The organism is Brevibacterium picturae, from assembly GCF_900105045.1.
GTDB lineage: Bacteria > Actinomycetota > Actinomycetes > Actinomycetales > Brevibacteriaceae > Brevibacterium > Brevibacterium picturae.
Genome location: NZ_LT629739.1, coordinates 3,952,786 through 4,008,073 on the forward strand (window position 1 = coordinate 3,952,786; position 55,288 = coordinate 4,008,073).

At 65.8% G+C, this 55,288-nt stretch carries 58 protein-coding genes and 4 pseudogenes (2 of these 62 running past the window's edge); 34 read left to right on the forward strand and 28 right to left on the reverse strand.

Annotated elements, in window-relative coordinates:
- On the forward strand, positions 1-20 hold the 3' end of the coding sequence (locus BLT92_RS17970) for an IS630 family transposase (RefSeq protein WP_157691492.1). Its footprint begins 1,054 nt before the window's first position; the window shows 20 of its 1,074 coding nt (coding positions 1,055-1,074); its start codon lies beyond the left edge, outside the window; it ends in the stop codon at positions 18-20.
- A 30-nt stretch (positions 21-50) separates the two neighbouring features.
- Here the strand turns inward: BLT92_RS17970 and BLT92_RS17975 are convergent, their stop codons facing one another.
- The gene (locus BLT92_RS17975) at positions 51-596 is read right to left on the reverse strand and encodes a MarR family winged helix-turn-helix transcriptional regulator (protein WP_092107820.1); all 546 of its coding nucleotides are present in this window, start codon (positions 594-596) and stop codon (positions 51-53) included.
- 74 nt (positions 597-670) lie between these two features.
- Between BLT92_RS17975 and BLT92_RS17980 the strand changes: the two genes are divergently transcribed.
- The gene (locus tag BLT92_RS17980) at positions 671-1,396 is read left to right on the forward strand and encodes an SDR family NAD(P)-dependent oxidoreductase (RefSeq protein ID WP_092109581.1); all 726 of its coding nucleotides are present in this window, start codon (positions 671-673) and stop codon (positions 1,394-1,396) included.
- 160 nt (positions 1,397-1,556) lie between these two features.
- Here the strand turns inward: BLT92_RS17980 and BLT92_RS17985 are convergent.
- A pseudogene (locus BLT92_RS17985) lies at positions 1,557-1,886 on the reverse strand (ATP-binding cassette domain-containing protein); the annotation flags it as partial.
- Between the two features lie 208 nt (positions 1,887-2,094).
- On the opposite strand from BLT92_RS17985, the gene BLT92_RS20540 reads away from it, so the two are divergent.
- Together BLT92_RS20540 and BLT92_RS20545 are read left to right on the forward strand one after the other, a co-directional pair.
- Positions 2,095-2,265, forward strand: a complete 171-nt coding sequence (locus BLT92_RS20540; protein ID WP_157691493.1) for a hypothetical protein — start codon at positions 2,095-2,097, stop codon at positions 2,263-2,265.
- Between the two features lie 250 nt (positions 2,266-2,515).
- Positions 2,516-2,737 (forward strand): hypothetical protein, encoded by a 222-nt coding sequence (locus tag BLT92_RS20545; protein ID WP_157691494.1) that lies wholly within the window; start codon positions 2,516-2,518, stop codon positions 2,735-2,737.
- A gap of 28 nt (positions 2,738-2,765) precedes the next feature.
- Here the strand turns inward: BLT92_RS20545 and BLT92_RS17995 are convergent, their stop codons facing one another.
- Entirely contained in the window at positions 2,766-3,455 is a 690-nt protein-coding gene (locus BLT92_RS17995) for an alpha/beta hydrolase (RefSeq protein ID WP_157691495.1), read from the reverse strand.
- 361 nt (positions 3,456-3,816) lie between these two features.
- On the opposite strand from BLT92_RS17995, the gene BLT92_RS18000 reads away from it, so the two are divergent.
- From BLT92_RS18000 to BLT92_RS18030, 7 genes are all read left to right on the forward strand, one after another.
- On the forward strand, positions 3,817-5,058 hold the full coding sequence (locus tag BLT92_RS18000; protein WP_092109584.1) for a sensor histidine kinase: 1,242 nt from the start codon (positions 3,817-3,819) through the stop codon (positions 5,056-5,058).
- The gene (locus tag BLT92_RS18005) at positions 5,055-5,726 is read left to right on the forward strand and encodes a response regulator (RefSeq protein ID WP_092107826.1); all 672 of its coding nucleotides are present in this window, start codon (positions 5,055-5,057) and stop codon (positions 5,724-5,726) included. The genes BLT92_RS18000 and BLT92_RS18005 overlap by 4 nt, the downstream gene beginning before the upstream one ends.
- A 125-nt stretch (positions 5,727-5,851) precedes the next feature.
- Entirely contained in the window at positions 5,852-6,760 is a 909-nt protein-coding gene (locus tag BLT92_RS18010; RefSeq protein WP_092107828.1) for an ABC transporter ATP-binding protein, read from the forward strand.
- Positions 6,757-7,506, forward strand: a complete 750-nt coding sequence (locus BLT92_RS18015) for an ABC transporter permease (protein ID WP_092107830.1) — start codon at positions 6,757-6,759, stop codon at positions 7,504-7,506. The genes BLT92_RS18010 and BLT92_RS18015 overlap by 4 nt, the downstream gene beginning before the upstream one ends.
- A gap of 1 nt (position 7,507) precedes the next feature.
- Positions 7,508-8,257 (forward strand): ABC transporter permease, encoded by a 750-nt coding sequence (locus tag BLT92_RS18020; RefSeq protein WP_092107832.1) that lies wholly within the window; start codon positions 7,508-7,510, stop codon positions 8,255-8,257.
- A gap of 94 nt (positions 8,258-8,351) precedes the next feature.
- On the forward strand, positions 8,352-9,092 hold the full coding sequence (locus BLT92_RS18025) for an SDR family oxidoreductase (RefSeq protein WP_092107834.1): 741 nt from the start codon (positions 8,352-8,354) through the stop codon (positions 9,090-9,092).
- A 102-nt stretch (positions 9,093-9,194) separates the two neighbouring features.
- On the forward strand, positions 9,195-9,911 hold the full coding sequence (locus tag BLT92_RS18030) for an ASCH domain-containing protein (RefSeq protein ID WP_231938906.1): 717 nt from the start codon (positions 9,195-9,197) through the stop codon (positions 9,909-9,911).
- Between the two features lie 196 nt (positions 9,912-10,107).
- On the opposite strand, the gene BLT92_RS18035 is transcribed toward BLT92_RS18030, so the two are convergent.
- Together BLT92_RS18035 and BLT92_RS18040 are read right to left on the reverse strand one after the other, a co-directional pair.
- Positions 10,108-11,145 (reverse strand): response regulator, encoded by a 1,038-nt coding sequence (locus tag BLT92_RS18035; RefSeq protein WP_172802626.1) that lies wholly within the window; start codon positions 11,143-11,145, stop codon positions 10,108-10,110.
- Entirely contained in the window at positions 11,142-12,335 is a 1,194-nt protein-coding gene (locus BLT92_RS18040; protein ID WP_092107838.1) for a sensor histidine kinase, read from the reverse strand. The genes BLT92_RS18035 and BLT92_RS18040 overlap by 4 nt, the downstream gene beginning before the upstream one ends.
- Before the next feature lie 145 nt (positions 12,336-12,480).
- Between BLT92_RS18040 and BLT92_RS20960 the strand changes: the two genes are divergently transcribed.
- Together BLT92_RS20960 and BLT92_RS18055 are read left to right on the forward strand one after the other, a co-directional pair.
- On the forward strand, positions 12,481-14,130 hold the full coding sequence (locus BLT92_RS20960) for an ATP-binding cassette domain-containing protein (RefSeq protein WP_231938907.1): 1,650 nt from the start codon (positions 12,481-12,483) through the stop codon (positions 14,128-14,130).
- Between the two features lie 8 nt (positions 14,131-14,138).
- Positions 14,139-14,885 (forward strand): ABC transporter permease, encoded by a 747-nt coding sequence (locus BLT92_RS18055; RefSeq protein WP_092107842.1) that lies wholly within the window; start codon positions 14,139-14,141, stop codon positions 14,883-14,885.
- Between the two features lie 318 nt (positions 14,886-15,203).
- Here the strand turns inward: BLT92_RS18055 and BLT92_RS18060 are convergent, their stop codons facing one another.
- Entirely contained in the window at positions 15,204-15,752 is a 549-nt protein-coding gene (locus BLT92_RS18060) for a GrpB family protein (RefSeq protein WP_092107844.1), read from the reverse strand.
- Between the two features lie 79 nt (positions 15,753-15,831).
- On the opposite strand from BLT92_RS18060, the gene BLT92_RS18065 reads away from it, so the two are divergent.
- Entirely contained in the window at positions 15,832-16,263 is a 432-nt protein-coding gene (locus BLT92_RS18065) for a VOC family protein (protein WP_092107846.1), read from the forward strand.
- A 316-nt stretch (positions 16,264-16,579) separates the two neighbouring features.
- On the opposite strand, the gene BLT92_RS18070 is transcribed toward BLT92_RS18065, so the two are convergent.
- Together BLT92_RS18070 and BLT92_RS18075 are read right to left on the reverse strand one after the other, a co-directional pair.
- Entirely contained in the window at positions 16,580-17,521 is a 942-nt protein-coding gene (locus BLT92_RS18070; protein WP_092107848.1) for an aminoglycoside phosphotransferase family protein, read from the reverse strand.
- A gap of 273 nt (positions 17,522-17,794) precedes the next feature.
- Complete coding sequence (locus BLT92_RS18075) at positions 17,795-18,745, reverse strand: LysR family transcriptional regulator (RefSeq protein ID WP_092107850.1); 951 nt, start codon at positions 18,743-18,745, stop codon at positions 17,795-17,797.
- Between the two features lie 175 nt (positions 18,746-18,920).
- Between BLT92_RS18075 and BLT92_RS18080 the strand changes: the two genes are divergently transcribed.
- The 3 genes from BLT92_RS18080 to BLT92_RS18095 all read left to right on the forward strand — a co-directional run bounded on the left by BLT92_RS18080 (position 18,921) and on the right by BLT92_RS18095 (position 22,483).
- A complete protein-coding gene (locus tag BLT92_RS18080; RefSeq protein ID WP_092109589.1) occupies positions 18,921-20,285 on the forward strand; it encodes an MFS transporter in 1,365 nt (454 codons plus the stop codon).
- 62 nt (positions 20,286-20,347) lie between these two features.
- The gene (locus BLT92_RS18085; protein ID WP_092107852.1) at positions 20,348-20,704 is read left to right on the forward strand and encodes a hypothetical protein; all 357 of its coding nucleotides are present in this window, start codon (positions 20,348-20,350) and stop codon (positions 20,702-20,704) included.
- A 543-nt stretch (positions 20,705-21,247) separates the two neighbouring features.
- Positions 21,248-22,483 (forward strand): MCT family MFS transporter, encoded by a 1,236-nt coding sequence (locus BLT92_RS18095; RefSeq protein WP_172802627.1) that lies wholly within the window; start codon positions 21,248-21,250, stop codon positions 22,481-22,483.
- Positions 22,484-22,756: 273 nt separating this feature from the next.
- Here the strand turns inward: BLT92_RS18095 and BLT92_RS20965 are convergent.
- From BLT92_RS20965 to BLT92_RS18115, 4 genes and pseudogenes are all read right to left on the reverse strand, one after another.
- A pseudogene (locus BLT92_RS20965) lies at positions 22,757-22,945 on the reverse strand (TetR/AcrR family transcriptional regulator); the annotation flags it as partial.
- Between the two features lie 213 nt (positions 22,946-23,158).
- Complete coding sequence (locus tag BLT92_RS18105) at positions 23,159-23,755, reverse strand: TetR/AcrR family transcriptional regulator (RefSeq protein ID WP_197679637.1); 597 nt, start codon at positions 23,753-23,755, stop codon at positions 23,159-23,161.
- A gap of 23 nt (positions 23,756-23,778) precedes the next feature.
- Complete coding sequence (locus BLT92_RS18110) at positions 23,779-25,308, reverse strand: MFS transporter (RefSeq protein WP_092107860.1); 1,530 nt, start codon at positions 25,306-25,308, stop codon at positions 23,779-23,781.
- 172 nt (positions 25,309-25,480) lie between these two features.
- Positions 25,481-26,764, reverse strand: coding sequence for an MFS transporter (locus BLT92_RS18115; protein ID WP_172802628.1), 1,284 nt, complete (start codon positions 26,762-26,764; stop codon positions 25,481-25,483).
- 101 nt (positions 26,765-26,865) lie between these two features.
- Between BLT92_RS18115 and BLT92_RS18120 the strand changes: the two genes are divergently transcribed.
- A complete protein-coding gene (locus tag BLT92_RS18120) occupies positions 26,866-27,534 on the forward strand; it encodes a TetR/AcrR family transcriptional regulator (RefSeq protein ID WP_092107862.1) in 669 nt (222 codons plus the stop codon).
- A 22-nt stretch (positions 27,535-27,556) separates the two neighbouring features.
- Here the strand turns inward: BLT92_RS18120 and BLT92_RS18125 are convergent, their stop codons facing one another.
- On the reverse strand, positions 27,557-28,012 hold the full coding sequence (locus BLT92_RS18125; protein WP_092107864.1) for a winged helix-turn-helix transcriptional regulator: 456 nt from the start codon (positions 28,010-28,012) through the stop codon (positions 27,557-27,559).
- A gap of 83 nt (positions 28,013-28,095) precedes the next feature.
- Here BLT92_RS18125 and BLT92_RS18130 point away from each other — a divergent pair, with 83 nt between their 5' ends.
- Positions 28,096-29,301 carry an MFS transporter gene (locus tag BLT92_RS18130; RefSeq protein WP_092107866.1) on the forward strand — a complete coding sequence of 402 codons (1,206 nt, stop codon included), beginning with the start codon at positions 28,096-28,098 and terminating at the stop codon, positions 29,299-29,301.
- Positions 29,302-29,671: 370 nt separating this feature from the next.
- Positions 29,672-30,592, forward strand: coding sequence for an arginase family protein (locus BLT92_RS18135; protein WP_092107868.1), 921 nt, complete (start codon positions 29,672-29,674; stop codon positions 30,590-30,592).
- Positions 30,593-30,647: 55 nt separating this feature from the next.
- On the opposite strand, the gene BLT92_RS18140 is transcribed toward BLT92_RS18135, so the two are convergent.
- The 5 genes from BLT92_RS18140 to BLT92_RS18155 all read right to left on the reverse strand — a co-directional run bounded on the left by BLT92_RS18140 (position 30,648) and on the right by BLT92_RS18155 (position 34,247).
- On the reverse strand, positions 30,648-31,217 hold the full coding sequence (locus tag BLT92_RS18140; RefSeq protein ID WP_092107870.1) for a CGNR zinc finger domain-containing protein: 570 nt from the start codon (positions 31,215-31,217) through the stop codon (positions 30,648-30,650).
- A complete protein-coding gene (locus BLT92_RS18145) occupies positions 31,214-31,792 on the reverse strand; it encodes a GNAT family N-acetyltransferase (protein ID WP_157691496.1) in 579 nt (192 codons plus the stop codon). Before BLT92_RS18145 ends, BLT92_RS18140 begins: the two co-directional genes overlap by 4 nt.
- A complete protein-coding gene (locus BLT92_RS18150; protein ID WP_092107874.1) occupies positions 31,789-32,685 on the reverse strand; it encodes an alpha/beta fold hydrolase in 897 nt (298 codons plus the stop codon). The genes BLT92_RS18145 and BLT92_RS18150 overlap by 4 nt, the downstream gene beginning before the upstream one ends.
- Positions 32,686-32,865: 180 nt before the next feature.
- Positions 32,866-33,027, reverse strand: a complete 162-nt coding sequence (locus tag BLT92_RS20550; RefSeq protein ID WP_157691497.1) for a hypothetical protein — start codon at positions 33,025-33,027, stop codon at positions 32,866-32,868.
- A gap of 272 nt (positions 33,028-33,299) precedes the next feature.
- Entirely contained in the window at positions 33,300-34,247 is a 948-nt protein-coding gene (locus tag BLT92_RS18155; RefSeq protein WP_092107876.1) for a helix-turn-helix transcriptional regulator, read from the reverse strand.
- 62 nt (positions 34,248-34,309) lie between these two features.
- Between BLT92_RS18155 and BLT92_RS18160 the strand changes: the two genes are divergently transcribed.
- From BLT92_RS18160 to BLT92_RS21305, 3 genes and pseudogenes are all read left to right on the forward strand, one after another.
- On the forward strand, positions 34,310-36,544 hold the full coding sequence (locus BLT92_RS18160) for an ATP-binding cassette domain-containing protein (protein ID WP_092107878.1): 2,235 nt from the start codon (positions 34,310-34,312) through the stop codon (positions 36,542-36,544).
- 281 nt (positions 36,545-36,825) lie between these two features.
- Positions 36,826-37,353, forward strand: coding sequence for a GNAT family N-acetyltransferase (locus BLT92_RS18165; RefSeq protein WP_092107880.1), 528 nt, complete (start codon positions 36,826-36,828; stop codon positions 37,351-37,353).
- Positions 37,354-37,464: 111 nt separating this feature from the next.
- Positions 37,465-37,665 (forward strand): annotated as a pseudogene (locus BLT92_RS21305) (hypothetical protein); the annotation flags it as partial.
- Positions 37,666-37,744: 79 nt separating this feature from the next.
- Here BLT92_RS21305 and BLT92_RS18170 read toward each other — a convergent pair.
- Positions 37,745-38,548, reverse strand: a complete 804-nt coding sequence (locus tag BLT92_RS18170) for an aminotransferase class IV family protein (RefSeq protein WP_092107882.1) — start codon at positions 38,546-38,548, stop codon at positions 37,745-37,747.
- A 26-nt stretch (positions 38,549-38,574) separates the two neighbouring features.
- On the opposite strand from BLT92_RS18170, the gene BLT92_RS18175 reads away from it, so the two are divergent.
- From BLT92_RS18175 to BLT92_RS18180, 3 genes are all read left to right on the forward strand, one after another.
- On the forward strand, positions 38,575-38,952 hold the full coding sequence (locus tag BLT92_RS18175; protein WP_197679639.1) for a MerR family transcriptional regulator: 378 nt from the start codon (positions 38,575-38,577) through the stop codon (positions 38,950-38,952).
- A gap of 533 nt (positions 38,953-39,485) precedes the next feature.
- Positions 39,486-39,998 (forward strand): MarR family winged helix-turn-helix transcriptional regulator, encoded by a 513-nt coding sequence (locus BLT92_RS20555; RefSeq protein WP_157691498.1) that lies wholly within the window; start codon positions 39,486-39,488, stop codon positions 39,996-39,998.
- Positions 39,991-40,929, forward strand: a complete 939-nt coding sequence (locus BLT92_RS18180) for a DMT family transporter (RefSeq protein WP_172802629.1) — start codon at positions 39,991-39,993, stop codon at positions 40,927-40,929. The genes BLT92_RS20555 and BLT92_RS18180 overlap by 8 nt, the downstream gene beginning before the upstream one ends.
- Before the next feature lie 46 nt (positions 40,930-40,975).
- Here the strand turns inward: BLT92_RS18180 and BLT92_RS18185 are convergent, their stop codons facing one another.
- From BLT92_RS18185 to BLT92_RS18195, 3 genes are all read right to left on the reverse strand, one after another.
- The gene (locus BLT92_RS18185) at positions 40,976-42,028 is read right to left on the reverse strand and encodes a phosphotransferase enzyme family protein (RefSeq protein WP_157691499.1); all 1,053 of its coding nucleotides are present in this window, start codon (positions 42,026-42,028) and stop codon (positions 40,976-40,978) included.
- A gap of 230 nt (positions 42,029-42,258) precedes the next feature.
- Positions 42,259-42,867, reverse strand: coding sequence for a class I SAM-dependent methyltransferase (locus BLT92_RS18190; RefSeq protein ID WP_092107887.1), 609 nt, complete (start codon positions 42,865-42,867; stop codon positions 42,259-42,261).
- 112 nt (positions 42,868-42,979) lie between these two features.
- Positions 42,980-43,867: a LysR substrate-binding domain-containing protein gene (locus tag BLT92_RS18195; RefSeq protein WP_092107889.1), complete on the reverse strand. Its 888-nt coding sequence runs from the start codon at positions 43,865-43,867 to the stop codon at positions 42,980-42,982.
- Positions 43,868-43,983: 116 nt separating this feature from the next.
- On the opposite strand from BLT92_RS18195, the gene BLT92_RS18200 reads away from it, so the two are divergent.
- Positions 43,984-44,886 (forward strand): EamA family transporter, encoded by a 903-nt coding sequence (locus tag BLT92_RS18200; protein WP_269457402.1) that lies wholly within the window; start codon positions 43,984-43,986, stop codon positions 44,884-44,886.
- Between the two features lie 95 nt (positions 44,887-44,981).
- Here the strand turns inward: BLT92_RS18200 and BLT92_RS18205 are convergent, their stop codons facing one another.
- Complete coding sequence (locus tag BLT92_RS18205) at positions 44,982-45,923, reverse strand: DMT family transporter (RefSeq protein ID WP_197679640.1); 942 nt, start codon at positions 45,921-45,923, stop codon at positions 44,982-44,984.
- Positions 45,924-46,023: 100 nt separating this feature from the next.
- On the opposite strand from BLT92_RS18205, the gene BLT92_RS18210 reads away from it, so the two are divergent.
- From BLT92_RS18210 to BLT92_RS18220, 3 genes are all read left to right on the forward strand, one after another.
- Positions 46,024-46,926, forward strand: a complete 903-nt coding sequence (locus tag BLT92_RS18210; RefSeq protein ID WP_092109597.1) for a LysR family transcriptional regulator — start codon at positions 46,024-46,026, stop codon at positions 46,924-46,926.
- Positions 46,927-47,445: 519 nt separating this feature from the next.
- Positions 47,446-47,916 (forward strand): VOC family protein, encoded by a 471-nt coding sequence (locus BLT92_RS18215; protein ID WP_092109599.1) that lies wholly within the window; start codon positions 47,446-47,448, stop codon positions 47,914-47,916.
- Positions 47,913-48,320, forward strand: coding sequence for a nuclear transport factor 2 family protein (locus tag BLT92_RS18220; RefSeq protein ID WP_157691500.1), 408 nt, complete (start codon positions 47,913-47,915; stop codon positions 48,318-48,320). The genes BLT92_RS18215 and BLT92_RS18220 overlap by 4 nt, the downstream gene beginning before the upstream one ends.
- 63 nt (positions 48,321-48,383) lie before the next feature.
- Here BLT92_RS18220 and BLT92_RS18225 read toward each other — a convergent pair whose 3' ends face one another.
- Positions 48,384-49,010, reverse strand: a complete 627-nt coding sequence (locus BLT92_RS18225; protein WP_092107897.1) for a TetR/AcrR family transcriptional regulator — start codon at positions 49,008-49,010, stop codon at positions 48,384-48,386.
- A gap of 81 nt (positions 49,011-49,091) precedes the next feature.
- On the opposite strand from BLT92_RS18225, the gene BLT92_RS18230 reads away from it, so the two are divergent.
- A complete protein-coding gene (locus BLT92_RS18230) occupies positions 49,092-49,619 on the forward strand; it encodes a DUF6506 family protein (RefSeq protein WP_092107899.1) in 528 nt (175 codons plus the stop codon).
- A gap of 90 nt (positions 49,620-49,709) precedes the next feature.
- On the opposite strand, the pseudogene BLT92_RS18235 reads toward BLT92_RS18230, so the two are convergent.
- From BLT92_RS18235 to BLT92_RS18250, 4 genes and pseudogenes are all read right to left on the reverse strand, one after another.
- Positions 49,710-50,498 (reverse strand): annotated as a pseudogene (locus tag BLT92_RS18235) (SDR family NAD(P)-dependent oxidoreductase).
- Positions 50,495-51,076 carry a TIGR03086 family metal-binding protein gene (locus BLT92_RS18240; protein WP_092107901.1) on the reverse strand — a complete coding sequence of 194 codons (582 nt, stop codon included), beginning with the start codon at positions 51,074-51,076 and terminating at the stop codon, positions 50,495-50,497. The pseudogene BLT92_RS18235 and the gene BLT92_RS18240 overlap by 4 nt, the downstream one beginning before the upstream one ends.
- 153 nt (positions 51,077-51,229) lie before the next feature.
- The gene (locus BLT92_RS18245) at positions 51,230-52,198 is read right to left on the reverse strand and encodes a quinone oxidoreductase family protein (RefSeq protein ID WP_197679643.1); all 969 of its coding nucleotides are present in this window, start codon (positions 52,196-52,198) and stop codon (positions 51,230-51,232) included.
- Positions 52,199-52,507: 309 nt separating this feature from the next.
- A complete protein-coding gene (locus BLT92_RS18250; RefSeq protein ID WP_092107903.1) occupies positions 52,508-53,110 on the reverse strand; it encodes a TetR/AcrR family transcriptional regulator in 603 nt (200 codons plus the stop codon).
- 107 nt (positions 53,111-53,217) lie between these two features.
- On the opposite strand from BLT92_RS18250, the gene BLT92_RS18255 reads away from it, so the two are divergent.
- The 3 genes from BLT92_RS18255 to BLT92_RS18265 all read left to right on the forward strand — a co-directional run.
- Positions 53,218-53,871 carry a hypothetical protein gene (locus tag BLT92_RS18255; protein WP_092107905.1) on the forward strand — a complete coding sequence of 218 codons (654 nt, stop codon included), beginning with the start codon at positions 53,218-53,220 and terminating at the stop codon, positions 53,869-53,871.
- Positions 53,872-53,951: 80 nt separating this feature from the next.
- Positions 53,952-54,914 carry a CPBP family intramembrane glutamic endopeptidase gene (locus tag BLT92_RS18260; protein ID WP_092107907.1) on the forward strand — a complete coding sequence of 321 codons (963 nt, stop codon included), beginning with the start codon at positions 53,952-53,954 and terminating at the stop codon, positions 54,912-54,914.
- A 44-nt stretch (positions 54,915-54,958) separates the two neighbouring features.
- On the forward strand, positions 54,959-55,288 hold the 5' end (the start) of the coding sequence (locus BLT92_RS18265) for a stage II sporulation protein M (RefSeq protein ID WP_197679644.1). 492 nt of this gene lie beyond the right edge of the window; only the first 330 of its 822 coding nucleotides appear in the window; it begins with the start codon at positions 54,959-54,961; its stop codon lies off the right edge, out of view.

A 55,288-nucleotide genomic window follows, 5' to 3' on the forward strand; every position in this document is an offset into this window, starting at 1 on the left:
TCTCAAACACGCGCCACTAGTTGTCGGCGATGGCCTTGATTCTGCTGAGCTCATGGGGAGCCGACGTGGGAGGGCGGCTGAGTGCCGACCTGGGTGTGCAGGTCGGCGAGGAGCAACCGGAGCAGTTCCGTCAGGGCGGACTGCTGGTCTGGGGTAAGGCTAGAGACGAGGTCGGCCTCGCGGCCGAGTACCCGGTCCACGAGACCTTCGACGAGTTCATGGCCGGCGGGAGTGAGGGTGACCGCAACGGCGCGGGAGCCCGGGACTGGGCTGGCACGGACGACGAGGCCGTCCCGTTCGGCGCGGGCGACTCGTTGCGAGATCGCACCGGCACTGACGAGCGTGCGGTCGGCCAGCTGCCGGGTCGTCAGCCGGTAGGGCGGACCGCTGCGGCGCAGGACGCTGAGCAGGTCCAAGGTCGCCGGATCGGCCCCAGCCTCGGACAGTGTCCGCCGGCGATCCTCGCCGAGCAGCTTCGCGCACTGCCACACCCTGGTGACGATGCCAATGCCCTCCACCGGAGTGCTCGGCCGCTCGCGCAGCCAGGCCAGCGCCACGGCGTCCACCGGATCGTCCTCGTGCAGATGCTCACTCATCGACTGTCTCCCGGTTTAGGTCTAAACGTTATGCTAGCGTTTAGACCTAAACATACTAGATATGGAGGATGACCATGACACGCACTGTTCTCGTGACGGGTGGCGGCACCGGCATCGGTCGTGCCGTCGCGGCGACCTTCGCCGCCGACGGCGACACCGTCGTCATCACCGGACGGCGCTCGGCACCGCTACAAGCCACAGCCGACGACTTTGGCTCCAGTGTTCAGGCAGTGGTCTGCGATGGCACCGACCCCGCCCAGGTCGACGAACTCGTAACCCAGCTGCCGGCAACGGTGGATGTGGTGGTGCACTGCGCCGGCGGCAACACGGACTTCGACCGCCCCTCCCCCGACGACTTGGCGTCCTTGGCCGCGAACTGGCGAGCCAACCTTGACGCCAACCTGCTCACCGCAGTCCTGACAACCACCGCGGTCAGTGACAGGCTCGCTGCTGGCGGCACCGTCGTCAACATCGGGTCCATCGCCGCCGACAAGGGTGCCGGTGCCTACGGTGCCGCCAAGGCCGCCGTGGCGGCCTGGAACGTCGACCTCGCCGCCGAATTCGGGCCCAGGAGAATCACCGCCAACGTGGTCTCCCCCGGCTACATCGCCGACACCGAGTTCTTCCGCGACCAGCTCACCGATGAACGTCGCGACGCTCTCATCTCTGCCACCCACACCGGCCGCGCTGGCACTCCCGACGATGTCGCCGCCACGGTGCACTTCCTCGCCTCCCCGGCCGCCCGCCAGATCACCGGGCAGGTCATCGCGGTCAACGGCGGCGAGTGGTCCACCAGATAGCGCACCTCGGGGCGCGCCGCGTCGATCGGACGCTCGTCAGCGGCGACAAGAGGCCGCACAGATCCACCAAGCGGATCGACCAAGCGGCTCTACCCGGTTCTTGTGCCCCCGCAGATGGTCCTGGAGACGAACTGCCCGCGCAGCAGCTGGGCGAACCGGTCTAGGGTTCCACCTGCAGAGCCCGTCCCGTCGCGGTGTCGCCGATGCCGTCGACGACTCCGGAGTAGAGCACTTGTCCGCCGTGGCGGCCAGGGCCGGGGCCAAGATCGATGAGCCAGTCGGCCACGCCGATCACCTCAAGGTTGTGCTCGAAGATGACGACGGTGTGACCGTGGTCGATGAGGTCGTCGAGTACCGATATGAGCCGTGCGATGTCGCTGAGGTGAAGTCCCGTCGTCGGTTCGTCGAGGAGGTAGATGCTCGGCTCGGTCGCATCCCGCAGTTCCTTCGCGATCTTCACCCGCTGCGCCTCGCCACCCGAAAGCGTGTTGAGCGGCTGGCCAAGGTGAGATACCCCGGTCCGACCCGGTCGAGGTGGACGAGCCGCTTCCGTATCGCCGGCTCATCGAGCCGGTCGATGGCCTCGGTGACGCTCAGGTGCTCGACGTCGGCGATGGACAGCCCGTCAACGGTGTGGGCACGCGCCTTGGCGGTAAATTTCGTCCCCCGACGTCGCCGCCGCTCTGGCCTTCGAGTCGATGTCGGTCGAGGTGGTCAGCGAGCACCGGACGCGTGTGACGCTGCAGTGCGAGGACTGGCACTGGCTACTGTTCAATCTCAGCCACCTCGAGTGCGCCTTCACGATCGACGAGCCCGCCGAATGGTCCGAGGCGATCGAACGCTTCGCCGCGTCAGTGGCAGGAGGGTAAGGCCGCCAGGTCATTATGGTCCGAACCCCCGAAGGGCGCGCGGGTTCCCAAAACTGTCCACCGGGCAACACGCAGGACCTGCCCGCTGTCCAGCATCCACGGCGATGGTGCTCGCTATACATTGAAGGACTGCGGATCGAACCACACGCCAACAGAAGGTGCAGCGGCTGCCAGGCGCGCGCTCTCAGACACCGAGTTCGATCGCGGCAACGGAGAGGTAGAACGGCGACGGGACCACGGGGCGCTGGCCGTGCTGGAGCTGCCGGACGGAACGGCCGCAAGCGGCCGCAGCGAGATCCGCGAGTTCGACGCGGGTCTGCTCGAAGGCGGACCAAACGTCACTCCAGGAAGGGCTCTCCCCGCGCTGATCCATGGTGACCTGGCCTTGACGACGACACAAATCGGCGACTGCCAGGAGCACGGCAGTTGGCGCTGGATTCTCGACCGGCCGAATGTGCGCATGTCCGGTTGACCATCGCTCCGTAACACACCGCGGCCCGTCATAGGTCGGCGATCAGTGAGAGCACTCGATCGGGTCCGTCATGCATCATGACGTTGTGGGTGGTGTCCCAGCTGTGGACGATGAACTGTTCGTCGCCGCGCGCCCGGGCGGTCATCGCGGCCATCGGCGATTCGCCCGGCCAGTCGGTCGCCTCGACATAGTGCTTGACTGGCACCCGACGCCAGGCACCGGTCAGCTTCGAGGCCTGCATGAGACTGGCCAGCGGGTGTGGACGGGCGCGGTCGTCGAAGAACGGCATCGGATCCACGAAGGCCCCGGTGCGGGCCGAGCCGCTGACGTACCAGGCGTGCTCCTCCTCGTTGGTCATCGACCAGCTCGAGTCTCCGTCCTCGGGAACCAGTGCGTCGAGGTAGACCAGAGCGCGCACCCGGTCAGGCTCGGCGTCGGCGACGCCGCTGATGATGCTCCCGCCGTAGCTGTGTCCCACCAGGACGACGTCGCGACCAGCGGGGGTGTCGGCCTGGACCGGCACGACGCGCAGCGCTGCGGTGACCTGCGCGACGTGGTCATCGAGGTTGATCGCCTCGCGCGGCGGCTCGGCCGCAGGGTCCAGCCCGATCGGGGTAGTCGGCAAGACGACATGGCCCAGGGCCTGCAGCTTCTCGACGAGCGGGTCCCACCACCAGCCGCCGTGGTTCGCTCCGGGCACGAGCAGGTACGTGGTCATACTGTGTCTCCCTCGGGAATCGAAAGTCGCTTCGTCATTGTCACGACGTTGCCACGCGGCACCGACACGACGCCAGCCTGACCGCGCCGCCCGCGATGACGGTAAGCATACGGGCGCTCTGTCTCGAGGTGGTTGAACTGCGGTCCGCCACTGCCTGCCCATGGGCGGTGGTAGATGGACTTCCCTAAGCGTCGCTGGGCGGTCTCCACCCACTCGGATGAGAAGGGCCTGGCAAGGGCCTCCTGCGAGAAGGACCACGACCCGGAGAGCCAGCTTCTGCAAGCCCGACTTGCGACGTTCCTCGCGGCCACCTGTGGAGCATGTGGCCTGCGCCAAGCTCCCGCCGGTAGCGTTGGGTGGCATGAAGCCCCCGGCACCGGCGACCGCGACGAGCCCCTCCAGCGCCTCGGTGGCCCCGGGTGCGTCTCCGTCTCCCGGGTCGTGGTTTCGGGAGCGGATGTGGTTAGTGGATCTGCTCGTCGCGGTCGGCGTGTTTGTGTACAACCTGCCGACGATGCCGGCGTCTGCGCTGCACCTGATCGATAATCCGGGCGGCTATGCGGCGCTGACGGTCCTGTCGCTCGTCATGTGCGCGATCTACATTCTGCGCCGTCGCTTTCCGCTTGCCGTTCTGGGCGCGATGCTGGCACTCGCGTGTGCTCAGCTGTTGTTCGGCGCGCCAATCATCATGGCCGACATCATCCTGCTGTTCGCCGTCTACACCGTCGCCACGCGTTACGCCTGGACCGTGTCGCTGTCGGCAGCATTGGTCGTCGTCGGCTGGCTGCTGGCGGTTGTCATCCCGAACCTCGGGGACGACTTCATCGATGTCGGTCAGCTCGGCGTGCTGGTCGTCGTGACGCTGTGGGTGTGGACGTGGGGCACACTGGTGCGGATTCGCCGCCAGTACACGTCCGGGTTGCAGGAGCGGGCCGAGCAGGCCGAGCGGGAGCGAGAGACGAACGCGCGGATCGCGGTCACCAACGAGCGCGCCCGGATCGCCCGGGAGATCCACGACATCGTCTCGCACAGCCTCAGCGTCGTCGTGGTCATGTCCGACGGAGCCGCCGCGAAGGTCGACTCGGAGCCCGAGCGTGCGAAGTCGGCGATGCTCGGCGTGCGGGACACGGGCCGGACGGCGCTGACGGAGATGCGGCGCATGCTCGGGGTGCTGCGCGATGACGAGCCCGGATCCCACGCCCCGCAACCGGGCATCGGTCAGCTCGACGCCTTGGTCGAGCAATCCCGCGCGGCCGGCCTGCCGGTCACGCTGGCCATCGAGGGTGAAGCAACCTCAGTGCCGGACGGCGTCGGGCTGACGATCTATCGGCTGGTGCAGGAGGCCCTGACGAACATGCGCAAGCACGCCGGTCCGAACCTCACGCGCGCCGACGTGAGGCTGGAGTACCGGCAGGACGAAGTCGAAGTCTGTATCACCGACAACGGACAGGGACCGGTGAACGACCGGCCGGACTCCAACGGGCACGGCCTCGTCGGCATGCGCGAACGCGTGGCCGCACACGGCGGCACCTTCACGGCCGGGGCGCGTGAGTCCAGCGGGTTCGAGATCACCGCCGTGCTGCCGGTAGAGGGAGGATCATGACGGTTCGGGTGGTGTTGGTCGATGACCAGGAGATGATCCGGAGGGGGCTACGGATGGTGCTGGAGTCCCAGCCGGGCATCGAAGTCGTCGGCGAGGCCGATGACGGCGACACCGCGCTGGAGGTGCTCGATCGGGTCGAAGCCGACGTGGTGCTCATGGACGTGCGGATGCCGCAGATGAACGGCGTGGAGGCGACACACCGCATCAGGGAGCGGGAGGATGCGCCGAAGGTGCTGATCCTGACGACCTTCGATCTCGACGAATACGCCTACGATGGGCTCCGGGCCGGTGCCTCGGGATTCCTGCTCAAGGACACTCCGATCGAAGATGTCACCGCGGCGATCCAGCACATCCACAATGGCGACGCTGTGGTCGCGCCGAGCACCACCAAGCGGCTGCTCGACCACTTCACCAGGTCGCGACCGCCGGCATCAGATGACGAGGACACGGGCGTTCGGCTTACGGAGCTGACCCCGCGGGAGCATGAGGTGCTTTGGTTGATCGCTCGCGGGATGTCGAACGGCGAGATCGCCGCTGAACTCGTGCTGGCCGAGGGCACGGTCAAGGTCCACGTCGGTCGCATCCTCACCAAGCTGGGCCTGCGCGACCGGGTCCAGGCCGTCGTCCTCGCCTACGAGACCGGGCTGGTCGAGGCCGGCGAGCACTGAGTCACCCGGGCTGTCCGGATATCACTTCAGGCATACGAGCACAGCGATGTACCTCGTGAGACATAGCCGGAAGATACGCCTGTAGCCAGACGATTCCCCGGCGGTGCTTCCGGGATCGTAGAGGTATGTCTTCCACGATCGTCGCCACCGAGAATTTGACTAAGCGCTACGGCTCACGGGCCGTCGTCGAGAACCTCAACCTGGCCATCCCCGAGGGCGCAGTTTACGGGTTCCTCGGCCCGAACGGCTCGGGCAAGTCCACGACGATGAAGATGCTGCTCTCACTCATCCAACCCACCAGCGGGAACGTCGAGATCATGGGACAGCCCATGACCCGCGACACCCGAAGGAGTCTGCTCGGCGACATCGGCTCGCTCATCGAGGCCCCGCCGGGCTACGCGCACCTGACCGGGGCGGAGAACATGCGCCTGGTCCAGCGACTGCTCGGACTGGACCGGCAGCAGATCGACTCCGCGGTGGCCACCGTGCGGCTGCAGGACCAGATGGACAAGAAGGTCCGCGACTACTCGCTGGGCATGAAGCAACGCCTGGGCATCGCGATGGCCCTGGCCCGGCAACCTCGGCTACTGATCCTCGACGAGCCGACCAACGGCCTCGACCCGGCCGGGATCGAGGAGATGCGGAATCTGCTGCGCCGGCTGGCGGGCGATGGCGTGACCGTCATGGTCTCGTCCCACCTGCTGGGCGAAATCGACAAGACCGCGACCATGCTCGGCATCCTCTCCGGCGGCCGGATGATCTTCCAAGGCACCCGCGCCGAACTCACGGCGGCCTCCACCCCCGACGTCGTCATCACCTGTTCCGACCCGCAAGCCGCTGCCGCCACGCTTGGCTCGTTCAACGCCCGGCTCACCCAGGATCATGAGGTCGCCGTACCCGGGCTCGATGACCGGCAGACGGCCGGCGTCGTCGCCGCGCTCGTCGGCGAAGGGATCGGGGTCTATGGGGTGGCCCGCGACGAACAGTCACTCGAGGATGTGTTCATGCATCTCACGGCCGGAGGTGGACTGTGAACACCCGTGCCATCGCCAATGAGTTCGCCAAGATGCGGCACCTGAGAATCGGCCTCGTCACCGCGGTCATGATCCTCGCCGTGCTCGGGCTTTCGCTCTACACCGTGGTCTCCAGCCCGACGTTCAGCCCGGAGGCACCGTCAGCCTGGAACGGGCTGCTGGCGGGCATGTCCCTGGGCATTCCGCTGATCTTCCCGCTGCTGCTGGCGGTGCTCGCCTCGCGCCAGACCGACATCGAGCACCAGGGCAACGGCTGGCTGCTGCAGGCGACCTCCGGACTCACCCCAGGCGGAGTGTGCCGGGCCAAGTTCACCGCGCTGGGGCTCGTCGTCGCAGCGTCCACGATCGGCACCAGCCTGCTCGTCCTCGTGACCGGGAAGCTGCTGGTCGGTATTATCCCGCCGGTCTCCTTCGCGCACTGGGCCGGCTTCACCGGGTGCATGCTCGTCGTCAACCTCGTCGTGCTCGCCGGCCACATCCTGGTCTCGGCGAAGGTCGACAACCAGCTCGTCGCCCTCGGCATCGGAATCCTCGGGACCATCCTGGCCGTCTTCTCCCAAGGTTTGCCCGACGTGGTCGCGCACCTGACCCCGTGGGGCTACTACGCACTCGCGATGGCCGCCGACTACCAGGGCACCGGTTTCGTCGCCCTGCCGCTGCCGTATCCGAGCGCCGCCGCCCTCGCCGTGGTCGCCGTCGTCCTCTTCACCATCATCACCGACCGATTCGACCATCAGGAGGCTTGACATGGGTGCCCTCACCGCCGAATGGATCAAACTCAAGCGCGGGCTGGCCTGGCCCGTCGTGGTGCTGCTGCCCATCGTCCTCGTGCTCGCCGGGGCGGCGACCCAACTGGCCCGCGGCGGGCAGCCGGAGAACGGGTGGCACACGGTCTGGGTCCAATCCGTCGTCTTCTACGGTCTCTTCCCGCTCGCGATCGGGGTCGCGATCCTCGGCTCCCTGGTCTGGCGGGCCGAGCACCGCGGCAGCAACTGGAACGCGCTCATGAGCGGGCCGACCTCCTCGCTGCGGATCGTGGCCGCCAAAGCCACCGTCGTCGCCGGTCTCACCTCGATCATGCAGATCATCCTCCTGGCTGCGGTGATCGCCATCGGGAAGTTCGCGTTCGGGCTCCCCGGCGTACTGCCCGGCCAGTACTTCGCCATCATCGGGCTGCTCGTGCTCGCGACGATCCCGGTTGCCGCCGCCCAGTCCGCGCTGTCGATGGTCCTGCGCTCCTTCGCCGCCCCGATCGCCGTCGCGCTCGTCGCCGCAGGCATCTCCTTGGCGATACTGATGATCGAGGTCCCTGGCGCGATCGCCTCACCCTACGGGCTGGCCACCCGCACAACTCAGCTCGGCACCGGCATGTTCGCCGACACCGGCACCATCACCGCCGGCGATATCACCGCGATCCTGGCCGCCGCCGTGCTCGTGTCCATCGTGCTCGTGGCGGTCACCACCGCGATCCTCGAACGCCGCGACACTCGCAGCTGAGTACCACCCTCTCCCAAACCCTCAGCCGAGCTCCGCGAACGCCGACCAGGTTTAGGCTAGGAAGGGTGCACGTTGCGATCGAAGGAGAACCACCATGGCCCGTTTTACCGACAAGAGGATCCTGATCACCGGCGGCACCAACGGCATCGGGCTGGCTGGCGTACGCCGGGTCTCCGGCGAGGGCGGATTGGTGATGACGACGGGATCCAACCCAGAGCGGATCGACAGCCTGCGTCAGGAGCTGCCCGACGCGCAGGTGTGGCGAAATGACGCGTCCGACGCGGACACCGGCGAGGACCTCGCGCGGCAGCTCGGCGAACCGGGTGGAGGTCTGGACGGGCTGTGGCTCAACGCGGGATACGCCGACATCGCCCCCGTGGAAGAGGTCACCGCCGAGTTCTTCGACCGCATGATGGCGGTCAACGTCCGTGCCGCCTTCCTGCAGCTCGCTGCGCTGAGCCCGCACCTGAACGACCGAGCGTCCGTCGTGATCACCTCCTCCACCGGTTCCGTCGAGGGCTCGCCGGTGGCCACCGTCTACGCCGCCACGAAGGGTGCGATCGAATCCGCGGCCCGGGGCTGGGCCACGGCACTGGCACCGAGAAACATCCGGGTCAACGTGCTCGTGCCCGGAAACGTCGATACCGACTTCCGCCGCTTCATGGACGCCGACACCCGCGAGGCGTTCAACCGCAATGTCATCAGCCGGGTCCCGCTCGGCCGCGCTGGCATCTCAGAGGAAGCCGCAGCTGTCGCGCTCTTCCTGCTCAGCGACGACGCCGCCTACGTCAACGGATCGCGCTACTTCGTCGACGGCGGCCTGAGCAAGCGCTGAGCAAGGTTCGGCCCCAAGCTCCAGCTCGAACCGTGCGTCGATCGAGGCGTGCTTGCGGTAGCCGGTTGGCAAACCTTCTCCATTGTTCGTTAGCGTGAAGGTGTGCTTACCGACGACCTCCGACAGCTTGCCCACGAGACCATGCACCATGCTCGGCAGTGGAACGATGGCGCGGACCACACGGTGGCTGGAGGCTTGCTCACCGCGTCCGGGCGAGTTGTCCTCGGCTTGAATACGCACCACTTCCTCGGCGGTCCGTGCGGCGAGGTCGCCGCCGTGTCCAACCACGCATCCACAGCTCCCGACGATCCGATCGTCGCGGTCGCAGCATCCTATGGCCCGATTGGCGAAATCATTGCTCCCTGCGGGAAGTGTCGGCAGGTCATCTTCGACATCTCCCCTTCTATCCGCTTCGTGGTGCGCGAAGCGAACGGCCTGACAGCCCGCACCGCTGAGGAGCTCCTGCCTTTCGCGTATGACTGGCGGGCCGCGGAGCACCCCCAACGAATCTACATGTGGGAGGGGTACGAATCCACGATCCGCGCAGGAGAGAAACGGCAGACCATCCGCATCGACGACCCGTTCCGCCTGGGGCGGGCAGACCTCGTGTTCGAGAAGGAGTGCGGCGAAGTCATCAGCATCGCCGCGACCGTCACCGAGGTCCGATCCGTGGCCCGCAGCGAACTGACCGACGAAGATGCCAATCGTGATGGCTTCGACACGCTCAGTGACCTTAGTGCTGCTCTCGATCTCCACTATCCGGGTCTACAAGCATCGAGCACGGTCGAGGTCGTGGCGTTCATGCTAACGGATCAGTAACCGCAAGTTGCTGCATCTAGGCAGGCCGGGGCAATCCCCCAAGGTGGACATCGTTGAGAGGCGTTGGGGAATGTAGTCCTAACAACATGAGGCGAGACGGTCATGTAAACCGAACGCCCGGCCGTGTTCGAACGAGCCGTGGCCCTCCGGTCGCATTGGCTTTGCGTCGGCCCTTGCAAGGGGAAACCGTCGCCAATCAACGAGCCCTGAGTCGCGTGGTGGATACCGGCGTGAGGGCTGGGCCGGTCTTACGGGTCCACCACCAGATAACCGCGGTGATGACAATAACGGCGAGGGCGGGCAGAAGCTGGTACGGCGTTCCGACCCCCGCCGATCGGTCCTGGATGGCCGCACCGAAGTCAATGCGCAGGTAGAAGGCCGCGATGAAGCTGAAGGTGTTGAGGATCGCGTGGAGGACGACAGCGATCTCCAGGCCGCCGGTGCGCCAGGTGATGATCGATAGGCAGGTAAAGAGCGTCAGGTACCAGGTGATGATGTATGGGTCGGTGGAGCCGTGCATGGCGGTGAATAGCACGCTGGTGACCACGACGCCGGCGACGAGTCCGGCGAGGGAACTGCGCGTCCAGCTGCCGATGATGCGGAAGACCAGCCCGCGAAAACCGTACTCCTCGCCCGAGGTCTGCAGCGGAGTCAGGAGCACGGTGACGAGGAACATCGCGATGAGGTCAGTCTGTGACCACGGGACCTCCTCGGCAGGGGCGAAAAACCCCAGGGCGTTGACGACGAGCCATGCGGGGCCGAAGACCAGCAGCGCCTTGCCGAGGACATCGAAGCGGAACCACGAAGTCACCGAGTGCAGTGATGCGCCGGGCACGCCGTAAAGCCATCGTTGGATGAGCATGCTCCACGGGATGAGAAGAGCGAGGCCGACCATGCTTCCCGCGTGCCGGAGTGGTGTGTTCTTGAGCAAAAACCCGGCCGCGCCGGCTTCGATGGCCGTGAGGACGTATTCATCGGATTCGAATGTCGTCAGGATGATGATTCGGGCCCCGGTGCCGTCGCTAATAAGCTGTCGAATGGCGGTGAGCCCGTCGGTGCCCGGCATCTGGATGTCGAGCAGGAGAACATCGGGTTGTGTGTCGCGGTGTTGGCGGAGGGCATCGGCTCCGTCGACGGCCTCCCAGAGGACCTGCAGGCCTTCGTGGGCGTCGAGGACCATGGCCAGCCCGGCGGTAAAGAGGGGGTCGTCGTCGGCGAGGGCGATCGTGATCACGACCAGCTCCAGGGCAGGCGGACGTGGACTCTCCACACGCCGGTCGCGGCATCGCGTCCAGCGGTGAACGCACCTCCGTACGCCTGGGCACGTTCGGCCATGCCGATCAACCCGTGCCCCCGACGTTCACCATCAGCTGCGGGGCTCGCGGCGGGATTGACGACTGTCATGTCGACACTATCGGCATCAATGCCCAGGCGGACCGTGATCGGGGACAGTCGTCCGTGCGTGATCGCGTTGGTCAAGCTTTCTTGGGCAATGCGGTAGGCCGCCAGGCTGACGCGGCTGGGAACGGTATCGACGTCCCCGTCGACCTGCAGCTTGATGGTCGTCCCCGGTGACTGGAGCGTGGTGATGAGCTCGGACAGGTCCCGCAGGGTCGGGTCCGGACGTGGGGAAGCGTCCTCACTCTCGGTGCGCAGGACGTCGATGACGTCGCGCACATCGTCAACGGCGGTGCGGCTGAGGTGGGCGATATCTTGAAGCGCCCGGTCGACCCGCTCGGTGTCGGAGGTGAGGATGTATCGGGCTCCCTCGGCCTGGGCGGCGATCGCGTTGAGGGAGTGGCCGAGGATATCGTGCATCTCTCGTGCGACGCGGTGGCGTTCCTCGAAGGCGGCCAGATGTCGTTCGGTGTCCAGTTGTCCTTCCAGGACCGCGGCGCGTTCGACCGCCAGGTCGTAGCGGGTCCGTCGCTGACGCCGCAACATTCCGAGAGTGGCAGCAAGGGAGATCGCGACGCTCACGGACGCGACCGCGAAGGCCCGGGTCTGCCAATCATCGCTCAGGACCGTCGAGTCCAGCATGGCGGCCACCCCGCCGGCATAGGTCGCTGCCAGGAAGCCCCAGCGCCACGGTGGCACGAGCTGGGTCTGCGTCGTGTAGGCGGCCACGAGACAGGCGAGCCCGGCGACGACGCTGGGGACATCGAAGACCACGAGATGGACCAGCAGAAGCACCGCAAGGACCGTCAACGCGGTGCGCGGCACCCGGCGGCGGAACCCGACAGCCAGGGCCGCACCGATCACGACGAGGACGTAGCCGATGTACTGCCCGGTCAACAACGGGATCGGCGGCTCGGCAAGAAGACCGATCACGCACAGGGTGAGACCGACGGCGACATCTGTCATTCCCGAGCGCGTCACGATGTCGGGAAGCCTCGTGACGACACGTTCGGGAGGAGATTTCATAACTTTCCACGATACCGGCCGGCTCGAGGTGCTAGCTCCTACTGCGGTATGAAGTCGCGGCCGCGCATGGTTCAGACCGCGGTATGTTCAGCCGCTGCGCCGGGTCCGGGATGGTGGAGGGCATGACGTTTGAAGCGAGGCGCTGATGAGCGCCGTAGTGACCACCCACCACCTGACAAAGACCTTCACGAACCACACGGCGGTCGATTCTCTCGATCTGCACGTGCCCGAAGGCGCGATCTACGGGTTCCTCGGACCCAACGGGTCGGGGAAGTCCACGACCATGAAAATGCTGCTGGGCCTGACCCGGCCCACAGAGGGCAAGATCGAGCTGTTCGGCCAGCCGCTGACCCCAGCCTCCCGGACGAAGCTGTTGCCGGCGATCGGGTCGATGATCGAGGCACCACCGGGCTACGGCCACCTGACCGGGGCCGAGAACCTGCGCATCGTCCAGGACATGCTCGGCCTACCGACAGCTCAGGTCAAACGGGCCCTGACCACGGTGAGGCTGAACGCGCACAAGGACAAGCTGGTGCGCAACTACTCGCTCGGCATGAAGCAGCGCCTCGGCATCGCCATGGCACTGGCCCGTGACCCGTCACTGCTCGTACTCGACGAACCGACCAACGGGCTCGACCCCGCCGGCATCGAAGAGATCCGCGACCTCTTGGTCGACCTGACCGGGCAAGGCATCACCGTCATGGTCTCCAGCCACCTCCTTGACGAGATCGACAAGATGGCCAGCGTCATCGGCATCCTCGCCAACGGAACGCTGATCTTCCAAGGCGCACGCGAGGAACTCTTCGCCCACTCGATCCCCGACCTGATCATCGAAACACCAGAACCCGCCGCGGCCCTCGACCTGGGGATTACGGCGACGCGTGAGCCCGACGGCCTGCGGGTCTTGGGTCTGGACAACGACCAGACCGCCGACTTTGGTCTACCGGCTCGCCGCTGCACGGGTCCCGATCCATCAGGTCCGCCGCGTCCAGCAAAGCCTCGAAGACGTCTTCATGGACCTCACCGGACGCGAGGGCCTGCTGTGACGGCCGCAATCAGGCTGGAGTTCCGCAAGATGCGGCGTCTGCGCACGATCCCGGTCGTCGCCGCACTCGTCGTTGCCGTTGCGCTGATCAGCAGCGTCTGGCAGTTCTCCAGCAGCACCCAGACCACCTTCGATGATCCCAGCCAGGTGCCGTGGGCGGCGTTCCTGCTGACCTACACGCTCATGGCCGCGATGACCTCACCCCTGCTGACGGCCGTGATCGCCAGCAGACAGACCGACATCGAACACACCGGAGCCGGCTGGACGTTGGCCGCGACCGCCGGATACACCCCAGGCCAGCTGTGCCGGGCGAAACTTGCGGCGCTGGCGATCATTCTCCTGCCCGCTACGGTCGTGCAGACTCTCCTCGTGATCGGCGCAGGCCTGATCGCCGGGATGCCGGTTCCGGCCGACTTCGGCCCGTGGGTCGGCTACACGGTCTGGCTGTATCTGATCAACACAGCCTTCTGTGCGCTGCACATCTGGCTCGCCGCCTGGGTCGAGAACCAGCTCATCAGCGTCGGCATCGGCATGCTCGGTGCATTCCTCGCAGTCTTCAGTCTGTTCCTGCCGGCCGCCGTGACCCGCGTGATCCCGTGGGGCTACTACGCAGTGATCACCCACATCACCCAGAACGGCGACGAGGTCGCCTACGCCACCCCGTCCTACGCCTGGCCGGTGGCGTTCCTCATTGTCGCTGCCGCCGCGTTCGCGGCCGGCACCGGCCGCTTGAACCGCATCGAAAGGTAACCCCCGCTGTGTTCCGAGCCGAACTGATCAAACTCAAACGCTCCACGACCTGGCTGATCGCCCTCGTCCTGCCCCTGTTGGCTGTCACCACCGGGGCGATCAATGTCGCCAACAATGCCGAGACTCTCAACTCCGGGTGGGAATCACTGACCTCCCAAGCCGTGCTGTTCTACGGGCTGCTGTTCTTCTCGATGGGCATCGCAGTCATCGCCGCCACCGCCTGGCGAATAGAACACCGCGGCACCAACTGGAACCTGCTGCTGACCACCACCACCCGCCCCATCACACTCGTTGTGGCCAAGATCGCCGTGATCGCCGTACCCGTGGCATTCATGCAGGTCGTGCTGGTCGCCGCCACGCTGTTCGCCGGCGCGTTCATTCTGCGTCTGGACGGAGCCATCCCGTGGGAGTTCACCCTCGCCGGCCTCCTGGCAATGGTCGCCGCACTGCCCCTGATCGCGGCCCAGTCGCTGCTGTCGATGCTGCTGAAATCCTTCGGCGCACCGATCGCAATCTGCCTCGTCGGCTGCGTCGCCGCAGTACCGGCCATCACCTCAGCCGCACTGCGCCCGCTGAGCTTCCTCGTGCCCCAGGCGATCGACACCCGCACCCTCAACCTCAGCTCAGTCGCCGTCGTGAACTCCGGTTCCCTCACCGCTACCGACGTCGTACCGATCCTCGCCGCGGCACTCGCACACACGGCAATCATCGCCGCCGTCTCCGTCACCGCTCTGCGCACCATCAAACTGCGGTAAGCCGACCCCGACTCCTGATGGCTGGGTCCGTACAGAGAGGACAGCAACTCGGTCGGTGACCCGGCACCGGAGGCCACCGCGTCGTCCTCGCTGATCTCCGCAGGATCGATCGGGGTAACCGAGTCGATGGCGACCACACCGGCGACCATCCGGAGGGTGTCGCCGGCGGTGACGTTGGAATGCTCCCACCGCCGGAACACGAGGCTGATCGTTCCGTCGGCGGTGCCTTTGGCGACGTCGTTACTGAGGAGCATGGCTCCATCTTGTTCGGCTACCTGTGTCTCATCCAACCGTTCGACGGCTGCAAGGTCCGCGTACTCACTCCTCGTCTGAGCCAGCCTGGTCATCAAGAACACGGCGGATGAAGTCAGACTTCCCCTCCGTGTACGCCTCGCGGTCGGTGGCCTGTTCGATGGCCAATGCCCGCTTCAGTTCCGCGTAGTGGTGCACGAGCGCCGGGTCGGCGCGAAGCGCATCGCGGAACGCCAGCTGCTCGGCCCAGCGCGGGCTGCTGGCCAGCAGCAGGTGGAGATGTGCTGCACGGTGATCGTCGGCCACCTGGACCAGGAGGCGACGCCAGGGCCTGGCGTCGAGTTCGGCAGGGACGAGGTGCCAGCCGGCAGGGAACAGGGCTTGCGCTATGGCGTCGGCGCAGCCGAGGTCGACTACGGTGGCCTGCACGTCGATGATCGGCTTGGCGGCCAGCCCGGGCACGGCCGTGGAGCCGACGTGCTGCGTCGGGGTGATCAGCCAGTGGGCGAGTACGGCATCCAGCTCCCTGCACAGCTGCGCCCCGCGTCGCTGCCAGCCCTCATCGGGCGGTCGAACACGCACCTGCTCGGTCGCCCACGCTGGCCACTCGCTCATGAGTCCATCGTCTCACTCATCGACCGGTTCTGGGCATGTGCGGTGGAGGCCGAATTCCGATGCATGCTAGACTGGAGAGATGACGAGTTCACGTGATGCACATGTAGAGCGACAGCGCGTCGATTCCTCCGACCTTGCCACCCCGCGTGTACTTATTCGCGTGTTCGTGGAACCTGGACAGTTGGCCACCAGCGTCGCGTTCTACGAACGCCTGCAAGGTATCCAGGCTGATGCACGTTTCGCCTTTCCCGCCAAGAATCTGCGGCTGGCAATGGTGGGCGGCTTCCTGCTTCTCGAGGGCAGCGACACGGACCTGGAGCCCTTCCGCAGCACTACGGGAACTCTGCTGGTCGACGACGTGCAGCCGTACTACGACCGGCTTGTGTCCGAGGGTGCTGAGATCATCTTTCCGCTTCAGCAAGTGCCCACCGGAGCTGCGTTCAACGCCCGTCATCCGGACGGCACTGTGGTCGAGTACGTCCACCACCGGCCCACCGACGACGAGCAATGACAAGGATCACGTAGCGAGCACCCGGGCCTCAGCCCGATCGATGGCTGGGAATACTTCCCTGCGTTGGCGATAGGCGACGGCGCGCTTGGGTTCCGGGACACCCTGCCCGAGGCGTTCCCCGATACCCCGAAACAACGTGGCGCTTTCACGAGCAGCTAATGCTTTTGGGGAGCTACCGAAGTCGGCGCATCCGGGGCGGTTCCGGCGATGGGCGAGATTTACAACGTCGATGTTACCGACACCGCACGAGCGGCGATCGCCGGGTTCGAGCACAGATCCAGAAATTTTGACTATTCCTCTTCGGCCACGATGGTCCTCACCTCGTGATGCTCCCCGCCATGGCAGTTGTGACGGCTCGTAGCGCCCTGACGTTCTCGGGGTCACCGCCGTTTTGGCTTTCCCAATAGTAGGAGCCGACGAACCTGGCGAATGACAATGACATGGCCCAGCCATGGTCGAGTTCGCCCGCCTCGGTGAACTGCCGCGTCCAGAGCTCCACTGCCGCGGCGGGCCGTTGGGCAGCGATGATCTCAGGCAGATGGGAACGGACCACGGTGTGTGCTTCCCATTCCCCGCAGCCGGCCACGAGCAGGGGGTCGATCGTGACCCACCCCCGAGACGAGTGGAGGATGTTGAACAGGCTCAGATCACCGTGAGTCAGCTGTGGAGTCTGCTGACTGGCCAGGTGATTGACCACTCCCACGGCCAGGTCGAACACTTCGTTCGGTAGTGCGTTGCCAGTCGCGCGAGCGGTCTCGTGCTGATGGTGTAGATGTCCCAGCCATGCGGTCGCCTGTTCCGACAGGTCAGGCGCTCTCGTTGGGGCGGCGACAGTGGTCAGCTGGGCGATGATTTCGCCAGCGATCCGCATCGCTCGATCCCGGTCAGTCATCTGACTCAGCGGCGGCCCATCGAGCCACTCCACTAGCAACGCTTGAGAGCCGATGTCAGCGTCCAGAAGAGCAACTGCGCCTTGCCCGGCGAACGCGGTCAGGGCTGTCGCCTCATCCTCGGCCGACACGGCGGGGCTCACCAGCTTCACTCCGGCACGCCTTCCCGACCGGCGCTCTTGGACTGGAATGACGACCGAGGTCATCCCCGTGCGAGCCTCGTCGACAGCGTCCAGGTCCCAGCGTCGTGACAACTGCACCCATGCTTGGGGGAGATCGTCCAGCCACGCGCGCGCATCTGGGCTGCGACGCAGCACCTGAGCACGAAAGCCTGAGGTGAGGTCAGGAAACGGGCTTTTCCCGGTCATTGTGTGAGCAGGCCTTCGCCCAAGAGGTCGGCGATGTGTGTTGACGTGCCGGCGAAAATGCCAGCGGAACAACCGACGGGGGTCACCGTGTTGAGGCGAGTGGAGGTCTTCTGGATCACCCTTTCATGCTAGGGCAGGTTTAAATGCGTAGCCAGGTATTTTGTTGAGCTGCTGGTCAGCGATCTGGTTGCAGGACGGATGATTCCAGGTCGCACGTATGCTCCGTGCCGCTCGCGCCGAACGTCGACGTGTGCGCTGAGCACGGCTCAAGTGTCAGCTGCCCTCGGGTCGTTTCTGACTAACCGGTTCGCGCTGCTGGACCTGGGAGTCCGTGGCCGCGTCACGCAGGGCAGTGATCGCTGCGGCGATGCGGGGGTTGTCGCGCGAGCCGCGGCGCAATGCAAACAGAATCCTGCGTCGCGGTATCTGACTGCCGGTGAGAGGGATCTGGACGACCTTCGGGTGTGAGACGGACATGGCGATCCGGGGGACGGCGGAGATGCCGAGGCCGGCGGCGACCATGGCGGTGGTGGCGGTGAGTTCTTGGGCGTAGTGGGCCACGCGCGGTGCGTAGCCGATGGCGCGGGTCGCGGCCAGCAGTTCGATGTAGGCGTCCTGATGCGCGTGCCCGGAGATCCATTCCTCGTCTGCCGCGTCGGCCAAGCTGACCTGGTCGCTTGTGGCGAACCGGTGGTCTTCGGACACGAGCAAGTCGATCGGATCGTCGAGCAGGCTGATCACCTCGACATGGCTGTCGGCGACGTGACTGGTGGACTCGCCGGCCACGAACAGCCCGAGATCGATGGCCCCGGATTCCAATGCGGTCAGGGTCTCGCTGGAGAAGGTCTCCTTGATGACCGGCTGCAGCAGGCGGTGGCGGTCTCTCAATCGCACAACCGCCGGGGTGAGCAGGGAGGAGATCGCGGTGGGGAACCCGCCGAGGGTGACCGGTCCGCAGAGCTGACGGGCTGCGGCGGTGGTGTCACTCAGCGCAGTCTCCCACTGCGCATTGAGTGCGCGGGCATGGGTGACCAGGCGCTGTCCCGCCGGGGTCAGTCGGACGCGGCGGCCGTGGCGTTCGAGCAGATCAACGTCGAGCTCGGCGGCGAGTTCCTTGAGCTGCTTGGAGACGCCTGATGGGCTGCGGTAGAGCGCTTCGGCGGCAGCGGTGACGGTGCCGTACTCGCACACAGCGATCAGCAGGTTCAGCCGCGAATCAATCATGCACCTATGGTGCATGATTCCGGTGAAAAACTGAACCTAGACGGTGGTGATCGGTACTCCCCAGACTGAAGACACCCCCTGATCCCGACCTTCGGATGGCACTGAGGATGATTCTGCGAGACCACCCACGCTGAACCGCACCCTGGTCGGGATCTTGGCAGTCTTCGGTACTGTGATGCTGGTTGGCGGCACGGACATGACCAAGGTGACCGTGGCCCTGCCGACGCTGAACGAGGCGCTGTCTCTGGGCACTATCGAGTCGCTGTGGACCGCCGACATCTACGCCCTGGCAGCCGGGGTGGTGCTGGTTCCGGCCGCCGTGGTCGCTGACCGCTACGGCCGCAAACGCCTCTACCTGCTCGGCCTCGGCGTGGCGATCGTCAGCGCGATGCTCGCCGGGCTCGCGCCCACCGGGGCGGTGCTGATCGCCGCGCGGATCGGGCAGGGTGTCGGCTCGGCCCTGCTGATCGCCGGCACCGTCGCCATCATCCGCGTGACGTTTCTCGGGCTCCGGTCGCGGGCAGTGGCCTACGGGGTCTGGCTGGCCGGTTTCAGCACCGGCTCCGCGTTGGGGCCTCTGCTCGGCGGTGGGCTCGTGGATTTGGCGCAGTGGCAGTGGGTGTTCTGGATCAACGTGCCGATCCTCCTGGCAGCTCTCATCGCCGCCTGGATCATCCTGCCGGAGTCAACAAACCCGGACCCTCCGACCCTGGACGCGCTCAGCGCGGGCTTGTCGGCCGCAGCCGTGGGTCTGCTCATCGCCGGATTGAAGTGGCTCACTCAACCCGGCGTGCCCTCGTGGCTGACCTGGGTGGCGGCCGGTGCGGGCACCGTGGCCGCGGTGCTGTTCGTGATCCGGCAGCTGCGTCTGCCGCGGCCCTTCCTCGATGTGCGCCTGTTCACCGATCGCCTGTTGGCTGTCTCCGCGGCGGTGATCGCAGTGACCGTCGGCGTATTCAACGGCACACTGTACCTGCTGACTCTGCGCTATCAGGTCATCGGCGGGCTCTCGGCCATCGACACCGGGATCACGCTGATTCCCCTGGCTGCGACCATGGCCGCCGGCGGGCTCCTCAGCCCCCTCCTGCAGCGCCGGCTCGCCCAGCAACACGTCATCGTCGGCGGGCTGGTTCTGGTGTCATTCGGGTTCCTCCTGCTGGCGGCCATGCCCGGAGCCGGTCAAATGGTGGGGATGACGACGTTCGGGCTCGGGTCCGGGATCGTCATGACCTTCGGGGCCAACGCGCTCATGAGCACCGCTACCGAAGAGCGCACTGCTGATGCCGGTGCCATCCAAGAGAGTGCCTTCGCTCTCGGCGGCGGCACAGGCATCGCCGTCTTCGGCGTGTTGGCCATTCATTTCGCAGGCAAGTCCCCCGGCGGCTCGTCGCTCGAAGCCACCTACGGACCCGGAACCGACACCGCGCTGGGGCTGGCCGCGTTCTTCTACACGTTCTTCGTCATTGCAGCCAGCCTCATCATCCTCAGTACCACCACAACACGTCGCCACCAGAAAGCAACGCACCTGAGAGCCCTGTAGCCGGGAAGAGAGCTCGGTGCCGAGGGATGGCCCCTCGAGGTTCAACTCGGGAACACACGCCCATGCGTGCCACCAGAGGGCACGACGGTGCGATCTGGATCCTCGGCAACTATGACGGTGACTCGTTCCCGCGTCGGGTCGAGGCCGACGGACGCTGTGCGGTGGGCATCGTCGACTTCGACGTCGCCACCGGCCACGTGCTCCACGTCGGGTTCCGGGGTCGCGCAGTCCTCACCCGGCAGGAACCGGGGCGCGTTCGCCAGCTCCTGCGTCGCTACCTTGGGCCCGACGAGTCCAGCTGGGATCCGCGCTTTGCCGGGGTCCTCGGTGACGAGAGCTGGGTGCTCCTACGGTTCGATCCGGTCACCGCAGTCGTTCGCGACCAATCCTACGAACTCGGTAGCGCCACTGCCGAGTAGAATCGGTCCGGAGGCTGCGACAGGCGGACTGCGGGTTCCGGGTTGCAGGGTGAGCTGGTCGTCGCGGCCCGCGATGGCTCGTAGGAATTTCTTTCGGCAGTTGCGCGGGGTTTGAAGGATTCGACCTCCACTGGGCGGGGCGATCGTGTCCTGTTTCGTCATCGGCGATGCCTGGGGCCAGACTCAATCCCCTACCACCGACGAATCCTCGACTATGACTGCCGACCTGCTCGAACGAGTCACGCCCGATCTCATCGACTACCCGCTGCTCCTGGAACGCTACACCGAGTTGTCGAACGCCGACCCGGCCGTAGTCAATAACACCAGCTTCGAATTCGGCCTCTGCACCCGTGCTCGACGGGCTCCAGGCCCACCTCGACCACCAGAACGAAACAACACACAACCAGACGTATGACCCGGCATCCGACGAGCCGCCTTCATTCCCCCACGGCGTGCCGTCGGGCGACGGAGGTGAGCGGTCCCTTCTGTTCAACACAGTAGGGTCATTGACGGATGAGACAGACCGGTCTCATACTGACGGGTATGGCACACGTAGACTCTGGCCGGGCTTGGGCGGTGCTCGCAGGAGCCACCTTGATGCTGATCGTGGTCTTCGGTATCGCTTACAGCTACGGCCAGTTCCTGACTCCGCTCTCTCGGGAGTTCGGCATGGGCGCGGGTACTGTCTCGGCGCTGTTCTCGGTTAACTCTTTGATCTTTTTCTGTCTCGGCGCTATCACCGGGCCACTGGCTGATCGGATCGGGCTCCGGCGGATGTTCTGCTTCGGTGCACTGATCTACGTTCTCGGGCTGGTCGCGACGTCCTTCGTATTCGAACCGTGGCAGGCCTACCTCACTTACGGCATCGGCACCGGACTCGGGATCGGGGCAATGTACGTTCCCGTCGTCAGCGCTGTTGGTCGCTGGTTCGAGCACTACCGGGCGCTAGCTTCCGGCATCGCTTTCAGTGGCATCGGCCTCGGCACCGTCATCGGCCCACCGGCGATCGCGGCGCTGGTCGACGAGGTCGGCTGGCGAGTCGCATTCCCTGTCTGCGGGTCGGTTGCGACCGTTGCCTTGCTGGTAGTGCTCTGCCTGCTGGCCACCCCGCCTGCACCGGTGGAGAGCGCAACGGCGATGGAACGACACTTCGGATTCGGTCAGCTGTATGTCTCGGCGCTGCTACTCAACTGTGCTCTCTACGTCCCGTTCGTCCATCTGTCTCCGAGCGCACTGAGCCTCGGGCTGACGTCGGCGACGGCTGCACTCCTGGTCTCGGTGGTCGGAGGAGCCAGCATCGCTGGTCGCATCCTGCTCGGGGCTGCGGCTACGCGCTGGAGCACGATCTCTCTGTATCTGGGGTGCTATGGATGTGTCGCCGCAAGCCTGCCGATCTGGGCGACTATGTCGGGGTTTCCACAACTAATGGCCTTCGCAGCGGTATTCGGGGTGGGATACGGCGGTTACATCGCACTCACGCCGGTAGTCCTCGCTGAGCTCTACGGCACACGCGATCTCAGTACGCGCCTCGGGCTGATCTACACCGCCATCGGCCTGGGCGCTTCGACTGGACCGCTGGCGACCGGCCTAGTGGTACAGGCAACCGGAGCGTATTCAATCGCGATCTGGCTACTTTGCATCCTTGTGGTCGGCGGCCTGCTCCTCGGACTGCCCCTGCTGCGCGACCAGCGCCAGCGCGGCGGACCGCGCGCGCAGAGGCGGCATGGAACTCCCAGCCATGGTGGCTGCGACCGTGGCCCCCTCGGCCAAAATGAATAGTTGCTCGCCAAGCTCGGCGTCACCTGCCATCTCGATGAGATAGCAGCGAATCCAGTGCTTGTGACGCTCGATCGCCGCGGTCGTCGCCGGCCCCTGTTCGTGTTCGCCGTGGGCGTTGATAAAGGCACAACCGCGGAACCCCTTCTCGGTGACCCATTCGGCGATCACGTCGAAGAATTCAGTCACCCGAGTAACGCGATCACCGCTAGCAGAACAATTGAGCCATCTCGCGCGCCAGTACTCATCGCGTTCGCCCAGGTAAGCTGCCACCAGCTCGTCCTTGGAACCGAAATGACGGTACAAAGTCATCTTGGCGACGCCTGCGTCAGCGATCACCGAGTCGATGCCGATCGCGTGTATCCCATGGGAGTAGAAGAGCCGATGCGCTGCATCGAGCAGGCGACGCCGCGCCGATAGAGCTGAGGTGGCTTCAGTAATCGCCGACTTCTTCTGAGTGGACATGCCTCTATGGTAGGGCGAGCGACGCGTCGGCGACGCCTCCCAGTCTCTCGCGCGGTCGAGCGCCGCGAGGGGATCCGCGTATGAGGCGGCGGATGTTTGGAACACCGACGGGAAGTGATCCGCAGGTAGTACCTATCAAATGAGCCGGAAGTCGCAAAGCCCTCATATTCGTTCGTTTGCGAATTGCTATCGGGACGCCGTGATGACGCCGGATTATCCCGCTGTCGCGAGAGCCTGGGACAGCACGCGGTGGACGTAGTCGACCTCGGCGGGGATGTTGTCGATGAGGATCGCGGTGCAGAGGCCGTCGGAGGCGGCGACGAGCGCGGCGATGGCCTGCGGGTCGTCGGTGAGGGTGGTGGCGAGTTCGGCGACGTTCTCGCGCCAGCGCCGGGCCACTGGGGCCAGTGTTGGTCTGCGGGCGGCCAGCGTCGATAGTTCGCGTTCGGCCAGGGCCTGTTCGCGTCCGGGGCCGCCGGAGTCGACGATCAGCTCGGCCAGGCCGTGGAGCTTGTCACCGGGGGTGTCGATGATCTGGCGGATACGGTCTGTGTAGGAGTCGGCGACGGTGGACAGGGCGGCGACGAGGAGGTCGTCGAGGGTGGCGAAGTAGTAGGTGCTCAGGCTGGTGGTGATGCCGGCCTGTTTGGCGACGGTGCGGTGGGTGACGCCGGCCGCGCCGTGACGGGTGACGACGGCGAGGGTGGCATCGATGATCTCGGCGCGGCGCTTGGTGCCCCGGACACGTCGCCCGTCAACTCTGGACCCATCGATGGGGTGTTCCTCGCCGTCGCTCATGCTCACTGCCATGGGTTCCAGGGTAATCGAGTCCGTCACCGGCGGTCGGCGTCGACATCCTGTTCCTCACCGAGCGGACGGACATGCCGCAGAGCCACCAGGCCTAGGACTGTCGCGACGACGATGGCCCCGGCGGCGACGGCGGAGGCGATGTTGACCCCGGTGGTGAAGGCTTCCTGCGCTGCTCGCACCACCTCGGCAGGGACCTCGTCGGCGACCGAGAGGGCACCGGACAGGCTGCCGGTCAGACGCTCGGCGAGCTCCGGTGAGATGTCTGCGGGAGCGCTCATGTGGGCGGTGTAGAGGGCGGTGCTGAGGCTGCCGAGCAGGGCCACGCCGACGGCGATGCCAAGTTCTTGGACGGTCTCGGACATCGCGGCGGCCGATCCGGACTTCGCCGCCGGTGCCGCGCCGACGACCATGTCGGTGCCCAGCGCGGCGATCGCGCCGAGGCCGAGATAGACGAATGCGAAGCCGACCACCACCGCCACGGTGTCACCGATGCCGGCGGTGGCCAGCAGGGCATAGCCGATCACCGACACGCCAAGGGTCGCGGACATCACCACGCCCGGTCGCACCCGCCGGGCGACGACGGGCGCGCCGATGGCGGCGGCGAACATTGCCAAGGCCGGTGGTCCCATCCACAGACCCGCGGCGAATGGGGTGAGGCCCTCGACGAGCTGGAGATACTGAGTGACCAGGTACATGGTGCCGCCGACCCCGATGAGCCCGATCAGCAGCACGGCCAGTGCCGCGGAGAAGGCCCGGTTGGTGAACAACGTGACGTCCAACAACGGGGATGCCAGACGCCGCTGTCGGCGCACGAACACCACCCCCGCGACCGCACCGACGACGACGAGGACCGCTGTGCTCGCATCCACGCCGTCGGCGGCGGCGTGCTTGATGGCGTAGATGCCCGGCAGGATCGCGGCCAGGGACAGGGCGACACTGACCAGGTCCAGTTGCCCGGCCTGCGGGTCGGCGTACTCGGGCAGCACGACCCTCGCGCCGACCAGGACGACGATCGCGATGGGGACCGCGAGCAGGAACGCCGCACCCCACCAGAACGCGTCGACCAGCGCGCCACCGATAACGGGGCCGGCGGCCATCCCCAGGGCGAACATCGTCGCCCACACCCCGATCGCAACAGCACGCTGCCGCACGTCTTCGAACATGTTGGAGATCAACGACAGGGTCGAGGGCATCAGTGTGGCACCGGCGATCCCGAGCAGGGCGCGGGCGGCGATCAGCAGCTCGGCGCTGGGGACGAAGGCTGCGAACACCGACGCGGCCGCGAACGCCGTCATGCCGATCAGGAGCAGGCGGCGTCTGCCGATGCGATCGCCCAAGGTCCCCATGGTGATGAGGAACCCGGCGATGAGGAACCCGTAGGCGTCCATGATCCATAGCGTCTGCGTCGCCGATGGGTCGAGGGCTGCGGACATGCTCGGCAGCACCAGATACAGCGCGGTGACATCCAGGCCCAGCAGCACCGTTGGCAGCGCCAGCAGGCCCAGGCCCGTCCACTCGCGCGCTCCCGCGCGCTGGGTTGCGATCTCTGTCATGACATCCTCCTCCGAAGTGGGTACTTGAACGATAGTACAAGTAGAACTATCGTTCAAACACGTCCGGGAAGGGTATCAAGCGCCTGGCGTGCCCGTGTCCGTACGATCCGCCAACGGTTCGAGCCCCCGACGGATCCTGGGTGTAGGTTCTCGCCCTTGCTGGCGGGTGCTACTAGTGATTCTTCCGGCTGTCGTAGGCGGAAGTTGAGCGTGGTGATGCTGGGGTCGGAGAGCCAGTGTCGTGGCCCGCGAGAGGTGAGCGATGTCCCGGATCAGCGGTCCGTGTTCGTCCCAGTGCTGAGAGTGCGATGGCGAGGATGGCGAGTGCCGCGGCGATCCAGGCCACATTGGCGGCTCCGACCGTCTCGATGCCGACCGCGCCGACGAGTCCCGATGCACCGATGGCGAGGTAAAGGACGGCCTGGTTCAACGACAGCACGACCGAGGCCCTGTCGGGGTCGTGCGAGATGAGACGGTGCTGCTGTGGGGTGGTGATGGCGAAGGCTGCGATGCCGTAGAACCCGATTGCGGCCAGCGACCAGGCGAAGACGGTGTGGGTGACGGTGATGATGGCGAAGCTGAGGATCAGCCACAGCAACGCGAAGAGCACCACCGAGGTACCGCCGTACCGGTCAACCAGGCGTCCCGCGACGAGATTGCCGAGGGCACCGGTGACGCCCAATATGGTCATCAATAGCCCGAGCCGGACCCCGTCGCCACCAGTCGCCGGGGCGAAGATCGCGCCGATGTAGGTGTAGGGGATGTAGACGGCAGTGAAGGCCACCAAAGTGGTCGCCAGCAACGCGAGCACGCGGCGGTCGCGCAGTGGTGCCAGTCGCTGTCGTAGCCCCCCAGTGTCCGCGGCACCGACGGAACGAGGGATGAGTACCGCCACGCCGGTTATGCCGAGTGCGGCGATACCTGCCGCCAGCCACATCGTGATCCGCCAGCCGTACAGCGCGCCAATCGCGGTGCCCGCCGGTGCGCCGAAGGCGACCGCGAAGGTGAAACCGGTCACCACTGCTGCGATCGCCCGTCCGCCAGCTTCCTTGGAGACCAACCCTGCGGCGGTGACCGACGCGTTGGGGATGAACAGGCCGGTGCCCACGGCCGCGACGATCTGCCCGGCGAGCAAGAACCCGAAGGTCGGTGCCAGGGCAGTGGCCACGGCACCGAACAGGTACACGGCACCAGCGGTGACCAGTACGTGCTTGCGGGGCCACATCGCTGTGACCGTGGTCATGATCGGCGCGGCGAGGGCGCAGGTGAGAGCGAAGACGGTCACCACCTGTCCCGCCGCGCCGTAACTCAGGGCAAAGTCAGCGGCGAGCAGCGGGATCAGGCCGGCCAGGACGAATTCGCCGGTGCCGATGACGAACACGCCCAGGGCGAGTACGAACACCCCGGCGGGAAGCCGTTGGGTTCTGCTCGCGGTCTTCTGTCCGGTCTCTTCCATGGGTGGTGCTCGCTTCCTGATTGAACGGAACTGGTCGGTACCGTATTCATAAAGGTACTGACCGGTTCCATCTGGAGTCAAGTGGCACTACACTGGTGGGTATGGCGGTCCAAGCGCGACAGAGACTCCTGGCGGCGGCCGGGGAGCTGTTCTACTCCGAGGGTGTGCGAGCGGTCGGCCTCGAGCGGCTCCTGGAGGAGTCCGGCGTTGGCCGGGCGTCGTTCTACCGACACTTCGCAGGCAAGGACGAACTCGTCGCGGCGATGCTCGACGACTACGACGCCGAATACCGCACCTGGCTGCGGGCGCGGGTCGGTGAACTGGGCCATGAACCGTTAGCGGTGTTCGATGCGGTCGCCGAGCGCGCGGAATCAACAGCGTTCAGGGGGTGCGCCTTCATCAACACCATGGCCGAAATCACCGACCCAGCTGACCCGATTCACACCCGCGCCGCCGCACACAAAGCCGCCGTGACCGACTACCTCGCAGAGCTGTTGACCTCGGCAGATGCGAAATCGGCCGACCGTCTCGCACGCCGGTGGATGCTGTTGCTCGACGGTGCCGTCGTGACCGCGAGCTACTTGAAGAATGTCCACGCCTTCGCAGAAGCCAAGTCCATCGCCAGAGCCGATCTCGCCGCGCAGTCACCGAAGCCGCCGCATCACGCCAGTGACGGCACGGGTGATCGCTCGAGGCGGCGAGGGGCCGTGAGTGCCCCCGAAGTGCACACGTGTCGTGCCACCCCTGGAACGTCCTTCAAGAGTGAGTGATTCAGGTCTCGTGCAAGATCCGTCAGGGCTTCTGCACGCGGGTGGTGTCGACGTCGAGCACCGCGCCGTCGGTGCCCGTCGGTACGAGGTCAGGCACGGTCGCGCCGTGTCGGTCGATGAGGGTGGAGTGGGCTTCGCCGGGGGCAAAACCATGGCGTTGTCCCCACTGGCGTAGCGAGACGACGACGGGGAAGAGGTCGCGGCCGGCGTCGGTGAGCACGTACTCCTGACGCCGACCCGACGCGGCGGTGAGCCGGGCCAGGAGCCCATGGGCAGTGAGCTTGCGGAGTCGGTCGGTGAGGATGTTGCGGGCGATGCCGGTGCGGCGTTGGAACTCGGTGAACGACCGTGCCCCGTCCATCGCGTCGCGGATGACGAGAAGACTCCACCGGTCACCGACGAGATCCAGCGTGCGGGCGACCGGGCACTCCGGGTCGGTCCAGCCGGCGTCCGGCGCGCGGCTGATAGGGATCGACATGATACCTCCAGATGAGTTGCGGATTGCCACCATTATGTCTAACCTCAAGAAGAGTTGCAATATGCTACTGATTGGAGGATGGGATGGGTGTGGGGCGACGGCTGCTGTTGGCGGTGGTGTGTGGTGTCGCGGTCTCGAGCATCTACGCCGCTCAGCCGATGTTGGAGCCGATGGGCCGCGATCTTCGTCTCCCAGCAGAGCTCACCGGGTGGATCGTCGCGACGGGCCAGTTGGGCTACCTGGCGGGACTGGTGCTCTTGGTGCCGCTGGGCGACCTGCTCGACCGCAGACGCTTGATCGCCGCGCACCTCGGACTGGTGGCGGCCGGGCTGGCCGTCACCGCGGCAGCACCGGTCGCCTGGGTGGCGTTTAGCGGACTCGCCGTCGCGGGCGTGTTCGCGGTCGTCGTACAGACCACCGTGGCCTATGCCGCAGCAGTCTCAATGTCTGGCGATCATGGCAAGAACATCGGGGTCGTGACCTCGGGCGTGGTCATCGGCATCCTGGGCGCACGGGTTCTCGCCGGCTGGCTGGGCCAGGTGTGGGGCTGGCGCAGCGTCTACATCGTTCTCGCGGTGCTCGCGCTTGGACTCGCCGTCTGCGTCCTGGCCGCGCTGCCCTCGGACGAACGCAGTCAACGCACGGCGACCTACGGGCGACTCGTCGCGTCACTGGGCAGATTGTTCCGGGAGCGCCTGTTCGTCACCCGTGGCCTCATCGCCTTCTTCCTCTTCGCCTCCTTCGGCACCCTCTGGAGCGGCATGGCGCTACCCCTGGCTGGTGAGCCGTGGCACTTGAGCGAGGCCGAGATCGGACTGTTCGGCATCGCCGGGCTCGCCGGCGCACTGGGTGCCGCCCGATCTGGCCGCTGGGCCGACGCCGGGCACACCAGCCGGATTGGCGGCATCGCACTCGTCCTTCTGCTCGGCTCCTGGTTCGCGATCGGACAACTCGACTGGTCGCTGCTGCTGCTGATTCTCGGTGTGATCGTGCTCGACTTCGCCGTCCAGGCCGTCCACGTCAGCAATCAGCACCTTCTCACCTCGGCGAATCCCGATCGCACGAGCAGCGTGATCGGCGGCTACATGGTCTTCTACTCCCTCGGCTCCGCCCTCGGTGCAGCCGCCACCACGGTCATATTCGCGTCCGCAGGATGGGCCGCCTCCAGCCTGCTCGGAGCAGCCTTCGCCTTCGGTGCCCTCGCCGTATGGGCGATCGACCGGCAGCTTCCCACGCACAGCATGCCTGCTCCTGCCGGTGCGCGGTCGCGGCCACCGGCGAGCCGCTGAACCGAGGGCCGGCCAGACCTTCACGGAATCCATATTCCTCGCTCGACTCCGTGTCGATGCCGACGGCTGGACCCTACCGATCGGCGACGGAAGCCGAGCAGTCCACACTGAACACGGGATCGCCATACCAACCATGGGGCGGTCAGACTCACCCGTACCAACGATCTCGACGTACCGTTAACCGTATGAGCGACTCCGACCGACAGATAAGACCGTTGCGTATCGACGTCGCTCAGGACGAGCTGGACGACCTCCATGAACGGTAAGACCATCGGCATTCGGGACGCCTCCGGTGTGAGCGCAGGAGGTGGAGGCTCTTCTCGCGCAGTCAAGGTTGAGCGCCGGTCCGCTGTCCCATTATCCTGGGGCTATGTTCTCTGTGGAGTTGATCGGTGTCCTCTTCGATGGCTATGGCCGGGAAGGACATCAGGCTGGTGCGGCCGAGGCGCTGCGCGAGGCAGGCCTCATTGCTTCACTGGCGGGACACCAGCTGGTCGAGAGTCATGGGCTGACGCTGCCCGCCTCCACCCCTGATCGCGGTCCGGAGACTTCGTTGATCAACGAGCCCGCGCTGCTGGCCATGACCGAGCAGGTCGGCGACCGCGTCGCGACCGCGGTAGCGGCCGGACGCTTTCCCCTGGTGTACGGCGCTGACTGCACCACCCTGCTGGGCACGATCCCGGCGCTGCACAGGGAGCAACCTGTGGGTCTGCTATTCGTGGACGGACACGAGGACACGATGCCGCTGGACGTCTCCGAGGACGGCGAGGCAGCCAACTCCGAGATCGGCCTCCTGCTCGGGCTGACCGGACGCCTGCTGTGCGGCCGGTTGGCTGAGCGGCTGCCGGCGCTCGAACGCGATGAGCTGGCGATGCTCGGCCCGCGTGACGCCGCGTGGCGTAAGCAGTTCAACGTCGGCTCGCTGCGCGATGTCGGGGTGTGGATGCGCGACTGGCGCGAGGTCGCCGCCGAACCCGAAACCGCCGGAGCCCGGGCGGTGACGTACCTGCAGCAAGGGCCGCGGAGATGGTGGTTGCACGTCGACCTCGACGTCCTGGACCCCGACGTGTTCTCTGCTCAGGGCCTGCCCGACGTCGATGACGAACCGGACGGCCTGACCTGGCACCAGCTCACGGCCGCAGTCTGCGCTGCCGTCGCCCGCGGGGGGTGCCTCGGGATGAGTGTGGCCATCTACGACCCGGACCAGGACCCAGACCGATCCGACGCCCCCCGCATCCTCCGCTTCCTCAGCGACGCCATAGCCGCAGTACCCGCGGCCATGTCTCGCTGAGAGCGCCCGAATCGGGAACACGTGTGGCAGCTCGATTCGAGCGATGGTCGGCTGGTCACGGGTGAGCAGCGCGGAAGCGCTCGGCCTTGGCCTGGTTGCCGCAGGTCTTCATGCTGCACCAGCGGCGACGGCGGCCGCGCGAGCTGTCGAGAAAGAACCAGCCGCAGCGGTCGCAGGCGCGCACGCCTCGCGATGGCGGATTGAGCACGAGCCCGATGGCGCGCAGCGCCAGGATGGCGAACACGCCCTCGGCAGCCAGTGGCGTCATGGAACCGTCGGGATTCACGGTGAGGCCGTTGATGCCGCGGCGGGCGGTGGCCAGCAGGCTGCTCAAGGCGTCCGTGGGGATCGTATGGCCGTCGCTGTGCGCGTCGAAGACCGTCCAGAAAAGGCCACGCAGCGCGCGAGCCTCGTCGAGCGCGGCCTCGGGATCAGCGAAGAGGCTGTCCGGATCGTCGGACGCAGGCAACAGATGCGTCCTGTCAAGCCAGGTGGCGAGTGCGTCGACGTCCGTAAGCAGATCCGCACCGAGTTCGGGTGTACGGCGGTAGACAGTGTTGGCGAAGTCCAGTGTGAGATCTCCGGCGATGAAGTGGTCATCGACCCATTCGGTGGTGGCCGTCACGGGAGGCGATACCTCATGACGGGCCGGTCGCGCTTGGGCCGAGCGACCTCCGTGAACCCCGCGACGGTGAACGCGCTGGCGATGCCCGTCATCGCCGTGTCCGGACCAGCCGGCCGGCCTGGGGGAGGCTCGACGGGGTGAGCCTCGACCGTGCGTGTCCGAGAGGTCTCGGCGAGGTAGTCACAGACGGCGGTGATCCACGCGGGCAACAGCCCTTCGCTGCGGTACTCCTTCTTGATGAGCAGGCAGGTCAATGAGACGACGGGCTCGTCATCGACCGGTTTCAGCAGGGTTGAGCGCTGCATACGTGGGAAGTCCGAGCGATCTCCGAAGGCGCACCATGCCATCGGCTCGGCATCGAGATACCCCACGACGCCCGGCGGCGTATCGCGCTCGGCAAGGGCACGCATGGCAGCCTTGTTGCCCTCGTCCTTGTAATCCATCCATTCGTCGATGCTCAGCCGCCAGTGCATACACCAGCAGCCGCGAGCACCGCCGCGTGCGCCCATGACGGTCTCGAAGTCCGCCCAGGTGCCCCGGGTCAGCGGTCTCACTGTCAGTTCTCCTGTGCTCACGATCGCACCCCTGCGCGGTCGAAGGCGTCGCGGGTGAAGGTCACGAGCAGGTCGGCGACCTCGGCGGCGTGGGTCTCGAGCAGGAAGTGCCCGGCGTCGTAGATATGCGCCTCGAACGTGGTGAGCGCTTGGTGGTAGGCCAAAACTTCGGCGATGTCGAAGGCCGGGTCATGGCGGCCCCAGAGCACCATGCACGGTGGCTGATGCTCGGCGTGGTAGTCGGCGATCTCACCGAAGCGGGCGACGTGATTGCGGTAGTCGTAGAAGAACTGGAAGTACACCTCGGTGGTCCCCGGCCGAGACAGGCGCTGCCAGTCCAGATGCCACGACTCCGGCGGATGCAACTGGGCTACCTCATCGGGCACCCCTGCGAGGTAGGTGTCGCGGGTGCCCTCGAAGGTCAGCCAGTCCGGCAGCGCGGCCCGGTTCTCCTCGGTCGGTTCGGCCCAGAACCGCCGAGCGGAGTCCCACCCCTGGCCCAGGCCGGCTTCGTGTGCGTTGCCGTTCTGCACTACCAGGCCCAGCACCCGTTCCGGGCGTCGGGTGGCCATGAAGTAGCCCACTGGCGTGCTGTAGTCAGTCACGAACAACACGTACCTCTCCACACCGAGGTCATCGAGCAGCGAATCGACCACCCGCGAGAGTTGCTCGTAGGTGTACTCGTAGTCCTCGACCGTTGGCGCGTCGGAGAATCCGAACCCCGGGATGTCCGGCGCGACCACGTAGGCGTACTCGCCCACCACCGGAAGCACCTCGCGGAAGGAGTAGGACGAGCTGGGGGCTCCGTGCAGCAGCACGACCGCGGTCGATGACGGCACACCACTCTCGCGGTAGTGCACCTGCAATCCATCGACTTCGCGTTGGCGGTGGCGGGTTTTGGCCGAGTGCAACATGATGTTCCCTTCGCGACGAGGACGATCCCCGTCTCCCAGTAACCGTAATATAGCGACTTGACGGTTGCAAGGGGTCTGTCGGCGGGGTGGACGCGGCCCACCGGGCAGGCGGCGAGCCAGGGACACGGAGCCGCGTCACAACGGCGGCTTCCGCATGCTGCGGAGCTGATCCCGTCGGCGCTACGCCTGAGGTTCCGGTAGGCGCTCGTCAACCGCCCGATCGTCAGCATCTGAACCACGAGCCAGGACGGCAGCAGCCTTGGGGGAGCCGTAGGTCGTGAGGTAGTGCTCGAGCGCCGAGCGGTCGACCAGTGAGTCCTGACCGGGTGCTCGTCCCCGCATTGCTCCGACGCGGCCGGCCCCATGGACTCGGCCGCTGCCAGCAGTCGGCTCTCGATGCTCTCGCGGACGAACGTTCACAGGCCGGCGGCGGACGTGGACGTGCGCGGTGTCCGTGTATCAATGCGGGTCGCCGCGGACATGTAGTCGGTCAGTGCCGCGCGGACGGCGACCTCGACGCGTTCGAGGGCACTGATGACCTGGAACCTGGGCGGCCTGAGCTGGCAATTGGTGTTCTGGCTCAGCGTGCCCGGCGAAACCCTGACCTCCTGGCCTCATCTTCCTGCCACCGACGCGGCGAAGCACTCGATGGCCTCGGACCATTCGGCGGGCTCATCGATCGCGAACGCGCACTCGAGGTGGCTGAGATTGAACAGCAGCCAGTGCCAGTCCTCGCACCGCAGCGTCACACGCGTCCGATGTTCGCCCACCACCTCGACCTCTATCGACTCGAAGGCCAGCACGGCGGCGACGTCGTCGACCGAGGCCTCGACCGTCACCACCGCCTTGCGACTCGACCGCTTCACTCCTGCCTTGACGAGGTCGAGCGCGGCGTCCTCCGGCATCTCACGCGGTTCGAACCCTGAAGTGCGTACGCCGAGGTGGTTGATCCGATCCGTGCGGAACACCCGCCAGTCGTCCTTGTCGAGGTCCCATGCGACGAGGTACCAGCGCAGGAGATGGTGGACCTGGCGGTGCGGTTCGACCCGTCGATGTGTGGCCTGTCCGCCTCGGCGATAGTCGAATTCCAGTTCTCGGTGCTCATGGATGGCCGTCGCGATCCGGGTGATGTCGGCGATGTCGATCATCGGCGCGCGGAACGCTTCGGCCTCAATACTGGCCCTTACCGCCGCCGCGCTCATCGCCAGGCGTGCCGGCAGGACCTGATCGAGCTTCCCGTAGGCCCGCGTCATCGCCTCGCCGATGCTGCCGGGATGGCCCGGATCGGCGCTGGCATTCGCCGCCAGCGCGAGCATGAGAGCGACGACTTCGTCATCGTCGAACATCAGCGGGGGAATCGCCCGTCCCGCGGTGAGCCTGTAGTGGCCGCCGGGCCCGGGAGCGGCATCGACGGGATAGCCGTACTCCCGGAGCCGGTCGATATCGCGGCGGACGGTGCGATCGCTGACGCCGAGGCGGGTGACGAGTTCGGCACCCGTGAACTGCCGCTTGGTCTGCAGCAGGGAGAGCAGATCGAGCATCCGCCGGGTCACGTCGGCCATGCCCCCATGGTGCCACGAATTGCGGTCAAGATCCGGCCGGATCTGGTTATAGTGTCGATGTCATGACTGAGCAGGCCATTCGCATCCGGCAAGCCGTGACCAACAACCTCGACCATCTTGACCTCGATATCCGAAGGGGTTGCCTCGTCGTCATTGCAGGCGTCTCCGGTTCGGGAAAGTCGTCGTTGGTCTTCGACACCATTGCCGCCGAGGCGGGTGCCGAGCTGAACGAGACCTACCCGCCGTTCATCCGCAATCGCCTGCCGAAGTGGACGCGGCCCGATGTCGGTGGCATCGAGGATCTCTCACCTGTCATCGTCATCGATCAGCGACGCCTCGGCAGCAACGCCCGCTCGACTGTGGGCACGATCACCGACACCTGGACGTATCTGCGCCTACTATTCTCTCGACTGAGCGAGCCGCACGTTGGTGAGTCTTCGGCATTCTCCTTCAACGACCCTTCGGGCATGAGTTCGACTTGTTCGGGAATCGGGGAGGTCGTCGCACCCGATGTCTCGAGGTTCCTCGACTGCGATCGCAGCCTGGACGAAGGAGCAATCGTCCTGCCTGGCTTCGGGGAGGGCCAATACTGGTACAGGAAGTACGCCGAGATCGGCGTCTTCGCCGTCGAGTCACCACTGCGCGATTGGCCACAGGAGCATATCGACGCCCTGCTCTACGGTGGGCAGAGCGCGCAGGCCCTCGCCGTCGAAGTGCCGAAGGACTACGAGGGAGTTGTCGAGCGCTTCGAACGGATTTACCTGCGTACCTCAGACACCCTCTCCGAACGCAAGAGGAAGACCGTCGCCGAGTTCACCTACTCGACGATCTGCCCCGACTGCCACGGCCAACGCCTCAGTGAGGCTGCCCGCAGCGCCACCGTGGGCGGCCACACGATCGGTGAGCTATCCCGTCTCGAGATCCCCGAACTTCGCGACGTCGTCGCCCGTATGGATCGGCCGGAGGTGAGCAGTGTCGTCGCAGCCCTCGGCGAGCGACTCGACGCCATGGACACGATCGGACTCGGGTACCTCCACCTCGCCCGCGCGACCTCATCGCTGTCCGGTGGTGAATCCCAGCGCATCAAGGCCGTCAAGCATCTGGGATCGAGCCTCATCGAGATGCTCTATGTCTTCGACGAGCCGACCGTGGGCCTCCACCCTCACGACGTCGACGCGATGGTCGAACTCCTCTGCCGCCTCCGCGACCGCGGCAACACTGTCCTCGTCGTCGAACACGATCCCGCCGTCATGGCCCGGGCCGACGAGATCATCGAGATTGGCCCCGGGCCCGGAAGCGCGGGAGGTCGCCTCGTCTTCCAGGGAACCTTTGACGGGCTCCTCGGCTCCGACGGGCCGACGGGCCAAGCCCTCACCGCGCAGGCACCGACGAGGCGAACGCCCCAGACACCGGACGGTTGGGTGACGATCGCGAACGCGAGGACGAACAACCTCGGCGACGTCACCGTCGATGTTCCCTACGGTGTGATGACCGTCGTCACCGGCGTCGCCGGGTCGGGGAAGTCGAGCCTGGCTGCCGAGCTCGTCGCCCAGCACCAGGCGATCACGATCGATCAGAAGCCGGTGTCGGCCAATCGTCGATCAACTCCGATCACGTACACCGGCATCGCGGCGGCGCTGCGCAAGCACTTCGCGAAGATCACCGGTGCACCCGTTGGGCTGTTCAGTGCGAACTCGGACGGCGGCTGCCCGGTGTGCAAGGGGCTCGGGACCATCTACACCGACCTCGCGTTCATGGACGGGCAGGAGACGACGTGCCAGACGTGCCAGGGGACGAAGTTCACCGCCGAGGCGCTTACCCACACCGTCGACGGGCTATCCATCGCCGACGTCGAGCACCTGAGCGTCACCGAGGCCATCGACCGGCTCGATGCGCCCGCGATCCGGACGCGGCTGAACCACCTCGGCCGGGTCGGACTGGGGTATCTTCGACTCGGGCAACCGCTCAATACCCTCTCGGGTGGTGAGGCGCAGCGGGTGAAGATCGCGAAGGAGCTGCGGGCTGCGATCGAGCCGAGCATCTACCTCCTCGACGAACCGACAACGGGACTTCACCTCAGCGACATCGCACGGCTCATATCAGTACTCGACGACCTCATCGACCACGGTCGCACCGTCGTCGTCATCGAGCACAACCTCGAGGTGATCGGCATGGCCGACTGGCTCATCGACCTCGGCCCCGGTCCCGGCCGCCACGGTGGGCAGCTGCTCTACTCCGGGCCCGTCGACGGCATCGGCGACTCCGCGACCGGGCGGGCTCTGCGGGAGAAGTCATAGGACCTGTGAGGAAATCCCCAAACGGCGGTCCGATCGTTTCCTCGCGTCATCACTGAGGTTTTCTTCACCAGGTTGTCGTGGGGCGCTGGAGGAGAAGGTGGGGGGTGCGGCGGTGATCAGGCTGGTCGTGTTCGGTCGAGTGTGATGCGTTTGAGGGCGGACCAGGTCTCGCTGAGCAGGGCGTTCGCTCGTTCGGATGGCCTAGACGCACAGTATGACCGTACGCGCTCAGCCAGCGTGGTCCGCGCAATTCGCCCCGCCGTCTACGTAGACTCGGAACCATGGAGTTGAGGAGATATGACGAGGCCGACCGCGAATCGGTCGCAGTGCTCGATGTTGAAACCCCCGTGACCTCCTTCGCAGACGTCGAACTGCATGCCGGATCCTTCAGCTGGCAGGAGACGGCGCTGGCCGACCCCATCGTCAAGCGACACGATCTCGCGCACTACTTGACCGAGGGGCCGGCGGGCTGGGATCACGCATTGGTGGCAATCCGTAATGATCGGATCTGCGCGTTCTCTGCATGTGAGTTCAGCGCCTGGAATAGGAGACTCACAATCCTTCACATGTACGTGTCGCGACCAGCGCGTGGTCAGGGCATCGGCCGAGCTCTGCTCGACGCCATGTTGAGCGTGTCCAGCCCCGACGATGCCCAACACGTCTGGCTTGAGACCCAAGTGAACAACGTGCCTGCGATCCGTGCCTATGAGCAAATGGGATTCCGAATTGTCGGTCTCGACCAAACTCTGTACGCTGATCACCCTGATGCTGACACTGCTTTGTACATGAGCCGCAGAGTCGCCGACTGACCTGTTTCACCAGCGTCGTGGGTGGCTGGCTTGCCGCGTGCGGTCGGCACGCCTCGACGTGTCGGGGCAGACCGCGGGCCCTGACCCGAAAGGGTTGTTATCGACCAAGAAATGCTTCCCCAGGCAGGACCCCACGTGGTCACCCATGGTGTTACCCGCGACGTCCCGACAGAAACTTTGCCCACTGTGACCGAGTGGCTGCGTGCCCACCGCCGTGTCCATGACAAGCGCCCGTGGCAAAGGGCGATGGTCTTCGTGCAGGCGGTAATGGTGCCGCGGTGGTTCGGCGACGCCACCGCCCCAGCGCGTTTGCTGTGCGTGTCAGCTGGTCTCGGACGGAGTCAGGCAGTGCCCGCCGGGAAATCGGAGCTGTGAGTAGTGTGGCCGATGCTCATACCGCTACCAAGGGCTCGCCGGCGTACGCCGCATGAAGAATGCGCACGAACTCTGGCTCCTGGGCGAGCGCCTGGTCTCCGATCTGTGCGATCGTGATGCCCGGTGTCCACGAGTTCATCAGTGCGGCGGCAAGATGCTCGCCGAGCTCGCTGCGGTGAACCTTCTGCGTCTGCTGGGAGATACCGAGCGCCCGAAGGCGACGTGCCAGGATCTGCATCGTGACGCCGGGGAGGATCTCGGCTTGTGGCCAGATCACCGACCGCCCGTCCCAGAGGGCCAGATTCCAGATGGTGGCCTCGCTCAGTCGGCCCGAGCGGTCCGTGAACACGGCATCGTCGAAGCCCCGCGCGTTCGCGCGTTTGAGCAGAAGTGTCTTGGAGACCTCGTCGACGTGTTTGACGTGGGGGAGGTGGCGTTCGTGTTCGACGGGGTCGAGGGTGAGCGGACCGGTGGGCGGTTTGGCCGGGTCGATGACCTTGATCAGCACGTCGAGGTCGACTGTGCCATTCGCGTGGGCGAGCTGTCCGGGTCGGGATGTGATGTAGCACGTCAGGGACACGTCCGGTGGGGCTTTCGCCAGCGCGGTGTGCATCTGCTGAATGATCGCCTCGTCGGGCAGGTGATGGCCGAAGAGCTCGTCGCTGGCGTCGCGGAGACGGGCTAAGTGCAGGTCCAGGCCCCGCACGCGTCGGTCCCGGATCTGCATCGCGGTGAAGTGGGCATAGCCGGCGAAGGCCAACGGTGCGAGGTCTTCGGCGTCGGCTGGCCTACCATTGAGAAGTGTGATCGATAAGGTCATGCACACGATCGTAGGAGTTGACACCAGTGGCAGAGGCAAGCCGCGTGACCGCGAATAGGACACTGCGGATCGGCGATGTCGCCGCTGTCACCTCGGCGACACCGCGGATGGTGCGGTACTACGAGAAGCAGGGGCTGATCACCGCTGAGCGGTCGTCCGCGGGCCAACGCTTGTTCGACCCATCGGTGATCGACCAGGTCCGTTCCATCCGGTGGCTGCTCTCGGCCGGGCTGCCAACCGAGGCCATCCGCGAACTTCTTGACTGCATTCACGACACCAACCGGATCGAGCCGTGCGCCGCGCCGCTGCTCATGAACCACCTTCATGCCTACGATGGCCGCATCGCGGAGCTCACAAGCACGAGAGATGCGTTGCAGATGCTCATCGATGCTTCGAGCGGCTAACGAGCAATTTTTCTGAAGGCACACCTACGGTGGTGTACTTTCTTCCACGCAGCGCCAAATCTGCGTTACGCGACGTCGCTGACAACGACCAACGATCCGATCACCGGCTGTAGGTCATGACTCATCGTGGCGCTGGGGCGAGGAAGTCGCCGAGCGCCCCTACGAGTGTCGGTGCCCTGGCCAGTGACTGTGGTCGACCCAGACCTGCCAGTTCGCTAGGGGATCGCCGTACAGGACGTCCAGATCGTCGCGCAGGACCCCACAGCACAAGCAGTGGCTGCCGCACTCGTCGGCAGACGGGCCGGCCGGCTCATTCGTGGTCGGCATCGGCCCTCATCCCGGCTCCTCGTCTTGGTCGGGCACGCTACCCGGGACGTAGTCCGCGTCAAGCATTTCGCGCTAGAACTCGGCGTGGTGAGCCGAGTCCAGGACGATCTGCCGCCGTCGTGGCACAGCAGCCGGACCCGGTGCCGACGACGAAGTATCGAGCGATTATTCGTGACTGGTTCCACTTTTATGTGTAATATTCATATATGCAGTTTACACATGTAACGCGGGTTGCGAACATGCTCGGTGGTCTCGCCGTGGGGATCGTCGATCAACTGAGCGTGAACAGTCGGGATGCCGCGCTCCTTGCGATAGACAGCCACCCGAACAAAACGGTCGCGCACCTGAGTAGGGCGCTGGGCCGGACTCATTCAGCAACGGTGCGCCTGGTCGACGGGCTCGTTCGAGACGGTCTGGTACTGCGCAGGACCGGCTGCGACCCGAGGACGGTGGCATTGACGCTCACCGAGTCCGGAGCCACGGCAGCCCGGCAACTGCGAGAGAATCGAGCCCACGTCTTGAATGAGCTCACCAGCTCGATGAGCCAGGAAGAAGCCGCAGCGCTTGAGCCGCTGCTGGAGAAGCTGTTGGCTGCCACCGCTCGTGATGCCGCCTCGAGGTGGCGCACTTGCCGGCTGTGCGAAGAGGCCAGCTGCGAGGACGGCCAGACCTGTCCCGTCGATGCCGCTGCACCACCTGACGGGTCCCGCGATGAGTAACCTGCGCTCGGCGGTGGTTTTCATCACGGTGGCCCTGTTGTGGGGTGTGCCGTTCGCGTTCATCGCGCTGGCCCTCGACGCGGGCGCATCGCCGATGTTCATCGCCTGGAGCCGCGTCAGCCTGGGTGCGATCGTGCTGATGGGCATCGCCTGGAGCCGCGTCAGCCTGGGTGCGATCGTGCTGATGGGCATCGCCTGCCGCCGGGGATTCTTCACAAAGATCCGCAGGCATGCCGGGATCATTGCGGTCATCGCGGCCTGTGACATCGCCGTGCCCTTCGCGCTGCTGCCGATCGCCCAGCAACGTCTGTCATCATCCCTGGCGGGCATACTCATCGCCACCACCCCGCTGTTCGTCGCGACGCTGGCGATCATCACCCGCACCGAACGACACAACCTCCGTGGGTCGCTCGGGCTACTACTCGGTCTGGCCGGAGTCGGGGCGATCTTCGGACTCCAGCTCTCCGGTGACCTCATTACAGGGCTCCTCGCGCTCGGAGCAGCGTTGAGCTATGCGGTCGCGACACTGTTGGTGCGACGTCTGCACGATGTCTCGGCACTGGAGCTCAGCGCGGCCAGTCTGGTCATCGCCAGCGTCCTGCTCACGCCTGCGGCTTTCATCGATCTCCAGCTTCCCACACAAGCCTCGGGGTGGGTCGCGCTGGTGGTTCTCGGTGCTCTGTGCACCGCGGCCGCTGTGGCGCTTTTCTACCGGCTCGTGGCTGATCTCGGTGCTACGAGGGCAGCTCTGAGCCTGTACGTGGCACCCGTCTTCGCCGTCATCGTCGGAGCGGCCTTCCTCGCAGAGTCCATCGGCCTCGCGACCATCATCGGGTTCCTGCTCATCCTTGCCGGCTCATGGCTCAGCCACCGCAACATCACCAACCGCACGCCCGGTCGGACAGACGCGAACACCCGACACAAGTCCTAACCGATGGACGTACCGCCGGGAGGCTCATGCGTCCAGCCGCCGACGTTCAGAAGGTGCCGCCGTGAGTACTAGTGAGGAGGCTGCGAGCGGTTCGGTGCCGTCGGAGCCAGAAGTCATCGAGGTCGTCTGGGAACCGTCCTTGGTCGGCGTATCGCTCGTCCAGCGGGTAGATGCTTCGAGCGAGTTGGATGAAAGCACACGCGCGAGCGTGAGCGATGTCAGCATTGCTCACCGCGGGATTGGCCTCTTGATAGGCGTCGATGAACGTGGCCGCGAGGGTCTCCGGTTCGGGCGAGAGCATGATCTCGGGCCCGTAGGCGATCCGTCCGATCTCGTAGGACACAAGCTGCGGGCTCGCAGCGGAGAAGTCGACCACGGCAACGAGGTTCTCACCGTCGAACAGCAGGTTGGGTGCGGCGAAGTCACCATGCCCCGCCTGCCGAGTCAGCGGTGGTAATGCGGTCAGCGATTGGCCGAGAGCGTCGAGCCAAGAGTGGCGCTCTGCCAGGGTCTCTAGCGCGGTCTGGTCGAATCCGTTCGGATCGGTGCCGCGCTGCCGGATCAGCGCTTCCAGCCGGGCGAACGATGCATCGGTCTCCTGTCGATCCCACACCAACCAGGGTTCTTCGTCTGCGGTCACTAGCGTCGGTGTGGGTGCGAGTTCCGCGAAAGCGCGGTGCAGTCGTCCGAGCGCCGCCCCGATCTGCTTGGCTTGCATCGTGGAGACGGGTGCACGCATCGCGGTTCCGTCTACCCAGGACGAGACCGAGAGCACCAGTTCGCCAATGACTTCGGCGTAGCGGCCACCGATGCTCGCGAGGGGGCGTGCGGTCGGTACATCGTGGCTGGCGGCGAGTACGACGAGTTCAGCGATATGCCCTGACAGCTCGGCAGGCCGGGAATGCTCGATCTTCACGAACCACGGACCGTTGTGTGTATCGAGACGGAACGCGAGCGAGCGTTCACCAGCGAGGATGCGAGTCCACGAGCCGGCCAGCGCGAACCTTTCGTTCGTAGCGCGGACGACTTCATCGAGGAGGTGTCGATGTCCGCTTGCCGCCAAAGCGTTGGCGAGCGGCTGTAGGGCTGCTGTGGACACCTGCACCTCCTACGCTCGACTATCCAGCCTGAGCACTATCGTCGCAAATTTTTCGGACTGTCGGGCTCAGGTGTCTTGGCTGACCTGAGGGGTTGATACGTGCGCCCAGCAACAGAGGGATAGCCGGCGTCGTCTTGCGCAGGGCAGTCGCTCATCGATCCGATGACCGAATTGAGCCACCTCTCGCGCTTCACTCGACACGGTTGCAGTACGGCGCACCAGCCGCCGACTCACTCAGTACGTCTCCAGACAACGGCGTAGCGAAAGAGCGGGAGTCGCCGCCAGGAGAACCCAGGCAGCCTGGCCTCGGCGATGTCTCGCACTTCAGCGTAAGTATGCGGGAAGCGCATTTCTACCGGCGCTGTGTGCTGCCAGTAGCCGCGTGTTCGCGAGAGCAACTGGTGTTGGATCGCGCCGAGACCATCCATCAGGTAGTCACTCGGGCTTGCACTCCGAGCGCATCCGATGACGACCAGCACGCCTCCCGGCGCGGTGAGAACCGCAAGCTGCTCGAACGCAGCCGCAAGGTCGGGCAGATGATGAACAGTCGCGATGGAGGCCACGACGTCGAAGTGCCCCTCGGGCAGTTCAGCGCTCATCACATTTCCGACCGCCCACGACACGTCCGCACCCGATGCGCGACCCCGGTCGAGCACGTCAGAATCGACGTCGAGACCGGTGACCTGTGGGACCATTTCACGCAGTTCGGCGGCCAGCAGCCCATCACCCGTGCCAACGTCGAGAGCCATCCGTGCCCTATCGGGCACGGCCTTCAATACGAAGCGGTGATAGTGGGTGTTGTGGTTCCAGCGACCTTGTGCAGCAAATCGCTCCGCCATCCTCCTCCTTACACCGGTAGGCTCTCGGTTCCGGCCACCGCCCCAGCCCTATATACGGGAGCCAACCTTCGGGTCGCTCTCTGGTCCAGATTACGCGGTGTCACACAGCCAATCAGCGCCTTGGTCCTATGAGCTGCATGAGTGTCTGCACGGGGCCGCTGATTTCTGTGCCGGCCCGTGTGCAGAGTAAGAGTTGACGTGTCGGGGCTGGGCTGCCGACCAGCGGGATACGCACGGCCTCGGATCGGTAGTTTGCGAACCTGGAGGTCAGGCTGACTGCTCCGGTTGCTTGGACCAGATCGGCCACAGCCTGCGTGTCGTGGGCGTAATGGTTCGTCGGGGGCACGAATCCTGCCGCGTGACACGCGCTTAGTATCTCCTCGTGACCGGACTTGCCTCTGGCAGGCAGCACCCAGGGGTACTGCGCAAGCTCAGCGAGTCCGATGCTCATCCTGCCGGAGGCAGGGTGGATTGAGGCCACCAGCGCGTCGATGGGTTCTGCCAGGAGGCGATGTTGGTGGAACCGCCGGTCACTGGTCGTTGGCACACCGGCTTGGGTGGCGACGATGCACGCGTCGAGGTCGTCAGCGATCAGCTGATCGAAACACTGCGGTGCCTCGGCCTCAGAGAGGCTGATTCGCAGGTGGGGATACTGCGCTGCCAATCCACCGAGGTTCGGTATCACGAGAGCTGACAGCGCGGTTGGGTGTGCTCCGATCCGGAGTGTGCCGGTGACATGTTCCCCGTCTTCAGCCAGGGATGCTTTGGTCTGCTCCCACGCTGTATGGGTGTCGTGGGCGAAACCGACCAGCCGGTGAGCTGCCGGTGTCAGGCGCACCTGCCTGCCATGGTGCTCCAGCAACTCGACGCCCAGCTCATCGGCCAGGCTGCGCAGCTGGCGAGAGTACCCCGAGACACTGCGCTGCAGCAGCTGTGCCGCCTCGGTGATCGTCCCAGCTTGTTCCAGCACCCGCAGGAGCTCTATCCGCCGATCTAACATGACTTCATGGTAAACGGTTTCGTTGCGGATTAGGAACTGGACGTCAACTCAGCAACCAGCGAGGATGAACTCCAACGCGTCGTGGAATGAGGGAGTGATGGAGTATCGGTGAGCTGCTGGGTATCGCTGCCGCGGTCATGTTCGGCGCGTCGCATTTCTTCAACGGGGTGCTCTCCCGGCGCGTACCGGCGATGAACGTTGCGGTCTGCTCCCAGGCAGGCGGGGCGGTCCTGTTCCTGATCTGGACCCTGTTCACTTGGGTCGGCTGGCCCGAGAGCACCGATATGGTGTGGGCTGTTGTCTCCGGGGTCGGTGCCGGTCTCGGGGTCGGTGCCCTCTACGAGGGGATGCGTGCCTGCCGCATCTCGGTGGTGGTGCCTGTGACCAGCATCGTCTCAGTGGCCGTGCCGTTCCTGCTTTCGGTCCTGGTCTTGGGAGATCACGTCGATGTCCTGCTGATCGTGGCCGCGCTCCTACTGGTGCCGGCGACCTGGCTGCTCAGCCGACCAACCAACACACCAGGGGCCGTACCGGTGGCGGGCGTCCCACCGTCTACGTCCGTCTCAGCTCCTGCAGCGGCTCAGGACAGGTCCAGGGCCAACGCCACGGCGATATTTTACGGGTTGATCGCTGGACTCGGGTACGCCATCCAGTTGTTTGCTTTGAGTCGCATCACCTCGCCAGAACCAGCCTCCCCGATGCTGATCGGCCAACTGGTCAGCATCGTCCCGCTATTTCTCATGTTGCGTATCCGCTCTGGACGTTTCCTGCCCTTAGGGGGCACAGCCAATCTGAGCAAGGCCGTCATGGTGGGAGGCCTGGCAGCGTTGGCGATGATCTCCTATCTCTACGCCACGCGTGATGCCGCCCTTGCTCCGGTGATGATCGCCATTGCCCTCTATCCAGCCCTGCCGGTGTTGCTGGCGCTACTGGTGCTCAAAGAACGCCTCAGTGGATCACAAATTACCGGGCTCGCTATCGCCGCCCTGGTTCTCCCACTGATCAACATCGCTGGCTGAAGATGCCCCGCTCCTCGTATTCACTGGTCACGCGGGAGACGTTACATTCCAGTCCGCGGGGAACTCCTCGCCGCCGAGGCACAAGGCGGGACCGATCACTTTGCCAGCCGACGCGTGTGGTGGCTGGCAGTGACCACCAGGGCCACGCCGCCGAGTAGCAGCGCGATTGAACCCAGTGCGATCGTCGACGGTAGCTGGCCGAGCCATACCGCGGCCAGCAGTGCCGCTCCGGGGACTTCGAGCAGCATGGCCAGCGACACGACTGTCGGCGAGGTCGTGGCCAGGGCGGTGTTGAACAGTGAGTGGCCAAGCAGCTGAGCGCCGAGTGCGACCCCGCCGATCATGAGCCAGGTGCTGGCCGAGTATCCCGCCAGCTGCTGGCCGGAGAGTAGGCATACGGCCAGCAGGGTCAGTGCGGCGACCGGGTAACAGATAGCGGTGTAGGCGATGGTGGGCACGGTGCGCCGGACCTCGCCGCCGAGCGTGATGTAGCCGGCTCCGAAGATGCCGCCTGCCAGTGCCAGGAGGTCACCGACCAAGGCATCGTTCGACAGCGACAGGTCGACGCCGGTGAGCAGGAGAACGCCGCCCAAGCACACGCCGATCCCGACCATGGCACGGACGGGGAGGCGCTGGCCCCGCAGGCGGGCCAGCAGTGCAGCCCAGACGGGCTGGGTGGAGGTCAATGCAGCGGCGGCGGCCACAGACGTCAGCTCCAGCGCCGGTATCCACGTGCCGAAGTGGGCCGCGAGGAGCAGCCCTGCGGCGATGGCCAGGCGGCGCTCTTTTCGGGGCAGGGCGAGGAGGTGACGGCGTTGCCCAGCTTGTAGCAGCGCAACCGGGACGACGACGGCACTGCCGAGAGTGGTGCGCCAGAAGGCCATCGCCAGCGCCGGGGCGGCGGCCGCGGCCATCAGAGCCGGTCCGGTCGAGATGGCCACGATGGCGACGGCCAGCACCGGGAGCGTGGCCAGCGGCGGCCGGCCCACGACCTCCGGCATGTGCGCCGAGGAGGGGGTATCGGGTGCAGGCTCCACGTTCATCCTTTCGCATGCGATGGTCCATGCTCCAGTCTGCGCGTCGTGCAACGTCAGCTCCAGCTTCAATTTCCGTGAGGAACTTGTTAGATTTGGCTACATGCTTGATCGTCGCCTGCACGTGCTGCGCCTCGTCGATGAGTGCGGCACGGTGACTGCCGCCGCGGCGGCTCTGTACCTGACGCCGTCGGCGGTGTCTCAGCAGATCCGGGCCCTGGCCGACACTGTGGGGCTCGAACTGCTGGAGCCCCACCGGCGTAGCGTCCGCCTCACCCCGGCGGGGCGTGCGGTGCTTCGCCACGCCGACCGGTTGCACGAGTATTGGGAGCTAGCGCAGGCCGATCTCGCCGGGTACGGTCAGGAGGCGGTTGGGGTGTTGCGGATGGCTGGCTTCCCCACCGCCGTCGCTGCGCTGGTAGCGCCCGCGGCCGCACGGTTGCGCCGATTAACGCCCGGCATCCAGGTGGAGGTCTCGGAGGCGGACACGGCAGACGCGTTCGGTCTGCTGTTGGCCGAAGTCGTCGACATCGCTGTGACGGTGGCAACACCCCAGATGGCGGCGGTGGGCAATCACAAATTTGACCAGCAGCCACTGATGGACGACCCGCTGGATCTCCTGCTGCCCGCCGATCATCGGCTTGCTGGCGCGGGCATCGCGTCGCTGCACGAGCTGGCCGACGAAATTTGGATCACCCCAGACCCCCGGCAGTCTCACCATCATGACCTGGTACTGCACGCCTGTACAGCAGCAGGCTTTCGTCCGCACACGGTCCACCGGGCGAAGGAATGGATCGGCGTCGCCGCGCTCGTGGCCCACGGCTTCGGTGTCTCGCTCATTCCCCGCCTCGGGTTCCTGCTCCCTCCCGACTACCCGGTGGTACGCCTGCCCGTTCGCGACGCTCCCACGAGGCAAGTGTTGACCTGCGTACGACGGGGAAGTCGGGAGCATCCGGTCGTGGCCACAGGGCTGAACGCTCTTTGCACCGCCGCGGGCACCGATTGAGCGAGCAGCATTTACAATGAACAGGTCGCGGTGGCACCGACCGGTTAGCAAATGGCGGATTTGCTCGCGGGGCGATTAGGGCACGATTGGGTCCCGTAGTTGCGGGCCGCAGATCGCCCACGAGGCCAAGGAATGGTTAGCCGTCTCGGCACTCGTCGCGGCCGGGCTCGGCGTGTGCCTCACCCTGTGCATCGTGCCCCTGCCCGCCGACCACCCCGTCGTCCGCATCCCCCTCAACGGTACGGCGGCCCCTTCGCGGCGCTTTAATCACCGTCGTCCGCCGCGGCAGCTCCCAGCACCCCGCCAACCACGCCGGACTCACCGCCCTGAGAGCCGCGGCACGCACCAGAACGCAGGACGGCCACCCGCCGGCGGGACGGGGGTGACGACCGCGCTGACGGCCGCGCTCCGATAGACCGCACCCCGACCGTCCGCCGCGCCATGCCGACCGGAGCCCCACAACCGGATCGGTATCCGGGACCCTGTTGGATGCGCGTGATGTCGTGCGAGACTGGGCGGGTGAGCAGCTTCTATCATCTGTGCTTCGTCGTACAGGATCTCGACCGGGCCACCGCCGATCTGACCCGTGCCCTGGGAATGGTCTGGAGCCCCGCCCGCGACGGGAAGCTCGGGCCCTGGGACTACCGCATCGTGTTCTCGGTTGAGGGACCGCCGTTCTTCGAGGTCATCGAGGGCCCTCTCGGCAGCCCGTGGGACGCGTCGGCGGGTTCCCGATTCGACCACCTCGGGTACTGGTCTGACGACGTCGCAGCCGACAAGCAGCGCCTCGCCGAGCGCGGCGCACCGCTGGAGTTCGACTCCTGCCCCTACGGCCGCTCGTTCACCTACCACCGCCTCGACAGCCTCGGCATCCGCCTCGAACTCGTCGACCACGCCGTGCAGCCCGACTTCCTGGCCACCTGGAAGCCCGGCGCTGCCCCGATGCCCGCCATCGACCTCGGAAACGACTCCACGGGGCGGGACGCGTGAGCGGCCCGGGCACGGACGCCGAGCAGTGCCGGACGCTGCTGATCGACTTCCTGACCGCGATCGACCAGGGACGGGCCACCGACGCGCTCGAGCTGTTCACACCCGACGCCGTATTCGACGCCCGCGGCACCACGCTGCGCGGCCACGACGGGATCGCCGACTTTCTCGCCGCCCGTGAGGGTGAGACCGAGCGGCACACGGTGCACGTCATCGTCAACGACGCCGTGCGACGCCACGAGGATCGTGAGATTGAGCTGACCGCGCTGCTGATGCTCTACGAGCGTCAGAGCGACGGGACCTACCGGCTCGACCGCATCCTCGACACCGCCCAGACGTTCCAGCGCCTTTCATCCGGCTGGCGGATCAGCGCGCGGACAACGCGCCCGGTGCACCCGGCGGCATAGCGAGGCACAAGGGAATCCCTACGGAACGAGAGGGCATCGGCCTGCCACGAACGTGGCGGCTTCTCAGGCCGGCGCAGCGTTGGCAGTGAGCTCGCGGGCGATGACGTCGTGGGCCCATGCCCGCCACTGCTCGAGTGTCCATCCGCGTTCGGTGACGAAGAGCGTGTAGGACTCCGCGGTCATGGTGGCGTAGAGGATGTCGGCGACGCGGCTGGTGCTCGCGTGCTGGGCCGCACCCGGCAGGCGGAGCAGGATCCGGGCCAGGCCGAGGCTGAAGCTGTGGCGGTGTCTGCGCAGCTGTGCCTGCAGGTCGGCGACGCCGGGATCGGCCGCGGCGGCGTGGATCACGGTCAGGATGGGGGCCGAGCGCGCCGTGGACTCCGCCAGGTGCCCGGCCGCCTCCGCCCACGCAGTCTCTACCGAGCCGCCGTCGGCTAGTGCGCGGACCCAGGCGTGCTCCAGCAGGGGCATCGGTTCGTCGTCGCCAAGCACGGCGCGGTCATGGGCGGCGGAGAGAACTCCGAGCTTGTTGCCGTAGGCGGCGTAGACGGTCTTCACCGCCGCCCGGGCCTCCTCGGCGATCGCTCCCACCGTTGTGGAAACGTACCCGTCGCGCACGAACAAGGACGTGGCCGCTGTCACGATGCGCTGCCTGGCCGCTTCGTCGCGGGGCCGGCCGCGTGCTGCCATCCGTGATCACCTCTCTCCTTGACTCTCCGACTTTACGCCATATGATTGCACAATATAATTACCTTTAAGCGAGGAGGCAATATGACCGAGAACACGGCTGTCATCTACGAGGGAACGCCCGGAGTCCGCCTACGGGCCCCAGGACTGACGATCGTCGGCAGTACGGGGGAGGATCTCGTGTCGACGGCGGCGGAGAGCGTCGATCAGGGGTTCGAGCGGATCGAGCTGTGCGGCGGCGTCGGAGCGTTGGAGGCGAACGCGGTGCGCGCCGCGGTCGGCGGTCGAGCCCGGCTGGGCCTGGTCCGGTACGGCTTTGAGTCGCTGGAACGGATCGCCGGGTTCAAGCAGGCCTTCGCCGCAGGAGAGATCCTCGGCCCCCAGGCGTTCCTCTATCCGGATGACGAGGGAACCGAAGAGGTCGAGCATCCGGACGTGACCCTGATCCCGATTGAGAGCATCGAGCAAGCGGAGTCGGTCGGACGACGCCTCGCAGAGGCGCACGCAGGCCTGGTCGAGCTCTACCGCGGCCTGACGCTCGAGCACGCAGCCGCGGTGCTGCGCGGCAGCGGCGGTGAGGTGCCGGTGGGATTCGTCGGCTACGACGACTGACCGACAGCACACTCTCACCCCGTCGAACTGCGCACCGCTTCGAGAGATCGCTGCGGACCATCCTGGTCAGCCGAACCTTGTTAGGGACCGCTACATCTCTTCTGGGTCAGGGCCACGGGCGGCTCGACCGCCGTCGACGGGCACGATGGTGCCGGTGACGAAGCTCGCTGCGTCGGACAGCAGGTACGCGACAGTGGCAGCTACTTCATCCCCTCGGCCGACCCGCCCCAGGGGATGCAGCGCGGCCATCTATCGCTCGGTCTGCGCCGCCAGCTCGGGGCCCTGCTCGGCCAGGTGGGCGTCATAGCGCTCCGTGCGGATGGAGCCCAGCGCGACGGCGTTCACTCGGATGCCCGTGCCACCATGGTCGACGGCCGCTGCCCGGGTGAATCCCTCGCCGGCGGCTTTGGCGGTGGCGTAGGGGAGTGCTCCTCGCACGGCCCGCTGGGCCTGGTGACTGGAGACGTTCATGATCGCCCCGCCTTCGCCAGTGGCGAGGAAGCGGCGGACAGCGACTGAGCAGCCAGCGACGGTGGGAGCCAGGTTGGCGGTGATCAGGTCGAGGATCTGTTCGGCGTTCGCGGTGTCCAGCGCTGCGTCCCTGAACACTGCGGCGTTGTTGACCCAGCCGACCAGTCGCCCGTGCCGCTCGGCTTCGTCGGCGGCTCGGTCGCACACGTCCTGGTCGGCAGCGCTGCCAGCCACCGAGACCAACCGGGCACTGGCTGGATGGTCGCCCGTCCAGGCCAGCGCTTCCGGGTCGAGGTCGAGAGCGACGACGGCAGCGCCGTCCGCCAGTAGCCGTTCGACGATGGCACGACCGACTCCGCGCCCACCGCCGGTGACCACGTACGAGCGAGTCGCGCCGTGGTCCTTCATGTGGACCGACCGACGAAGGCTGCGAGCCGGGTGTACGGGTCGGCGTCGTCGCTTACCGCAGCGGCCGGTCCGAAGGGTCCGCCCTCGGAACGGTCGTCGGCCGGAACGTTGAGCGTGTACCAGTCGAGAGCGGCTACGGCCAGCTCCGGGTCGAGGTCGTCGCCGTCGCCGAGCGCGCGGCACAGGTCCCAGGCGTGGACGGTGAACTCGTGGGTGTACGCGTCGAGCAGTTCGCGCCCGGTCATGGTGCCGTAGGGTAGCGTGTACTTGTCTTCGAGGGCCGCATCTGGTGTCCATGCCCGCTCCAGTTCTGCACGGGCGTGCCTGAAGGCGCTGCGCCCGTCGTCGTCAAGGTCGTCGGCCGGATCGGTGACCTCGGCGAAGTTGTCGCCGGCGCGGACGGCCGTGAGCTTGCGCAGCACCGCGATGAGATGGGCGAGAAGGGTGCGCACGTCGTACTCGGCGCAGGGGGTCGGTCGGCCGAGGTCGTCTGGCTTCATCGAGTCGATCTGGCGCTCGACCTGGTCGAGCGAGGCTGCGAGTTGAGGACGCGGATCGAAAGTGGTACTGGCCGTCATTGAGAGCTCCTTATGGTTGGGGTTGAGGTACCAATCCAGTGTGCGGGGTGACGGTGACATGGAGGCCAGTGCACCGCGCCGGAAACTCCTGTCGATGTGTTTATAGACGCGGGCAACTCTGAAGGATTGGCAAGGGCCCAGGTCCGTAGCGGGTCAAGGCCGAAGGATCACACGGCCGATGCTTTTGCGTGCTTGGGCATAATGATGAGCCGTTACGACGTCGGTGAGTGCAAAATGTCGATCTATTGGAACGGTAATGGCACTCTTCGCTGCTCGATGCAACATGCTTGTAATGCGGTGACGAACGGCAGTTTGCGCGAACTGAGTTCCCATGAAGACTCCACTGAGACGGATATTGCCTTGCAGAGCTGGCCACAGGTCGACCTGTAGCGGTGTACCGCCGGCATTTCCGTTGAAGACCAGATGTCCGCCTGCTGCCAAGCTGCCGATAGAATTCTGAAGCGTGCTGCCGACCGGGTCAATGACAAGGTCGACGCCGCGTCCGTCTGTTAGTTCAGTCACAGCTTGTATTACATTCGAGTTCGTGTAATCGATTACGTGGTGTGCTCCGGCATTGCGCAGCTGTTGTGCCCGGTCGATGCCGCCCACGGTCGTGATGACGTGTGCGCCCGCCTGTCGGGCCAGTTGTATGCTGGCGAACCCCACTGCGCCGGCTCCGGCCTGAATGAGGACTGTCTGAGACTCGCTGAGGCCGCCCACCGCGAAGAGACTGTGATCGGCTGTTCCAAAAGGGATGGTCAGGGCTGCGGCTTTGTCGTACGACAGGTTCTCTGGAAGGACCCAAACCTGCTGGATAGGGAGGCATCTCAACTCGGCGTGAGAACCTGCGGACCCGAAACTACTGACCCGATCACCCACCTTCAGGTGCTCGACATTCTCGCCGACTGCAACAATGTCCCCGGCAGCGGAGTAGCCCAGAGGGGAACCGGCTGCATCAGGTGGTGTCAGTGCCCTGTTGATCAAATCGCCCCCTTCGATGGCGACCGCCCGATGCCGAATCAGTACCTCTCCAGCACCGGGCGAAGGAGTCGAGACGTCCCTGACGTACAAAACCTCAGGCTCGCCGGGCTGGTCGTACATTGCTGCTAGCATCTTTTGCATTCCTTGTCATCTGCTTGTGAATGGCATAACTTCGGCCGCTAAACGGCGGCGTTATCGACGCTCCGGGCGGCTTCAGCTCACGCCCCGCGACCGGCAGCGATGCCCCCCAGGGCGGGCGCTACCGAAGGGGCCGGAAACCGGCACTGCCGACGGCGATCTCACGTGGTCGTCGCAGGTTCTCGGGCGCGTCTTCCTGGCACTGCGATCACCCGTCGGGGCTGCGCATGGTTGGCACGCCGAACGGTGTCAGGCTTGTGGTGGCCCGGGTCCTTCGTGACCGTCCCGGTGGACACTCGCATCAGTCGGCCTTCATGTCCGGTGAACCATGGTGCAGTCGACGGCTGCGTACAGCACCTCGATTTCGGTGGAGATCCGTGATTCGTCCGAGGGAAGCGCCTGTGCGATGGAGAGCCCGTTGACGATGGTGAACAGCATCTGGGCCCGGCGTGCGTTGTCTCCCGGTTCGAGTGAGCCTTCGTCCTGGAGGACGTTGAGGCAGTATTCGATGCGGCGGCGAAGTTCTCGTTCGATGGCCAGGTACTCCGCGCCGGCCGCTGCGGAGGGCTCGGCTGCGATGTAGCGGTCGAAGGTCTGACGCCACGCCTCGCGCGGATCGGCTCCGACCGACGCCAGAAGGCGTTGCAGGCATGCCACGAGCCGCTCCCGTGCCGGTATCGAGGTGTCGTGGATGTTGTCCTCGGGCAGTACCAGGTCGTAGACCAGGGTCATCACCTCATCCATCAGTGCGCGTTTGGTGGGGAAGTGGTGCTGAAGAGATCCGGTGCTCACCCTGGCACGGGCCGCGACTGCTCGCACACTCATCACCGCACCGGGCTCTTCTCCCAGCATCGTCGCCGCGGCCCACAGGATCCTGTCCCTGCTGCCGATGCCCTCAGGTGGTCGAAGCTCCATGACCCTCCTTTCCGTTACGCCGTATTAATCAACCATGCTACCCTCGATCACAGAACCAATACACCGTATTGGTTGACTGTTCGTTCACGACGGGAGGGCACCAGGTGATGCTGGAGGACTGGAAGCAACGTCGAGCCGCGAAGCGCATCAAGGCTGGCGATGGGCGTCCGTTGCAACCCTTTCGCTGGTGGCAGCTGCTGTCCGGGCGCAAGCTGTTCTACCTTCCGGCCATTGCCAGCGCGCGGGGGTTCCGCCATGCCGTTGATGTGCGTTTCTGGGGCAAGCAAGGCGGAGACAACGGCAAGGCGCACTTGTACGTCGATGACAGGCACCACGCCGAATCCACACTGCCGGCAGCGTTCCCCATCGACGATGGAACCATCGAGGTCGCGATCAGCGGCTTCGGCCTCAAACGCATGCACTACATCCGCTCCGATAGTGCGGAGCAGCAACTGACCGCGGATCCGAGGTCAGCGGTGGGACGCCGACTACGCCTCGACCGCCACCACCCGTCGGTGAGCCGATGGATCGGGGCCGTGTCCGTGCTGCTGCTCATCGTCGGGCTCGGACTGAACCTCCTGCAGGTCATCGAGCCAATCTCCCAGATCCCACCGGTCCTCGAACACGTGGGCCGCATCGAATCTCCCATCCACCTGCCGCTGTGGCTGAACGTCACCCTCGTCGTCGCAGCTGCGCTGGCCAGCATGGAACGCGGGCTCCGACTGCGTTACCACTGGCTGCTCGATGGAGCCGTGACCTGAGGCCGCTTTCTCGAGCGCGACAACCACCTCGACCGCACGTGAACTCCGGGCAGGTCATTGAATACCACGGAAGGAATTGTATGAAGACGACAACCAAGCCGGTGTGGCTCCTCACACCTGGATCCGGCCCGACGAACATTCCCTCGGTTCCCAGCGGGGTAGAGTATCACCGAGTCCTCGCTGGCGAGGATCGTCGCATAGCTCGCGGCATCCTCGCGATCCTGCTGCTGCTCGCTGGACTGGTCTTCTTCTCTGTGACGATGAATTGGCTCAGTGCGTTCATCGACACCCAACTGGAAAACAGCCCGACCGACTACACACCACTCCGGCACGCGGGAAGCATGATCGGCCTCGCTCTTCTCATCCCGTGGAGCATGCTCATCCAACGATGGCTCTACGGTGTGCCCGGCGCGTCGCTGCACTCGGTGACTTCGTGGTTCCGCTTCGATGTCCTCGGCAAGGCGCTGCTGGTCTTCGGCCCCGCATGGCTCGTCGTCAACGCCCTGGGGTTTTTCGCCCCTGCCGAGGAGGTCCCGTGGTCACAGACTGACCTCATCGCGATGTTCCTCGTCACCGTGCTCCTGACTCCGCTGCAGACCTCGGGCGAGGAGTACGGTTTTCGCGGGCTGGTCTTCCGCATCATCGGCAGCTGGACGCGCAGTTCCCTCGCCGGACTCGTCGCCGGCGTCGTGGTCACCAGCGTGCTATTCACCGCCATGCACGGCTCCACCGACCCATACATCATCACCTGGTACCTGACGCTCTTTACCTGCCTATCGATCATCACCTGGCGCACCGGCGGCCTGGAGATCGCTGTCGTCCTCCACGCGATCCTCAACACCTTCAGCTTCATCGCCGCCTTCTACCTGCGCATCGACTTCGGTGCGGTCATCCAGGACCGATCGGCGGGGGTTGGAACGCCGTACCAGCTTCTTCCCGCCCTCGTCGTCATTGTCATCACTGCGGTGATCTGGTGGTGGACCCGCACGACCGGCCCAGCCCTCACCCCAGGAGCCACCACGGAGGTCAGCCGAGAGCGATGACCAGCTAGATACGGCGTGTCTCGCCACTAGCGCATAATCCTTGATTGAAGCTTCCTGTCGGTTCTCGCGCGATCTGTCAGGGACGCCAGGTCCTCACCAGCGGTGTGACGACTTCGCTGCGCTCTGCGATTCTCAGCATATTGCCCAGTTCGGCGCGTCGCTCCGAGACCACCAACGGTTCTACCAGCCGAGCGGCTGCCTCCTCCAGCGTGACACCGTCCGCTACGAACCCGGTTCGTCCCCCTCAACCAGGGTGCCAGCCCCTGCGATTCCTTCGCGCGCCCGTCCAGATCATCCGCGCCGACCTCGCCCCCTACATCGCCCTCAACGTCCTCATGTACAGGCTGCTGCTGGCCGGCATGGCCGCGGGAATG

Coding starts and splice junctions, on each gene's coding strand:
- BLT92_RS17975 (WP_092107820.1), bottom strand. CDS start 596: ATGAGTGAGCATCTGCACGAGGACGATCCGGTGGACGCCGTGGCGCTG.
- BLT92_RS17980 (WP_092109581.1), top strand. CDS start 671: ATGACACGCACTGTTCTCGTGACGGGTGGCGGCACCGGCATCGGTCGT.
- BLT92_RS20540 (WP_157691493.1), top strand. CDS start 2,095: ATGTCGGTCGAGGTGGTCAGCGAGCACCGGACGCGTGTGACGCTGCAG.
- BLT92_RS17995 (WP_157691495.1), bottom strand. CDS start 3,455: ATGACCACGTACCTGCTCGTGCCCGGAGCGAACCACGGCGGCTGGTGG.
- BLT92_RS18000 (WP_092109584.1), top strand. CDS start 3,817: ATGAAGCCCCCGGCACCGGCGACCGCGACGAGCCCCTCCAGCGCCTCG.
- BLT92_RS18005 (WP_092107826.1), top strand. CDS start 5,055: ATGACGGTTCGGGTGGTGTTGGTCGATGACCAGGAGATGATCCGGAGG.
- BLT92_RS18010 (WP_092107828.1), top strand. CDS start 5,852: ATGTCTTCCACGATCGTCGCCACCGAGAATTTGACTAAGCGCTACGGC.
- BLT92_RS18020 (WP_092107832.1), top strand. CDS start 7,508: ATGGGTGCCCTCACCGCCGAATGGATCAAACTCAAGCGCGGGCTGGCC.
- BLT92_RS18025 (WP_092107834.1), top strand. CDS start 8,352: ATGGCCCGTTTTACCGACAAGAGGATCCTGATCACCGGCGGCACCAAC.
- BLT92_RS18040 (WP_092107838.1), bottom strand. CDS start 12,335: ATGAAATCTCCTCCCGAACGTGTCGTCACGAGGCTTCCCGACATCGTG.
- BLT92_RS20960 (WP_231938907.1), top strand. CDS start 12,481: ATGAGCGCCGTAGTGACCACCCACCACCTGACAAAGACCTTCACGAAC.
- BLT92_RS18060 (WP_092107844.1), bottom strand. CDS start 15,752: ATGAGCGAGTGGCCAGCGTGGGCGACCGAGCAGGTGCGTGTTCGACCG.
- BLT92_RS18065 (WP_092107846.1), top strand. CDS start 15,832: ATGACGAGTTCACGTGATGCACATGTAGAGCGACAGCGCGTCGATTCC.
- BLT92_RS18070 (WP_092107848.1), bottom strand. CDS start 17,521: ATGACCGGGAAAAGCCCGTTTCCTGACCTCACCTCAGGCTTTCGTGCT.
- BLT92_RS18075 (WP_092107850.1), bottom strand. CDS start 18,745: ATGATTGATTCGCGGCTGAACCTGCTGATCGCTGTGTGCGAGTACGGC.
- BLT92_RS18080 (WP_092109589.1), top strand. CDS start 18,921: ATGCTGGTTGGCGGCACGGACATGACCAAGGTGACCGTGGCCCTGCCG.
- BLT92_RS18085 (WP_092107852.1), top strand. CDS start 20,348: ATGCGTGCCACCAGAGGGCACGACGGTGCGATCTGGATCCTCGGCAAC.
- BLT92_RS18095 (WP_172802627.1), top strand. CDS start 21,248: ATGGCACACGTAGACTCTGGCCGGGCTTGGGCGGTGCTCGCAGGAGCC.
- BLT92_RS18105 (WP_197679637.1), bottom strand. CDS start 23,755: ATGGCAGTGAGCATGAGCGACGGCGAGGAACACCCCATCGATGGGTCC.
- BLT92_RS18110 (WP_092107860.1), bottom strand. CDS start 25,308: ATGACAGAGATCGCAACCCAGCGCGCGGGAGCGCGCGAGTGGACGGGC.
- BLT92_RS18115 (WP_172802628.1), bottom strand. CDS start 26,764: ATGGAAGAGACCGGACAGAAGACCGCGAGCAGAACCCAACGGCTTCCC.
- BLT92_RS18120 (WP_092107862.1), top strand. CDS start 26,866: ATGGCGGTCCAAGCGCGACAGAGACTCCTGGCGGCGGCCGGGGAGCTG.
- BLT92_RS18125 (WP_092107864.1), bottom strand. CDS start 28,012: ATGTCGATCCCTATCAGCCGCGCGCCGGACGCCGGCTGGACCGACCCG.
- BLT92_RS18130 (WP_092107866.1), top strand. CDS start 28,096: ATGGGTGTGGGGCGACGGCTGCTGTTGGCGGTGGTGTGTGGTGTCGCG.
- BLT92_RS18135 (WP_092107868.1), top strand. CDS start 29,672: ATGTTCTCTGTGGAGTTGATCGGTGTCCTCTTCGATGGCTATGGCCGG.
- BLT92_RS18150 (WP_092107874.1), bottom strand. CDS start 32,685: ATGTTGCACTCGGCCAAAACCCGCCACCGCCAACGCGAAGTCGATGGA.
- BLT92_RS20550 (WP_157691497.1), bottom strand. CDS start 33,027: ATGCGGGGACGAGCACCCGGTCAGGACTCACTGGTCGACCGCTCGGCG.
- BLT92_RS18155 (WP_092107876.1), bottom strand. CDS start 34,247: ATGGCCGACGTGACCCGGCGGATGCTCGATCTGCTCTCCCTGCTGCAG.
- BLT92_RS18160 (WP_092107878.1), top strand. CDS start 34,310: ATGACTGAGCAGGCCATTCGCATCCGGCAAGCCGTGACCAACAACCTC.
- BLT92_RS18165 (WP_092107880.1), top strand. CDS start 36,826: ATGGAGTTGAGGAGATATGACGAGGCCGACCGCGAATCGGTCGCAGTG.
- BLT92_RS18170 (WP_092107882.1), bottom strand. CDS start 38,548: ATGACCTTATCGATCACACTTCTCAATGGTAGGCCAGCCGACGCCGAA.
- BLT92_RS20555 (WP_157691498.1), top strand. CDS start 39,486: ATGCAGTTTACACATGTAACGCGGGTTGCGAACATGCTCGGTGGTCTC.
- BLT92_RS18180 (WP_172802629.1), top strand. CDS start 39,991: ATGAGTAACCTGCGCTCGGCGGTGGTTTTCATCACGGTGGCCCTGTTG.
- BLT92_RS18190 (WP_092107887.1), bottom strand. CDS start 42,867: ATGGCGGAGCGATTTGCTGCACAAGGTCGCTGGAACCACAACACCCAC.
- BLT92_RS18195 (WP_092107889.1), bottom strand. CDS start 43,867: ATGTTAGATCGGCGGATAGAGCTCCTGCGGGTGCTGGAACAAGCTGGG.
- BLT92_RS18210 (WP_092109597.1), top strand. CDS start 46,024: ATGCTTGATCGTCGCCTGCACGTGCTGCGCCTCGTCGATGAGTGCGGC.
- BLT92_RS18225 (WP_092107897.1), bottom strand. CDS start 49,010: ATGGCAGCACGCGGCCGGCCCCGCGACGAAGCGGCCAGGCAGCGCATC.
- BLT92_RS18230 (WP_092107899.1), top strand. CDS start 49,092: ATGACCGAGAACACGGCTGTCATCTACGAGGGAACGCCCGGAGTCCGC.
- BLT92_RS18240 (WP_092107901.1), bottom strand. CDS start 51,076: ATGACGGCCAGTACCACTTTCGATCCGCGTCCTCAACTCGCAGCCTCG.
- BLT92_RS18245 (WP_197679643.1), bottom strand. CDS start 52,198: ATGCAAAAGATGCTAGCAGCAATGTACGACCAGCCCGGCGAGCCTGAG.
- BLT92_RS18250 (WP_092107903.1), bottom strand. CDS start 53,110: ATGGAGCTTCGACCACCTGAGGGCATCGGCAGCAGGGACAGGATCCTG.
- BLT92_RS18255 (WP_092107905.1), top strand. CDS start 53,218: ATGCTGGAGGACTGGAAGCAACGTCGAGCCGCGAAGCGCATCAAGGCT.
- BLT92_RS18260 (WP_092107907.1), top strand. CDS start 53,952: ATGAAGACGACAACCAAGCCGGTGTGGCTCCTCACACCTGGATCCGGC.